General features: G+C 64.0%; 55 protein-coding genes (1 of these 55 only partly in view). 25 read left to right on the top strand and 30 right to left on the bottom strand.

What is annotated here, in order from left to right; genetic code table 11:
• Window positions 1-79, top strand: the end of a protein-coding gene (locus GJ695_RS24270; RefSeq protein ID WP_154369361.1) for a putative bifunctional diguanylate cyclase/phosphodiesterase. 1,634 nt of this gene lie to the left of the window's left edge; the window shows 79 of its 1,713 coding nt (coding positions 1,635-1,713); its start codon lies off the left edge, out of view; its stop codon occupies window positions 77-79.
• A gap of 2 nt (window positions 80-81) precedes the next feature.
• Here GJ695_RS24270 and GJ695_RS24265 read toward each other — a convergent pair whose 3' ends face one another.
• Together GJ695_RS24265 and GJ695_RS24260 are read right to left on the bottom strand one after the other, a co-directional pair.
• Entirely contained in the window at window positions 82-1,254 is a 1,173-nt protein-coding gene (locus GJ695_RS24265) for a DUF1501 domain-containing protein (RefSeq protein ID WP_154369359.1), read from the bottom strand.
• Between the two features lie 10 nt (window positions 1,255-1,264).
• A complete protein-coding gene (locus tag GJ695_RS24260) occupies window positions 1,265-2,809 on the bottom strand; it encodes a DUF1800 domain-containing protein (RefSeq protein ID WP_154369357.1) in 1,545 nt (514 codons plus the stop codon).
• A 111-nt stretch (window positions 2,810-2,920) separates the two neighbouring features.
• On the opposite strand from GJ695_RS24260, the gene GJ695_RS24255 reads away from it, so the two are divergent.
• Complete coding sequence (locus tag GJ695_RS24255) at window positions 2,921-4,195, top strand: hypothetical protein (RefSeq protein ID WP_154369355.1); 1,275 nt, start codon at window positions 2,921-2,923, stop codon at window positions 4,193-4,195.
• Between the two features lie 10 nt (window positions 4,196-4,205).
• Window positions 4,206-4,805: a YdeI/OmpD-associated family protein gene (locus tag GJ695_RS24250; RefSeq protein ID WP_154369353.1), complete on the top strand. Its 600-nt coding sequence runs from the start codon at window positions 4,206-4,208 to the stop codon at window positions 4,803-4,805.
• Between the two features lie 99 nt (window positions 4,806-4,904).
• Here GJ695_RS24250 and GJ695_RS24245 read toward each other — a convergent pair whose 3' ends face one another.
• The 6 genes from GJ695_RS24245 to GJ695_RS24220 all read right to left on the bottom strand — a co-directional run bounded on the left by GJ695_RS24245 (window position 4,905) and on the right by GJ695_RS24220 (window position 9,377).
• Window positions 4,905-5,192, bottom strand: coding sequence for a hypothetical protein (locus GJ695_RS24245; RefSeq protein WP_008447145.1), 288 nt, complete (start codon window positions 5,190-5,192; stop codon window positions 4,905-4,907).
• Window positions 5,193-5,371: 179 nt separating this feature from the next.
• Entirely contained in the window at window positions 5,372-6,049 is a 678-nt protein-coding gene (locus GJ695_RS24240; protein WP_154369352.1) for an ABC transporter ATP-binding protein, read from the bottom strand.
• A 2-nt stretch (window positions 6,050-6,051) separates the two neighbouring features.
• Complete coding sequence (phnE, locus tag GJ695_RS24235) at window positions 6,052-6,843, bottom strand: phosphonate ABC transporter, permease protein PhnE (protein ID WP_154369350.1); 792 nt, start codon at window positions 6,841-6,843, stop codon at window positions 6,052-6,054.
• The gene (locus GJ695_RS24230; protein WP_154369348.1) at window positions 6,840-7,679 is read right to left on the bottom strand and encodes a PhnE/PtxC family ABC transporter permease; all 840 of its coding nucleotides are present in this window, start codon (window positions 7,677-7,679) and stop codon (window positions 6,840-6,842) included. Before GJ695_RS24230 ends, phnE begins: the two co-directional genes overlap by 4 nt.
• Entirely contained in the window at window positions 7,679-8,503 is an 825-nt protein-coding gene (locus tag GJ695_RS24225; RefSeq protein WP_154369346.1) for a phosphonate ABC transporter ATP-binding protein, read from the bottom strand. Before GJ695_RS24225 ends, GJ695_RS24230 begins: the two co-directional genes overlap by 1 nt.
• Window positions 8,504-8,516: 13 nt before the next feature.
• Window positions 8,517-9,377, bottom strand: a complete 861-nt coding sequence (locus GJ695_RS24220) for a putative selenate ABC transporter substrate-binding protein (protein WP_154369344.1) — start codon at window positions 9,375-9,377, stop codon at window positions 8,517-8,519.
• A gap of 223 nt (window positions 9,378-9,600) precedes the next feature.
• Here GJ695_RS24220 and egtD point away from each other — a divergent pair, with 223 nt between their 5' ends.
• On the top strand, window positions 9,601-10,512 hold the full coding sequence (gene egtD / locus GJ695_RS24215; protein WP_229260626.1) for an L-histidine N(alpha)-methyltransferase: 912 nt from the start codon (window positions 9,601-9,603) through the stop codon (window positions 10,510-10,512).
• Window positions 10,513-10,516: 4 nt separating this feature from the next.
• On the top strand, window positions 10,517-11,743 hold the full coding sequence (gene egtB / locus GJ695_RS24210) for an ergothioneine biosynthesis protein EgtB (protein WP_154369340.1): 1,227 nt from the start codon (window positions 10,517-10,519) through the stop codon (window positions 11,741-11,743).
• Here the strand turns inward: egtB and GJ695_RS24205 are convergent.
• A complete protein-coding gene (locus GJ695_RS24205) occupies window positions 11,740-12,954 on the bottom strand; it encodes an NAD(P)/FAD-dependent oxidoreductase (protein ID WP_154369338.1) in 1,215 nt (404 codons plus the stop codon). The genes egtB and GJ695_RS24205 overlap by 4 nt on opposite strands.
• A gap of 112 nt (window positions 12,955-13,066) precedes the next feature.
• Between GJ695_RS24205 and GJ695_RS24200 the strand changes: the two genes are divergently transcribed.
• Entirely contained in the window at window positions 13,067-13,585 is a 519-nt protein-coding gene (locus GJ695_RS24200) for an RrF2 family transcriptional regulator (RefSeq protein WP_154369336.1), read from the top strand.
• 94 nt (window positions 13,586-13,679) lie between these two features.
• Here the strand turns inward: GJ695_RS24200 and GJ695_RS24195 are convergent, their stop codons facing one another.
• Window positions 13,680-15,221 carry a methyl-accepting chemotaxis protein gene (locus GJ695_RS24195; RefSeq protein WP_154369335.1) on the bottom strand — a complete coding sequence of 514 codons (1,542 nt, stop codon included), beginning with the start codon at window positions 15,219-15,221 and terminating at the stop codon, window positions 13,680-13,682.
• A gap of 116 nt (window positions 15,222-15,337) precedes the next feature.
• Window positions 15,338-17,032 (bottom strand): 2-isopropylmalate synthase, encoded by a 1,695-nt coding sequence (gene leuA, locus GJ695_RS24190; RefSeq protein WP_154369333.1) that lies wholly within the window; start codon window positions 17,030-17,032, stop codon window positions 15,338-15,340.
• 403 nt (window positions 17,033-17,435) lie between these two features.
• Between leuA and GJ695_RS24185 the strand changes: the two genes are divergently transcribed.
• Window positions 17,436-17,942, top strand: a complete 507-nt coding sequence (locus tag GJ695_RS24185) for a nuclear transport factor 2 family protein (RefSeq protein WP_154369330.1) — start codon at window positions 17,436-17,438, stop codon at window positions 17,940-17,942.
• A gap of 2 nt (window positions 17,943-17,944) precedes the next feature.
• On the opposite strand, the gene selD is transcribed toward GJ695_RS24185, so the two are convergent.
• The gene (gene selD, locus GJ695_RS24180; protein ID WP_154369328.1) at window positions 17,945-18,991 is read right to left on the bottom strand and encodes a selenide, water dikinase SelD; all 1,047 of its coding nucleotides are present in this window, start codon (window positions 18,989-18,991) and stop codon (window positions 17,945-17,947) included.
• A gap of 54 nt (window positions 18,992-19,045) precedes the next feature.
• On the opposite strand from selD, the gene senA reads away from it, so the two are divergent.
• From senA to GJ695_RS24140, 8 genes are all read left to right on the top strand, one after another.
• Entirely contained in the window at window positions 19,046-20,239 is a 1,194-nt protein-coding gene (gene senA, locus GJ695_RS24175) for a selenoneine synthase SenA (RefSeq protein ID WP_229260627.1), read from the top strand.
• Between the two features lie 59 nt (window positions 20,240-20,298).
• Window positions 20,299-21,576 carry a Xaa-Pro dipeptidase gene (locus tag GJ695_RS24170; RefSeq protein WP_154369326.1) on the top strand — a complete coding sequence of 426 codons (1,278 nt, stop codon included), beginning with the start codon at window positions 20,299-20,301 and terminating at the stop codon, window positions 21,574-21,576.
• Between the two features lie 88 nt (window positions 21,577-21,664).
• Entirely contained in the window at window positions 21,665-22,906 is a 1,242-nt protein-coding gene (locus GJ695_RS24165) for a hypothetical protein (protein ID WP_154369324.1), read from the top strand.
• A gap of 175 nt (window positions 22,907-23,081) precedes the next feature.
• Window positions 23,082-24,734 (top strand): methyl-accepting chemotaxis protein, encoded by a 1,653-nt coding sequence (locus GJ695_RS24160; protein WP_154369322.1) that lies wholly within the window; start codon window positions 23,082-23,084, stop codon window positions 24,732-24,734.
• Window positions 24,735-24,801: 67 nt separating this feature from the next.
• Window positions 24,802-26,061, top strand: a complete 1,260-nt coding sequence (locus GJ695_RS24155; protein ID WP_154369321.1) for a glycosyltransferase — start codon at window positions 24,802-24,804, stop codon at window positions 26,059-26,061.
• Window positions 26,062-26,391 carry a YnfA family protein gene (locus GJ695_RS24150; RefSeq protein WP_154369319.1) on the top strand — a complete coding sequence of 110 codons (330 nt, stop codon included), beginning with the start codon at window positions 26,062-26,064 and terminating at the stop codon, window positions 26,389-26,391.
• 2 nt (window positions 26,392-26,393) lie between these two features.
• Window positions 26,394-26,981: a hypothetical protein gene (locus tag GJ695_RS24145; RefSeq protein WP_154369317.1), complete on the top strand. Its 588-nt coding sequence runs from the start codon at window positions 26,394-26,396 to the stop codon at window positions 26,979-26,981.
• 26 nt (window positions 26,982-27,007) lie between these two features.
• Entirely contained in the window at window positions 27,008-27,457 is a 450-nt protein-coding gene (locus GJ695_RS24140; protein ID WP_154369315.1) for a nuclear transport factor 2 family protein, read from the top strand.
• Here the strand turns inward: GJ695_RS24140 and GJ695_RS24135 are convergent, their stop codons facing one another.
• The 5 genes from GJ695_RS24135 to GJ695_RS24115 form a co-directional block, all read right to left on the bottom strand.
• Complete coding sequence (locus GJ695_RS24135; RefSeq protein ID WP_154369313.1) at window positions 27,458-28,690, bottom strand: malic enzyme-like NAD(P)-binding protein; 1,233 nt, start codon at window positions 28,688-28,690, stop codon at window positions 27,458-27,460.
• Between the two features lie 84 nt (window positions 28,691-28,774).
• Window positions 28,775-30,070 carry a Glu/Leu/Phe/Val family dehydrogenase gene (locus tag GJ695_RS24130; protein ID WP_154369312.1) on the bottom strand — a complete coding sequence of 432 codons (1,296 nt, stop codon included), beginning with the start codon at window positions 30,068-30,070 and terminating at the stop codon, window positions 28,775-28,777.
• A 128-nt stretch (window positions 30,071-30,198) separates the two neighbouring features.
• Complete coding sequence (locus GJ695_RS24125; protein WP_154369309.1) at window positions 30,199-31,161, bottom strand: LysR substrate-binding domain-containing protein; 963 nt, start codon at window positions 31,159-31,161, stop codon at window positions 30,199-30,201.
• 9 nt (window positions 31,162-31,170) lie between these two features.
• The gene (locus GJ695_RS24120; RefSeq protein WP_154369307.1) at window positions 31,171-32,469 is read right to left on the bottom strand and encodes an MFS transporter; all 1,299 of its coding nucleotides are present in this window, start codon (window positions 32,467-32,469) and stop codon (window positions 31,171-31,173) included.
• On the bottom strand, window positions 32,466-32,915 hold the full coding sequence (locus GJ695_RS24115; RefSeq protein WP_154369304.1) for a MarR family winged helix-turn-helix transcriptional regulator: 450 nt from the start codon (window positions 32,913-32,915) through the stop codon (window positions 32,466-32,468). The genes GJ695_RS24120 and GJ695_RS24115 overlap by 4 nt, the downstream gene beginning before the upstream one ends.
• Window positions 32,916-33,027: 112 nt before the next feature.
• Here GJ695_RS24115 and GJ695_RS24110 point away from each other — a divergent pair, with 112 nt between their 5' ends.
• Complete coding sequence (locus GJ695_RS24110; RefSeq protein WP_154369302.1) at window positions 33,028-34,233, top strand: cation:proton antiporter; 1,206 nt, start codon at window positions 33,028-33,030, stop codon at window positions 34,231-34,233.
• Window positions 34,234-34,245: 12 nt separating this feature from the next.
• The gene (locus GJ695_RS24105; protein WP_110848463.1) at window positions 34,246-34,494 is read left to right on the top strand and encodes a DUF3297 family protein; all 249 of its coding nucleotides are present in this window, start codon (window positions 34,246-34,248) and stop codon (window positions 34,492-34,494) included.
• Window positions 34,495-34,546: 52 nt separating this feature from the next.
• On the opposite strand, the gene GJ695_RS24100 is transcribed toward GJ695_RS24105, so the two are convergent.
• The 8 genes from GJ695_RS24100 to GJ695_RS24065 all read right to left on the bottom strand — a co-directional run bounded on the left by GJ695_RS24100 (window position 34,547) and on the right by GJ695_RS24065 (window position 39,594).
• The gene (locus tag GJ695_RS24100) at window positions 34,547-35,458 is read right to left on the bottom strand and encodes a LysR substrate-binding domain-containing protein (protein ID WP_154369300.1); all 912 of its coding nucleotides are present in this window, start codon (window positions 35,456-35,458) and stop codon (window positions 34,547-34,549) included.
• Window positions 35,455-36,177, bottom strand: a complete 723-nt coding sequence (locus GJ695_RS24095; protein WP_154369299.1) for a sensor histidine kinase — start codon at window positions 36,175-36,177, stop codon at window positions 35,455-35,457. The genes GJ695_RS24100 and GJ695_RS24095 overlap by 4 nt, the downstream gene beginning before the upstream one ends.
• Before the next feature lie 171 nt (window positions 36,178-36,348).
• A complete protein-coding gene (locus tag GJ695_RS24090; protein WP_154369297.1) occupies window positions 36,349-36,540 on the bottom strand; it encodes a hypothetical protein in 192 nt (63 codons plus the stop codon).
• A 127-nt stretch (window positions 36,541-36,667) separates the two neighbouring features.
• Window positions 36,668-37,906 (bottom strand): MFS transporter, encoded by a 1,239-nt coding sequence (locus GJ695_RS24085; RefSeq protein WP_154369295.1) that lies wholly within the window; start codon window positions 37,904-37,906, stop codon window positions 36,668-36,670.
• Window positions 37,907-37,909: 3 nt separating this feature from the next.
• A complete protein-coding gene (locus tag GJ695_RS24080; RefSeq protein ID WP_371865468.1) occupies window positions 37,910-38,272 on the bottom strand; it encodes a hypothetical protein in 363 nt (120 codons plus the stop codon).
• 16 nt (window positions 38,273-38,288) lie between these two features.
• Window positions 38,289-38,849 carry an RNA polymerase sigma factor gene (locus tag GJ695_RS24075; protein WP_154369293.1) on the bottom strand — a complete coding sequence of 187 codons (561 nt, stop codon included), beginning with the start codon at window positions 38,847-38,849 and terminating at the stop codon, window positions 38,289-38,291.
• Window positions 38,850-38,960: 111 nt separating this feature from the next.
• A complete protein-coding gene (locus GJ695_RS24070) occupies window positions 38,961-39,179 on the bottom strand; it encodes a DUF6434 domain-containing protein (protein ID WP_166455323.1) in 219 nt (72 codons plus the stop codon).
• A 1-nt stretch (window position 39,180) separates the two neighbouring features.
• Window positions 39,181-39,594, bottom strand: coding sequence for a hypothetical protein (locus tag GJ695_RS24065; RefSeq protein ID WP_154369290.1), 414 nt, complete (start codon window positions 39,592-39,594; stop codon window positions 39,181-39,183).
• 201 nt (window positions 39,595-39,795) lie between these two features.
• Here GJ695_RS24065 and GJ695_RS24060 point away from each other — a divergent pair, with 201 nt between their 5' ends.
• A complete protein-coding gene (locus GJ695_RS24060) occupies window positions 39,796-40,842 on the top strand; it encodes a DUF5694 domain-containing protein (RefSeq protein ID WP_154369287.1) in 1,047 nt (348 codons plus the stop codon).
• 49 nt (window positions 40,843-40,891) lie between these two features.
• On the opposite strand, the gene GJ695_RS24055 is transcribed toward GJ695_RS24060, so the two are convergent.
• Window positions 40,892-42,307 carry a DEAD/DEAH box helicase gene (locus GJ695_RS24055; protein WP_154369285.1) on the bottom strand — a complete coding sequence of 472 codons (1,416 nt, stop codon included), beginning with the start codon at window positions 42,305-42,307 and terminating at the stop codon, window positions 40,892-40,894.
• A gap of 398 nt (window positions 42,308-42,705) precedes the next feature.
• On the opposite strand from GJ695_RS24055, the gene GJ695_RS24050 reads away from it, so the two are divergent.
• On the top strand, window positions 42,706-43,107 hold the full coding sequence (locus GJ695_RS24050; RefSeq protein ID WP_154369283.1) for a hypothetical protein: 402 nt from the start codon (window positions 42,706-42,708) through the stop codon (window positions 43,105-43,107).
• Window positions 43,108-43,157: 50 nt separating this feature from the next.
• Here the strand turns inward: GJ695_RS24050 and fabI are convergent, their stop codons facing one another.
• Both fabI and GJ695_RS24040 read right to left on the bottom strand, forming a co-directional pair.
• Window positions 43,158-43,949, bottom strand: a complete 792-nt coding sequence (gene fabI / locus GJ695_RS24045; RefSeq protein ID WP_110848445.1) for an enoyl-ACP reductase FabI — start codon at window positions 43,947-43,949, stop codon at window positions 43,158-43,160.
• Between the two features lie 187 nt (window positions 43,950-44,136).
• Window positions 44,137-45,522, bottom strand: coding sequence for a transglycosylase SLT domain-containing protein (locus GJ695_RS24040; protein WP_154369281.1), 1,386 nt, complete (start codon window positions 45,520-45,522; stop codon window positions 44,137-44,139).
• Window positions 45,523-45,750: 228 nt separating this feature from the next.
• Here GJ695_RS24040 and GJ695_RS24035 point away from each other — a divergent pair, with 228 nt between their 5' ends.
• Both GJ695_RS24035 and GJ695_RS24030 read left to right on the top strand, forming a co-directional pair.
• The gene (locus tag GJ695_RS24035) at window positions 45,751-46,308 is read left to right on the top strand and encodes a DUF1415 domain-containing protein (protein WP_154369279.1); all 558 of its coding nucleotides are present in this window, start codon (window positions 45,751-45,753) and stop codon (window positions 46,306-46,308) included.
• The gene (locus GJ695_RS24030; RefSeq protein WP_154361245.1) at window positions 46,305-46,493 is read left to right on the top strand and encodes a DUF1289 domain-containing protein; all 189 of its coding nucleotides are present in this window, start codon (window positions 46,305-46,307) and stop codon (window positions 46,491-46,493) included. Before GJ695_RS24035 ends, GJ695_RS24030 begins: the two co-directional genes overlap by 4 nt.
• On the opposite strand, the gene GJ695_RS24025 is transcribed toward GJ695_RS24030, so the two are convergent.
• Complete coding sequence (locus GJ695_RS24025) at window positions 46,494-47,003, bottom strand: DUF1993 domain-containing protein (protein WP_154369277.1); 510 nt, start codon at window positions 47,001-47,003, stop codon at window positions 46,494-46,496. It abuts the gene before it with no gap.
• Window positions 47,004-47,160: 157 nt separating this feature from the next.
• Here GJ695_RS24025 and GJ695_RS24020 point away from each other — a divergent pair, with 157 nt between their 5' ends.
• Window positions 47,161-50,280, top strand: coding sequence for a bifunctional diguanylate cyclase/phosphodiesterase (locus GJ695_RS24020; RefSeq protein WP_154369275.1), 3,120 nt, complete (start codon window positions 47,161-47,163; stop codon window positions 50,278-50,280).
• Between the two features lie 17 nt (window positions 50,281-50,297).
• Window positions 50,298-52,571 carry a xanthine dehydrogenase family protein molybdopterin-binding subunit gene (locus GJ695_RS24015; protein ID WP_154369273.1) on the top strand — a complete coding sequence of 758 codons (2,274 nt, stop codon included), beginning with the start codon at window positions 50,298-50,300 and terminating at the stop codon, window positions 52,569-52,571.
• 9 nt (window positions 52,572-52,580) lie between these two features.
• Here the strand turns inward: GJ695_RS24015 and GJ695_RS24010 are convergent, their stop codons facing one another.
• Window positions 52,581-53,006, bottom strand: a complete 426-nt coding sequence (locus GJ695_RS24010; RefSeq protein ID WP_154369271.1) for a thioredoxin family protein — start codon at window positions 53,004-53,006, stop codon at window positions 52,581-52,583.
• Between the two features lie 94 nt (window positions 53,007-53,100).
• Between GJ695_RS24010 and tsaB the strand changes: the two genes are divergently transcribed.
• The gene (tsaB, locus tag GJ695_RS24005) at window positions 53,101-53,799 is read left to right on the top strand and encodes a tRNA (adenosine(37)-N6)-threonylcarbamoyltransferase complex dimerization subunit type 1 TsaB (protein WP_154369269.1); all 699 of its coding nucleotides are present in this window, start codon (window positions 53,101-53,103) and stop codon (window positions 53,797-53,799) included.
• Window positions 53,796-54,269 (top strand): ribosomal protein S18-alanine N-acetyltransferase, encoded by a 474-nt coding sequence (gene rimI / locus GJ695_RS24000; RefSeq protein ID WP_154369267.1) that lies wholly within the window; start codon window positions 53,796-53,798, stop codon window positions 54,267-54,269. The genes tsaB and rimI overlap by 4 nt, the downstream gene beginning before the upstream one ends.
• The last annotated feature ends 220 nt before the right edge of the window (window positions 54,270-54,489 follow it).

Below are 54,489 nucleotides of genomic sequence, written 5' to 3'. Positions count from 1 at the left end.
CTTCCAGGGCTTCCTCTATTCGAAGCCGCTGTCGGCCGATGACGCCACCCGCTGGCTGCAAACGCACCTGGTCCCGTAGGCTTACACCAGGCCGATGTCGCGTCCTTGCGTGCCGAAGATCTTCTCCACCTGGCCGGTATTCAGGCCGTACATGCGCGACAGCAGGCCGCCGAACATGGCGCGGTATTCGTTCAGCACCGGATAGTCGCGGTTCTGGAACAGCGTCGGCTGCTCCAGCCGCACCTGTTCGCCGTGCACCTTGCCGCCCTGGACCGAGCCGCCCATCACCCAGTACACGCTGCCGTGGCCATGGTCGGTGCCGCGGTTGCCGTTCTCGCGGAAGGTGCGGCCGAATTCACTGACCACGATCACCACCGTGTCCTTCCAGTCCGGACCCATCTCCTGGGCGAAGCCGGACAGGCCGCGTCCCAGTTCCTCCAGCCGGTTGGCCAGGTAGCCGGTGGCGCCGCCCTGGCCGACGTGGGTGTCCCAGCCGCCGATGTCGACGAAGCCGATGTTGTATTTGTCCTTCATCAGCTTGGCGATGCGGCGCGCTTCCAGCTCGAAACCCTTGGCGCTGACGGCGTTGCGGTTGGCGGCCACCATCTCGCCGGTGACTTCCTTCATCACGTCCTCGCGCACCACGAAGCCGTCGCGCACCTGCTGCGACAGCGCGGTGTGGTCGTACATGGCGGCGATCATCCTGGCCTGGCGCGGATCGACCGCCGGCTTGGAGACGTTGCGCAGCGCGGTGTTGGGCACCTGCAGGCCGCCCTGCATGATCAGCGGCAGCTGGTCGGTGAAGGAAATGGCGCTGGCGCGGTCGCCGTTCAGCGTCGACGCCAGGCGGTTCAGGAAGCCGGAGCGGTAGTCGCGCGAGCGGTCCAGCGCCTGTCCCAGCTCGATGCTGTCCTGCGTTTCAAAGTGGCTGCGCGACAGGTCCTCGGTGCCGGCGAACGGCACGAAAGCCACCTGGCCGGCGGTGAACAGCGGGTAGATGGTCTCGCCGAGAATCGGGTGCAAGCCCCAGTCGGCATTGATCGGCAGCGCGGCGGTTTTGGGGATGGCGATGTTCGGCCGCACCTGGTAGTAGTACTGGCTGGAGACGGGCACCAGCAGGCTGGTGGCGTCGTAGCCGCCGCGCATGAAGACGAACAGCAGGCGGGTCTTGCTGGCCGGCGCGGCCCATAGCTGGCCGGCCATCGAGGCGGCCGGCAGGGCGGCCAGTGTTTTGAGCAGGGTGCGGCGTTTCATCGGGCTTCTCCTAGCGATGCATCAGTTCCGGCGATGAGAGCAGGAGCGTGTTCCACTCCTGCGGCGAGGCGGCTTGCTCGAGCGCCTGCTGCGTGGCGGGCGCCAGCGATTTTTGCAGCGACTTGTAATACAGCGCGTTGGCCAGTTGCGGGAAGGCCGGTTTCTCCAGCGGCTGCGCGCCTTCGCTCTTGAACAGGCCCGCATTGCCGCTGCCGATGGCCTTGGCGATTTCAAAGCGCGTGGTCATCTGGCCCGGACTGGCCCAGCCGGATTGCGTCAGCGGGTAGCCGTCCGGCGTCACGCGGCCGTACAGCGGTTCGGCCATGCGGTACAGCCAGTTCATCATCGGGCCGGTGTTGAGGATCACCTTGTCGTCGTAGGTCAGGCGCACGGCCGCCACCACGTAGTGCACCGGGTCCTTGAACTTGGCGCCCAGCGACTGCGTGAATTCCGGCGCATCGAACATCACGCGCAGCACGGCGGCGATATCGCCGTTGGTGGCCTGGAAGCGCGCCGCCATGCGCTCCACCAGTTGCGGCGGCGGTTCGTCGGCGACGAAGTAGATCGCCAGCTTGCGGCTGACGTAGCGCGCCGTGGCCGGGCTGCGGCTCAAGCGGTCCAGCGCTTCATCCACTTCGGCCAGGCCGCGTCCCTTGAGGGTCTGGCCGAGGAAGGTCTTGTCGCCGTAGTCGTGGCGGTTGGGATTGAATTCGAACAGGCCCTTGCGCACGTACTGGCTTTGCTTGTCGCGGCGCACGTCGGGCGTTTTCTCGGTCATGTTGACGCCCACGCCGGTGAGGATGCGCGCCAGTTGCTGCACGTCGGCCTGGCTGTAGCCGCCGTCCACGCCCAGCGTGTGCAGTTCCATGATCTCGCGCGCGTAGTTTTCGTTGATGCGGTTGGCGGCGTTCTGTTCGTTGTCGAGGTAGCGGATCATGGCCGGATGGTGCAGCGTGGCCGACAGCAGGTCGCGGAACTTGCCCAGCGCGTGCGGACGGATCGCCTGTTCCTCGTAATCGCTGACCAGCACGCGCAGGTTGGCCTTGCCCTGGTGGACGTTGAAGTGGTTCATCCAGAACCACGTCATCTGCTCCTGCAGCTGGTTGGGCGAGTACAGGTCGCGCAGCAGCGAGCGGGCGGCGGCTTCCTTGGCCAGCCGGCCCAGTTCCTGCTGGTAGGCCAGTTGCGCGGCCTTCTTGGCCTCGTCGTCGACCATGGCCTTGTCGTAGTCGCGGCGCTGCTGTTCCAGTTCCTGCACCAGCTGCGGCAGCGGCTTTTTCGAAATCGTCATGGCGTCGATCTGCGCCTGCACGGCGGCCGGCAGCACGGCCGGCCCGGGATGCAGTTGCTGATCGAGCCAGGCGCTGTAGCCGACCTTGGCCGCCTGCTGGTAGGTGGAGTCGTTGACGCCCCAGGTGACGCGGTTGAGCGCGCGGCTCAGGGCCACAGGATCGACGGGCGCCTGCGGCGCGGTGGCGGTGGTCGCGCAGCCTGCCAACAGCAGCAGGACGGCGAGCGGTCTGGTGATGGTCGGAATATGCATAGGCTGAAGCATATGCCATTTTTCCGCTTGTGCCACGTGACGGATGTGTAAGCTGCAACGAAATGTTACAAGAATTCGACTTGTTTAATTTATCATGCCTGTTTCACTCTCTATGGGTAAACCATGCGTCTAATTCTTTCCGCGCTGCTGGCGCTGGCTGTCTCGCCGCTGGCGCAGGCCGCCACCACTTTGCATGTCAGTTCGGCGATGCAGGACCGCACCCGGCAGATGGATGTCACGCTGGCGGACACTTACCTGGCGATCGATACGGAGCAGGGCCGCATGCTGTACGACTTCCAGTCGCGCCGCCGTTACGCGGTCAACACGCCGGCCAAGCAGTATGTGGAATATTCGCTGTTCGACACGGTGGGCTTTCGTGTGGTGGAAATGTCCAACCGCGACCAGTTGCGCAGCGCGCTGGACGCGGCCAAGGTCAATACGCCGGTAATGGGCAAGGCCGACCACGAAAACCAGCTGTCGGTGCTGAGCGGCGCGCCGGAGGCGATGGAAGAAAAAGAAGAGGGTGGGCAGCGCGTGTTCTATATCGACGGCGTCAAGCTGGCCGCGTGGAGTGCCAGCGGCGCCAAGGTGCCGGCGACAGACGCCGCGCAATTCGCGCGCTTCCTGCGCTACGCGCAAGCCGGCCACCCGCAGGTGCTGGACAATCTGGCCAAGGGCGGCATGATTCCCGACCATCTGACCTTCTTCGTCAGCGGCGGCCGCGATATGAATCTGACCATGACCCAGGTGCGCAGCGCACAGCCGCCAGCCTACGATCTGAAGTCCTACCAGCGCGAGATCAGCAAGAGCGGCGTCGACGCCCTGTTCGACCGCATCGCCGCGCTGACGCAGCAGCAGCTGGCGGCCCTGCGCGCCGAGCATCCATGCGACACCTCCACCGATTTCAGCGAGCCGGCCATTCTTGACACCATGCTGGGCCAAATGGAGTGCGCGCTGTCCACCGGCGCGCCGCTGTCGCTGACGGATGAGCAGAAACAGGCGGTGGCGGCGTCGCCAACCCTGGCGCTGATGTTCGCCGCCATCAATCCGGCCAAGGCCAATGAAATGGAGGGCTCGGTGAAAACCCTGGCGGCGCTGCGTCCCAAGGCGCCGCGCAAGGCTTATATGCTCAAGCTGTTCGAGGCCAACAACCGCGTGCGCCTTGATCGCAAGCAGGGCAAGGAAAGCGCCGCTCTGCTGGTTGAGGTGTTGCAGGCAAATCCGGTGTTGGCTGGAGCCTACAAGGATCTGGGCGATATGCTGCTGATGCAGTACGATAGCGCACGCGCCTGGCGCAGCTGGGACGCGGGCCGCCGCGTGGCGCCGGCGTTGCCGAACTTTGATCCGGTCAACAAGTTCGAGGCGTCGCTGCTGGCGCAGCATCCGGAATTTTTCTGACGAGACCATCATGCCCACCACCGATCCGCGCGTCGACGCCTACATCGCCAAGTCCGCCGACTTCGCGCAGCCCATCCTGGAACATCTGCGCGCGGTGGTGCACGAGACCTGTCCGGAAGTGGAGGAGACCATGAAGTGGAGCTTCCCGCACTTCATGTACAAGGGCATGATGTGCAGCATGGCGTCCTTCAAGGCGCACTGCGCCTTCAACCTGTGGAAGGCCGAGCTGCTGATGGCCGATGAAGTCAAGCGCGAGGCCATGGGCCACTTCGGCCGCATCACCTCGGTCAAGGACCTGCCTTCCAAAAAGATACTGGCCTCGTACATCAAGCAGGCCATGAAGCTCAATGACGACGGCGTGTCCGCACCGGCGCGCGCCAAGCCGGCGACGCCGCGCGCGCTGCAAATTCCGGACGATCTGCTGGCCGCGCTGGACGCGGTGCCGGGCGCGCGGGCGCACTTCGACAGCTTCAGTCCCAGCAAGCAGCGCGACTACGCCGAATGGCTGACCGAAGCGAAAACCGAGACCACGCGCGCGCGCAGGCGTGAACAGGCAGTCGAATGGATCGCAGAGGGCAAGGCGAGGAATTGGAAATACGAGAAATGCTAATCAGGTAAAGCGGCGTTCAGCGGGGTTTGGGCTGATCGCAAAAGCGCTTGGGGGCGCCGGTTACCGCATGCCGGCGCCAGGCATGGCAAGAACAAATGTTCAATGCATCGACGCGGTAGACAGATCTTTCAGCTCGCGAATGCTGATATCGGATTTTTCGTGCATACGCAGCAGGATCGTGGCGCCAACCGCTAACTTCCGGTGCCGGATCTTGCTGATGATGGGAGGCTGAACTTCCAGCACCCTGCACAACTCAGCATCGTTTTTCAAGTTCATCTTTTCGATCAAAGTATCCAGAAGCTTGTTCGGGACAAAACTGGAAGGTTCCAGCGCCCGAGCGCGATTCATGGCTTCAATCAATTCCAACTTCTTTTGACGTACATTCATGGTTTGCTCCTCCTTTGCTCAAAACGTTAAAGAAGTACGTTTCCTGGCAAGGCTAGCGCCCACACTCTTTCTGGTCGGAATGTGGTACGCGACTCAACATTCTTGATAACCATGCAAGTTATTTGAATAATACTACGGCTGAAAAAAAAGTGCAGGCTTTAACAATTAAATTATGTTGGTTATTGCGCAAACGGGTTGACGATTGTTGTTTCTTGAAGCCCGGTTTGAGATAAAAGTAGGATTTTGTCTGTCTTTTTGGCAGCAAGTTGCGAATGTGTCACCATGATCGCGCAAGCGCCCGTGGCTTTAATTTCGCGCTGCAACAGTGTCAGGATGGCGTCCGCCGTATCGGGATCGAGGTTGCCGGTCGGCTCGTCGGCCAGCACCAGCGCCGGGCGGTGCACCAGCGCCCGGGCGATGGCCACGCGCTGCATCTGGCCGCCGGAGATCTGGTGCGGGAAATCGTGCTCGCGGCCGCCCAGGCCCACCGCGTCCAGCATCTCCGCCGCGCGCGCGATGGGCAGGCCGTTGAGCAGCAGCGGCAGGGCGACGTTCTGCAGCAGGGTCAGGTGCGGCAGCACGTGGAAGGCTTGAAAGATGAAACCCATGCGCGCGCGCCGCAGGCGGGTGGCGGCATCGTCATCGAGGCCGGACATCGCAATGCCGTCGATGACGATCGGCGCTTCGCCGTTGGCGTCCGGCGTATCGAGGCCGGCGATCAGATTGAGCAGCGTCGATTTGCCGACGCCGGAATCGCCCATGATGGAGACGAATTCGCCGGCCTTAAAATTCCACGACAGGTTGGCCAGCACCGGGCGGCCGTTGTAGGACTTGGACAGCTGGCGAAGTTCGAGCATGGTTACCTTGTAAGTGCGCGCCGCATGGCAAAGCTGACGCCATCGACCAGCGCCACCAGCACCAGCATGGCGAGGATGACGGTGGCGGCCAGTGGCATCTGGAACAGCGACAGGTGGTACTTGAGCATCTGCCCCAGGCCGCCGGCGCCCACCACGCCGAGGATGGCGGCGGCGCGGATGTTGTTCTCCCAGCGGTACAGCGTATAGGACATCATCTGCGGCAGCGTTTGCGGCAGCGTGGCGTAGAAGAAGGCGCTGGTGGCGCCGGCGCCGTTGGTGCGCAGGCTTTGCTCCGGCAGCGGCGCGGCGTTTTCCAGCGAGTCGCCGAACAGGCGACCCAGCACGCCGGCGGTGTGCGCGGCCAGCGCCAGCGTGCCGCCCAGCGGCCCGAGGCCGGCGGCGATCAGCATGATGGAGGCCCACACCAGTTCCGGTATCGAGCGCAGCACGTTGAGCACCGCGCGCATGGCGGCGCGCGGCACGGCGCCAAAGCGGCCCGACGCCGGCAGCGAAAACGCCAGGCCGAGGACGGCCGCCAGCAGGGTGCCGAGGCCGGACATGGCCAGCGTTTCCAGCGTGGCCCAGAAGGTCTTGGTGAGGAAGCCGCCCGATGTTTCCGGCGGCGTGAAGCCGGCCAGCAGTTCCATGGTGCTGTTGACGGCTTCCACGGTGAAGAATTCGTGCCACTTCAGCGGCAGCGTGGCGAAGCTGGCGATCACCAGCACCACGACCAGCAGCATCAGGATGCGCACGGTCCAGTCGCGCGGCGGCGGTTTGGGCATATTCGGATTCATCCCAGGCGCCTCCGCAACACTTTGGAGAACTGGTCGGCCAGCGCCACCAGCGCCACGAATATCAGCAGCATCGACGAGACTTCCGCGCCGTTCAGCGCCTTCAGCGATTCGTCCATGCGCTGACCCAGGCCGCCGGCGCCGACGAAGCCCATCACCACCGAGCCGCGTATCGCGCACTCCCAGCGATAGACGGTGTAGGACATCAGTTCCGACGCGGCTTCCGGCAAGGCGCCGTACAGCAGCGCGCCCAGGCGTCCGGCGCCGTTGGCCAGCAGCGTGTCGCTGGCGTGGGCGTCGGCCGATTCGAGGATCTCGGCGTAGACCTTGGCCAGCATGCCGCAGTAGGTGAGTGCGATGGCCAGCACGCCGGCCGTCGGTCCCAGGCCGATGATGCGCACGAACAGCAGCGCCCACACCAGCTCCGGCACCGAGCGCAGGATGACCATCAGCCAGCGCACGGTCTGGCGCACGGCGATGGCGATGGGGCGGATGCGTCCCGTGCCCAGCGCGGAAATCGACAATTGTTCGTTGATGACCAGCGTGGCCGGAATCGCGCCGATCAGGGCCAGCGCCAGTCCGGCGCTGGCGATGGCGATGGTGTTCCAGGTTTCTCGCGCCAGCATCCGCAGGAATTCGGCGTCATGCGCCGGCACCAGGAAGTCGGCCAGGAAGCGGCCGGTGGCGCTCAGGCTTTGTTCGTCGAACAGTATCCATGGCTTGAATTCGGAGATCACCAGCGTGGGCCACAGCACCAGCAGTCCGACCACGCAGGCGATGATGCGGCCGCGCAGCGCGGGATCGCGATAGCCCTCGCGGGCGTGGAGCAGCGCGGCCATTACAGGCAGGCGCCTACGCCGAGCTTGACCGCCATGGCATCGTCTTCATGCGGCGTGTCGTCGGCGACGGCGGGCTGTTCGCCCTGATACAGCGCGGCGATCATCTGCGGCGTGACCTGCTCGCGCGGCAGGTCGAATTCGACGCGGCCGTTGCGCAGCGCGACGATGCGCGGGAAGTGGGCCAGCGCCAGTTCCACCTGGTGCAGGCTGCAAATCAGCGTGGCGTTGCGTGCGGCGGCTTCTTCGCGCAGCGTGGCCAGTGTGAGTTCGGACAGCGCGGGATCGAGCGCGGACAGCGGCTCGTCCACCAGCAGCGCCTTGGCCGGCGACAGCAGCAGGCGCGCCAGGCCGCAGCGCTGGCGTTCGCCGCCGGACAGGCGGTCAACGCGGGAATACAGTTTGTCGCCGAGGTTGAAGCGCGACAGCGCCTGCCACGCGGCTTGCGGGTCGTCGGGCTTGAACAGCGAGACCAGCGCGCGCCACACGCTCCACTGCGGCAGGCGCGCGGCCAGCACCGCCGTCACCACGCGCTGGCGCGGCGGCAGCGGCGGCGTTTGCGGCGCCAGGAACAACTGCGCGCGCAAGCGATGACGCGCCGCCTCGCCCAGCGCCCACGGATCGGCGCCGAAGGCGTGGAAGCTGCCTTCGGCCGGTTTGTGGGACAGGGACAGCGTCGCCAGCAGGGTGGTCTTGCCGGCGCCGGAAGGACCGATCAGGGCCAGTTGCTCGCCCTGTTCGATGGTCAGGTTAATCGTTTGCAGCGCGGGAGCCGACGGCGCGCGCAGATGGCGCACCGTCAGGTTTTGCAGTTGGTAAGTCGGCATTGCGGGGTACTTTTTACTTCAGCAGACCGGCGTTTTTGGCGGCGGCTTCGATGTTCTTGTAGTTCTCGGCTTTGGTCGGGATGAACTTGACGGTGCGTTGCAGGTCCATGATCGCTTTGTCTTCAGGCTTGTTGATGTCCAGCGCCAGGAAGGCGTCGGTCAGCTTTTTCTTCAGATCGGCGTTCATGTCGGTGCGCACCGACCAGTTGTAATCGTAGTAGCCTGGCGTGGTGTAGAACACGCGCACCACGGCTGGATCGACCTTCTTGGCTTCGATCAGTTTTTCCCAGACCGAGATGTTCAGCGCGCCGGCATCGACCTTGCCGCCGGCAACCGCGGCCACGGTGGCGTCATGCGCGCCCGAGAAAGCGATGCGCTTCAGATCGGTGTCCGGATTGATCTTGGCCTGCAGCAGGTAGTAGCGCGGCATCAGGTGGCCCGAGGTCGAGGACTCGGAACCGAAGCTCAGGGTCTTGCCTTTCAGGTCGTTCAGGCTGTTGATGCTTTTATTGGTGGTGACGAACACCGAGCGGAACTTTTCATCTTCGGCGCGCTGCACCAGCGGCGTGATGGCGCCCTTGCTGCGGTCATTGGCCTGCACGAAGGTGAAACCGCCGAACCAGACCATGTCGACTTTCTTGTTGATCAGGGCCTCAACCGAAGCGGCGTAGTCGGTCACGGGCGTGAACTCGACCTTCATGCCAATCTTCTTCTCCAGATACTCGCCCAGCGGCTTGAACTTGCGTTGCAGCTCGGTTGGCGCTTCGTCCGGGATGGCGGACACGCGGAACACGTGATCGGCCGATTGGGCTTGCGACCAGGAAGCGGCCAGCATCATGCTGGCGGCGAGTAAGGATTTGAGGGAGATTTTCATTGTGGTTGCCCTTTTTATGTGAGAAGTCGCACTGAACTTTTGATCCAACGCTACAAAATGGATATTCGGCTATCATAACAAAAATCATCCCCCGGGATGACCACCCAGAATAAAGGCAGAGCATTCCATGCAAGTGTCCCGCGCCCCGGCGATCCGTGTTGTGTCGCCCCTCGCAAACAACACCATCGCGCAGCAGCGGCCCGCCCACGGCAGTGAGGCAGTCATGAACGAGATCAGCGCAGGCTTGCTGGCGTCCGACGCCTGCACCTCGCCCAAGTTCCTGTATGACAGCCTGGGTTCCAAGCTGTTCGAAGCCATCTGCGAACTTCCCGAATATTATCCAACCCGCACCGAGGCCAGCATCTTCGCCGCGTATGGCGCCGACATGGCGCATGCGATCGGCGAGGGTAGCTCGCTGATCGATCTCGGCGCCGGCAACTGCGCCAAGGCGGCGTCGCTGTTCCCGCTATTGAAGCCAGCGCAGTATGTGCCGGTCGATATCTCGCGCGACTTCCTGCTGGGCGCCGTCGCCCAGCTGCAGCAGCGCTTCCCCCAGATCGAGATGACCGCGCTGGGACTGGATTTTTCCAGCGGCTTTGAACTGCCGGACAGCGTGCGCGCCGAGCGCCGCGTATTCTTCTATCCCGGTTCGTCGATCGGCAACTTCTCGCCGGAGCAGGCGGTGACCTTCCTGCGCGGCCTGCGCGCCAACGCCGGCGCCGACGGCGGCCTGCTGATCGGCGTGGACCTTATCAAGGACCGCGCGGTGCTGGACGCGGCTTACGACGATGCACTGGGCGTCACCGGCGCCTTCAACCTGAACATGCTGCGCCACCTGAACCACCTGATCGGCGCCGATTTCGAAGTCGACCAGTGGCAGCACGTGGCCTTCTTCAATCCGGAGAAAAGCCGCATCGAGATGCACCTGGAAGCGCGCTGTCCGCTGACCGTCACCTGGCGTGGCGGCGAACGCGATTTCGCGCGCGGCGAGCGTATCCACACGGAAGACAGCTACAAGTACACGCGCCAGTCCTTCGTCACGCTGCTGGAGAAGGCCGGCTTCGCCACCTCGCGCATGTGGACCGACAAGAACAACTGGTTCGCCGTCATTCACGCCCGGGCCATTCCCGACTAAGCTTATGGAACAACTACAAGCCCGCTATGCGGCGGTACGCAAGCACACGCTGGCGCTGGCCGAGCCGCTGACCGACGAGGACTGCGGCGCGCAGTCGATGCCGGACGCCAGCCCGATCAAATGGCACCTGGCGCACACCACCTGGTTCTTCGAGACGTTTATCCTGGAACGCATGGAGCGTGATTTCGCGCCGTTCCATCCGGCGTTCCGCATCCTGTTCAATTCCTACTACAACGGCATCGGCGAGAAGCACCCGCGCGCGCAGCGCGGCCTGCTGACGCGGCCCGCCATGTCGCAGGTGCGCGCCTACCGCGCGGACGTCGACGCGCGCATCGCCCGGCTGCTGGCCAGCGACTTGAGCGACACGCAGCGCGCCGACCTGGCGATGCTGATCATGCTCGGCACGCAGCACGAGCAGCAGCACCAGGAACTGATGCTGACCGACGTCAAGCACCTGCTGGCGCAAAGCCTGCTGCGTCCCGCCTACATGGACATCCCATTGCCTGCCGCCGCCCCGGTCGCGCCGCTGGCGTGGCTGGATTTCGACGGCGGCCTGACCGACATCGGCCACAACGACGAAGGCTTCAGCTTCGACAACGAACTGCCGCGCCACAAGCAGTATGTGGCGCCGTTCGCGCTGGCCTCGCGGCTGGTGACCAACGGCGAATACCTTGACTTCATCAACGCCGGCGGCTACTTCAACGCCGCCCTGTGGCTGGCCGAAGGCTGGGACTGGGCGCGCACGCAAAACCTGAAAGCGCCGATCTACTGGTTCCAGGACGAGAAAGGCGCATGGCAGGAGTTCACGCTGCACGGCCCGCAGCCGCTGGACCTGAACCGGCCGGTGACGCACATCTCGCTGTTTGAAGCGGACGCCTACGCCCATTGGGCCGGCGCGCGCCTGCCGACCGAATTCGAATGGGAATACGCTGCCGCGCAGGCAGCGTTCGAAACCGGCTCGCTGCATCCGGCCGGCGCTGCCGGCGACGGCTTGCGCCAGATGTACGGCCACTGCTGGCAATGGACCAGCAGCAGCTACGCGCCGTATCCCGGCTTCGCGGCGGCGGAGGGCGCGCTGGGCGAATACAACGGCAAGTTCATGCTGAACCAGTACGTGCTGCGCGGCTCCTCGTCGGCGACGCCGGAAGGCCACGCGCGCGCCAGCTACCGCAACTTCTTCCCGGCCGGCGCCCGCTGGCAATTCACCGGCATTCGCCTGGCGCGCCGTTAAGGCATGTACTGCACCGGGCGGCTGTCCGGATCGGCAAGGGCGATGATTTCCGCCATATCCGCTTTGGGCGGATAGATCCACTGCGTGTTGATCATGCCCTTCAATTCCGCCGCCGGTGCGCCGGACAGCTTTACCTGACGATCCCACCCTTCGGTGTACACCCCGTCGTCGGCACCCAGCGCCAGGCAGGTTACGTAGTTTTGCTGATCGTATGGAATCGCCGGCAGTCCCAGTACATCGGCCATGGCGTTGTGGCCGGCGGAGCGGCCCAGGTTCATCGCGTGCTGGCACGACATCAAGGCGTGGTTGCCCTGGTCGTCGGAAGCAGCGCGCGCCACGTCGCCGGTGGCGTAGATGTCGGAGCTGCCGACGCGCAGCGCCGGCGTCACTTGCAGGCGGCCGAAGGCATCGCGCTCGCCGGGAACCTGTGCAGCCAGTGCGCTGGCGCGCGCGCCCGCTGTCCAGATGACGGTGCCGGCTTCAATGCGCTCGCCGCCGGCAATGGTGACGCCATTGTCGTCGATGGCTTCAACCGCATGGCCCAGCCGCAGGCTGACGCCCTTGTTGCGCAGCGACTGCTCGATGACGGGACGCGGGCCGGCGCCGAGGTCCGGGCCGATGTCCTGCGCCTTCTCCACCACGATCACGTCAAAATCCGCATCGCTGCCGAAGATTGCGCGCAATCGCGCCGGCATTTCCGCCGCCGTTTCAATGCCGGTAAAACCACCGCCGCACACCACCACCGTATTGCGCGCCTTGCTGGCCGCGCGCTGCGGCAGCGCCTGCAAATGGCGTTGCAGTTCCTCGGCCTCGTTCAGCTGATCGACGCTGAACGCATGTTCCTTCAGGCCCGGAATGGCAGGGCGGAACAGCGTGCTGCCGCTGGCGAGCACCAGCTTGTCGTAGCTGAAGGATTGCGGTTTGCCGTCGGCGTCCAGATAGTTCACCGCATGGTCCTGTGGGTGGATCTGCTCCACGGCGCCGACGATGTGGCGCACGCCGGCCGCCGCAAACAGGTCCACCAGCGATGGCGCCATGCCGGCCAGGTCGGCCTCGTACAGGCGAGGTCGGATGTGCAGGTTGGGCTGCGGCGAGATGATGGAAATCTCCACCGCCTCTTGCTGGTTTTGCAGATGGCGCAGGCGTGCGGCCGCCAGTGCGCTCCACATACCGGAGAAGCCGGTGCCGACGATCAGGATTTGCTTGGTCATTTAGGTTCCTTGGTAAAGTTCAATAACTACGACTATAGTTGTCGTAGTTTGTAAACGCAAGGAGTTTTTACACTGCGTGTTAAAATAGGCGACTCATTTAGTCGGAGTTCATATGTCGCACATCAGTTCCGGAGTCGAATACGGGATACACTGCCTGCTGTTTCTGGTCGGCGAAGACGGTGGCAGTCGTGACGCCAGCGTGCGCGACCTGGCGGAGTTGCAGGGCGTCCCGCTGGATTTCCTTGCCAAGATTTTCACCAAGCTATCGAAAGCAGGGCTGGTGGCGGCCACTGAAGGCGTGAAGGGCGGCTTTACGCTGGCCCGCGCGGCCGGCGACATCAGCGTGCTGGATGTGGTGACGGCGATCGACGGCGACAAGGCGCTGTTCGACTGCCGCGAAATCCGCGCCCGCTGCGCCTTGTTCGACGACGCGCCGCCCAACTGGGCGACCTCCGGCACCTGCGCCGTTCACGCCGTGATGCAAAGCGCCCAGCGGCGCATGGAAGAAGCGCTGGCGCAGGAAACCTTGCAAGACCTGGCGCAAAAGGTCAACCGCAAGAGTCCCGCCAGCTTTGACACCAAAGTAGTGAACTGGCTGGGCGAACGCGCCGGCAAGCGCACCGCCAAATAAATCCGGGGTCAGGTCCCCCATTTCTACACGAGCTGTGCCGTAGCGCCGCTACGGCACAGCTCGTGTAGAAATGGGGGACCTGACCCCGGATGGATTACAGGCGGAACTGGCTGACGACTTCATTCAGTTCGCTGGCCTGGTCCTGCATCGCCGAGGCGGCTGCGGCGGCTTGCTCCACCAGCGCGGCGTTCTGCTGCGTGACCTGGTCCATCTGGCTGATGGCGATGTTGATCTGCTCGATGCCGCTGGTCTGCTCGCGGTTGGCCAGTGACATTTCTTCGACGATCGCAGTCACCTTGCGCACGCTGTCCTGCACCTCGCTCATGGTGTTGCCGGCCAGGTCCACCAGCTGCGCGCCGGCCGCCACCTTGTCGACCGAGTCGTCGATCAGCTGCTTGATTTCCTTGGCCGCGCTGGCCGAGCGCTGCGCCAGCGTGCGCACTTCCGACGCCACCACCGCAAAGCCGCGCCCCTGCTCGCCGGCACGCGCCGCTTCCACCGCCGCATTCAGCGCCAGGATATTGGTCTGGAACGCGATGCCATCGATGACCGAAATGATGTCGACGATCTTGCGCGAGGAGTCGTTGATGGCGTTCATGGTGTCCACCACCTGCGCCACCACCGCGCCGCCGCGCTGCGCGATGTCGGTGGCGTCGTGCGCCAGCTGGTTGGCCTGCTGCGCATTGGCGGCGTTCTGCTTGACGGTGCTGGTCAGTTCTTCCATCGAGGCGGCGGTTTCTTCCAGCGAACTGGCCTGCTCCTCGGTGCGCGATGACAGATCCATATTCCCGCTGGCGATTTCCGCCGACGCGGTGTTGATGGCGCCCGTGCCGCTGCGTACCCGGCCGACGATGTTGGACAGGTTGCTGCTCATCTGCGCCATGCTCTCCAGCAGCTGGCCCATTTCGTCGCGCTGCGTGCTGCTGATGTTTTGCGTCAGGTCGCCGGCGGCGACGGCGCGCGCCACTTGCAGCGCATCGCCGATCGGTTCGGTGATCGAGCGCGTCACGCGCCACGCAAAGCCCATCCCCAGCAGCAGCGCCACGAGGCCCAGCCACGCCATCATCTGGCGCGCCATCGAGATGTCGTGCTTGACCGCCGCGCCGTTTTCTTCCACCACCGATTTCTGCAGCGCGTTGAGCATGCGGATGCTCTCCTGCAGCGTGTTCAGCTTGGGCTGCATGTCGCTGCGCATGAAGGTCAGGGCGGCGTCGCGCTGGCCGTCCGCCAGCAGCTTGCCCACCTGCGTGAACGAGGCCACGTAGGCCTTGCGTTCGTCGCCGATGCGCGCCAGCAGCGCCGTGCCTTCCGCGCGCGTGACCAGGCGGCCCAGTGTTTCCAGCGCGGTGGTGATGATCTTCTTGTTGGCGTCCATCTCGCTCTTGATGGCGGCCAGGCGCGCGCTGTCGTCGGTGGTGAACAGTTCGAGGGTGAGGGCGGCATTGGCGCGGGTGGTGGCGGTGACGGTGGCCGCCGCTTCGGCCTTGACCCAGTCATTGTCGATGATGGTGTCGTTCATCGCGCCGATGCTGCTGAGGCGTTGCAGGCCGATCCCGATCAGTATCGCCATCAGCAGCAGGACGGCGCCAAAGGCGAGGCCGAGGCGCGCGCCGATTTTCAGATTCGAGATATTCATCCTGGGCTCCGTGAGGTCGACAGCCCGTATAGCGCTATGTTGCAGTGCGGAAAACCTCCCTTTTGCCGAGGTGTTGCGCGAACGGGACGCCAGCGCAGGCGTCCCGCTCTCCGGCATCAGGCGCTGACGGCGCCCTTGGCCTGTTCCGCTTCCGAGCGCACCAGCTGGCGGTTGACGGCGCTGAGCACGGCCTTGAAGGACGCGGTCAGGATGTTGCTGTCGGTGGCCGCGCCGAACAGGGTCGGGCCGTTGGCCAGGCGCAGTTCGACGTAGCAGGCCGCCTTGGCGTTGGCGCCGGAGCCGATCGAGTGCTCGTGGTAGTCCATCAGCTTGATGTCCAGGCCGAGCGCGTCGACGAAGGCGTCGATCGGGCCGTTGCCGCCGCCTTGCAGCGCCAGTGGCGCGCCGCGGTGCATCATGGCGATGTCGATCTGGACCGGCTCGTCGCTGCTGGTGTCTTCCACCATCTTGTGCGACTGGTAGGCGTACGGCGTGTTCTGCTCGAAGTACTCCTTGCTGAAGATGTCGTAAATGCCGTTGGAGGTGATCTCCAGGCCGGTCTGGTCGGCCACCGCCTGCACCGCGCGGCTGAATTCAATCTGCAGGCGGCGCGGCAGCACCAGGCCGTAGTCCTGTTCCAGCAGGTAGGCCATGCCGCCCTTGCCGGACTGGCTGTTGACGCGGATGACGGCGTCGTAGCTGCGGCCGAGGTCCTGCGGGTCGATCGGCAGATACGGGATTTCCCAGATCGCGCCTTCCTGTTGTTTGGCGAAGCCTTTCTTGATCGCGTCCTGGTGCGAGCCGGAAAAGGCGGTGAATACCAGGTCGCCCACGTAAGGGTGGCGCGGGTGCACCGGCAGCTGGTTGCACTCTTCCACCACCTTGCGCACTTCGTCGATGTCGGAGAAGTCCAGGCCGGGATTGACGCCCTGGGTGTACAGGTTGAGCGCCAGCGTGACCAGGTCTACGTTGCCGGTGCGTTCGCCGTTGCCGAACAGGCAGCCCTCGACGCGGTCGGCGCCGGCCATCACGGCCAGTTCGGCCGAAGCCACGGCGGTGCCGCGGTCATTGTGCGGGTGGACGCTGATGATCAGCGAATCGCGGCGCGCCAGCTTGCGCGACATCCATTCGATCTGGTCGGCGTAGACGTTGGGCGTGCTGCATTCGACGGTCGACGGCAGGTTGATGATCAGCTTCTTGCCTGGCGTCGGCTCGAAGATGGCGCTGACGGCGTCGCAGATATGCTTGGAGAAGTCCAGCTCCGTGGTGGAGAAGGATTCCGGCGTGTATTCGTAGCCCCACTCGGTGTCCGGATGCTGTTTGGTCAGTTCCTTCACCAGCTTGGCGCCGGTGGTGGCGATATTGGTGATCTCTTCGCGCGACATGCCGAACACCACTTTGCGGAACACCGGCGCCACCGAGTTATACAGGTGGACGATGGCGCGCTTGGCGCCGACGCAGGATTCCACGGTGCGGCGGATCAGTTCTTCGCGCGACTGGGTCAGCACGATGATGGTGACGTCGTCCGGGATGCGGTTCTCTTCCACCAGCTTGCGCACGAAGTCGAAGTCGGTCTGCGAGGCGGAAGGGAAGCCCACTTCGATTTCCTTGATGCCGATCTTGATCAGCAGGTCGAAGAAGCGCAGTTTTTTCTCGATGCTCATCGGCTCGATCAGCGCCTGGTTACCGTCGCGCAGGTCGGTGCTCATCCAGATCGGCGGTTTGCTGATGATGGCGTTTGGCCAGGTGCGGTCGGTCAACTGCACGGCTGGGAATGGACGGTATTTGCTCGCTGGGTTCTGCAACATCATGGTAATGCTCCTGGATCGGGAATAGAGGGGGACTGGCTAAACGATGTGGCGAAAGGCTGCGGCGCGGCCACGGGATACTAGGCGCGGCAACCGATCGGTAGTTTTAGCAGTAGCGACAAGGCTGGGAGCATCGGTACAACTTTCCTGGATTGTGAGACGGGTGCGGCTTGTGGCCGGCACGGGGTACAACAGAGACGCGGATTAAACGCGTGCTAGTAGACGCGCTGCTAGCGATAGGGCGCTGGCAGGCGATAGCAGGAAAGCGGATAGGTGCAGATGCGAGATCATTCCTCAAATGTACGCGATCGGCGCCGCGCCCGTCAAGCGAATGTTTGCATGATTGATTTGATATTTTTGCAATTCGCGCATACCATCGGAGCACTTTCATTCATGGAGACTGTGCATGCGCCGATTCATTTCTGCTGTTTTGTGTGGCTTGTTTGCCAGCGCCGCGTTGGCCGCGCCGCCCAAGGCGGTCAGTACGCCGGAGGATGTGGCGGCCATCACAGCGGTCACCGAGCAGTTCCAGGCCGCGCTGAAGGCCAAGGATGTGAAAGTGCTGTCCGCGCTGATGCTGAATTCGAACATCATGTGGACCGCGCCGATGGCCGACCAGCGCGTGCAGCAGATCCGCGCGGAGCTCGATCCGAACTTCGACGGCGTACGCGCCAGTGGCGGCTATAACGACTTCGCCCAATTCGTCAAAGACGCCAAACTGCCCATCGAAGAGCGCTTCTACAACGTCAAGATCACCCAGGACGGCGATCTGGCCTGGGTGATGTTCGACTATGAGTTTGTCGGCGACGGCAAGGTCGAGAACTACGGTGTCGAGACCTGGCAGATGGTCAAGCGCGGCGGCCAGTGGAAGATCTTCTCCGTGGTCTGGTCGGTCCACATCCCGGAAACATAAGATCAGCTGACGATGACGCGCGCCTCGCCTGCGGCCATGCGGCCGATGACGGCGGCTTCGGCGAAGCCTTCGCGCCGGAACAGGGCCAGCACGTCGTCCACGCTGGCCGCATCGCAGGACACCAGCAGGCCGCCGGACGTCTGCGGATCGGTCAGCAGCGAGTGCTGCGCCGGCGTGATGCTCTCGGCAAGCTTGACGTCCTTGCCATATGCTTCCCAGTTGCGGCCCGAGGCGCCGGTGAAGTAGCCGTCGCGCGCCAGCTGTTCAACGCCCGGCAGCAGCGGGATTTGCTGCATGTCGAGATGCGCTTCCAGTTTGGCGCCGCGCGCCAGTTCCAGCAGGTGGCCCAGCAGGCCGAAGCCGGTGACGTCGGTCAACGCATGCACGCCGGCCAGCTCGGACAAGGCCTTGCCCGGCTTATTGAGCTTGGTGGTGTTGGCGATCATGGCCTGGTAGCCCTCGTCATTGAGCGCGCCTTTCTTCAGTGCGGCCGACAGCACGCCCACGCCCAGCGGCTTGCCCAGTATCAGCACGTCGCCGGCCTTGGCGTCGGCGTTGCGCTTCACTTTCGACGGATGGATCAGGCCCATCACCACCAGGCCGTAGATTGGCTCCACCGAGTCGATGGTGTGGCCGCCGGCGATGGGAATGCCCGCCTCGGCGCAGATCGACTCGCCGCCCTTGATGATCTGGCCGATGGTTTCCACCGGCAGTTTATTGATCGGCATGCCGACCAGGGCCAGCGCCATGATCGGCGTGCCACCCATCGCGTACACGTCGGAGATGGCGTTGGTGGCGGCGATGCGGCCGAAATCGAACGGATCGTCGACGATCGGCATGAAGAAATCGGTGGTGGCGATCAGCGCCTGCTCGTCATTGAGCTGGTAGACGGCGGCGTCGTCGGAAGTCTCGATCCCGACCAGCAGTTCCTTCGGCACCGGGAAGCCATGGGAGTTCTTCAGGATCTCGGACAGCACGCCGGGCGCGATTTTGCAGCCGCAGCCGCCGCCGTGGGAGAAGGAGGTGAGTTTGATAGCGTCATTGCTCATGGTTCGGTTCCTGGTTGATTCGGATTGCGGCGGAGGCGCTGGTACAATCGGCGCATGACTTCTTCATTCAGGAATGCGACGTCGCAGCAACTGGCACAAGCCCTCCAGCATGCGAGGGATTATACGCTTTCGCTGTTCGACTGTTTTGCCGCCGCCGGTATGGACGTGGCGGCGCGCGTGCCGCCGCTGCAGACCATCAATCCGCCGCTGTGGCAACTGGGGCGGATTGCCTGGTTCGCCGAATGGTTTATTCTGCGCGAAGCAGTGTCCAGCCATCCCGCCGACGCCGACGGCAACTGCCTGCTGACCAAGGGCGACGACTGGTTCGACGCCGAGCGCGTGCCGCACCGCGGCCGCTGGGCGCTGGATCTGCCCACGCCCGGCGGCGTCAAAACCTACTGCCACGAAGTGCTGGACCGCGTGCTGGACAAGCTGACGCGCGAACCGAATACCGACGAGGCCCTGTATCCCTACCGCCTGGCGCTGGCCTATGAGGACATGCAGGGCGAAGCCATGCTCCAGGCCCTGCAGGCGCTGGGCCTGCCGGCGCCGGTGCACGCGGCGGGCGAGGTGCTGCAAGTGCCGGCGCCATCCGAAATCCGCTTCCCCGGCGGGACTTTCCAGCTGGGCCGCAAGTCCGGCGACGGCTTCAGTTTCGATAACGAGCGCCAGGCGCACAGCTTCCATGTGGCCTCGTTCAGCATGGACAGTGCCCCGGTGAACAACGGCCAGTATGCAGATTTCGTCATCGATGGCGGCTACGACAACCGCCAGTTCTGGAGCGACGCCGGCGCCGCGTGGCTGATGCGGCAGGAACGCTCGGCGCCGCGCTACTGGCAGCGCGACGGTTCGCAGTGGCGCGCCATGCGCTTCGGGAAGCTGTCCACGCTGCCCGCTGCGGAGCCGGTACGGCACGTCAACCTGTACGAAGCGCAAGCCTACTGCGCCTGGGCCGGGCGCCGCCTGCCCACCGAAGCCGAGTGGGAATATGCGGCCTTGTCCGGCCATCCCGCCTTGCGCTGGGGGCAGTTGTGGGAGTGGACGGCGTCGCCGTTCGAGCCGTACCCGGACTTCGCGGCGGACCGCTGGCTGGAATATTCAACGCCGTGGTTCCACACGCACCAGGTGCTGCGCGGCGCCTCGTTCGCCACGCCGGCGCGCCTTGGCTCGGCCAAGTTTCGCCGTTTCGCGCTGCCCGAGCGCGACGACCTCTTTGCAGGTTTCCGCACCTGCGCCTGGCCGGGATAGTTTCCCGTTTGGCGGATGCTCTGCTATGCTTTTTGTTTTCCATTGCCAGGGCGTCCTCCATGAAACTGAAGCACTTACTGATTTCCGCTGCCATCCTCGGCGTCGCCGCACAGGCCAACGCCGCAGACCAGGTGACCGTCATCCGCGCCGGCAAACTGGTGGACGTGGTGGCCGGCACGGTGCTCAAGGACCAGACCATCGTCATCACCGGCGAGCGCATTACCTCGGTCGGCCCGAGCGCCTCGGCGCAGGTGCCGGCGGGCGCCAAGGTGATCGACCTGTCGGCGCAGACCGTGCTGCCAGGCCTGATCGACATGCACACCCATCTGACCGGCGACCCTTACCTGGGCGGCTACAACTCGCTGGGCGTGTCCGACACCCGCGCCGCGCTGTACGGCGTGCGCTCGGCGCGCAAGACGCTGGAAGCCGGCTTCACCACCGTGCGCAACGTCGGCGCCTCCGGCTTTGGCGACGTGGCGCTGCGCGACGCGATCAACGATGGCGACTTCATCGGCCCGCGCATGCGCACCGCCGGCTACGCCATCGGCATCAAGGGCGGCCACTGCGACGAGAACCTGCTGCCGCCGGACGTCAACTTCACCGGTCGCGGCGTCGCCGACGGCCCATGGGAAGCGCGCGCCAAGGTGCGCGAGATGGCCAAGTACGGCGCCGACGTGATCAAGATCTGCGCTTCGGGCGGCGTGCTGTCGAAAGGCGACGAGCCGGGCGCGCAGCAGTACACGCTGGAAGAGATGCAGGCCATCGTCAACGAGGCGCATAAGCTGGGCCGCAAGGTCGCCGCCCACGCGCACGGCACCAGCGCGATTCACGATGCGATCGTCGCCGGCGTCGATTCGATCGAACACGCCAGCCTGATCGACGACGCCGGCATCAAGCTGGCCAGGGAGAAGGGCACCTACCTGGTGATGGACATCTACAACGATGACTTCATCCTGCAGGAAGGCGAAAAGGCCGGCATGCTGCCGGAGTCGATCGCCAAGGAAAAAGTCATAGGCCAGCTGCAGCGCGATAACTTCCGCAAGGCCTTCCAGGGCGGCGCCAAAATGGCCTTCGGCACCGACGCCGGCGTCTACCCGCATGGCGACAACGCCAGGCAGTTCGCCTACATGATCAAGTACGGCATGACCTCGATGCAGGCGATCCAGGCCGCCACCATCAACGCCGCCGACCTGCTGGGCTGGAAGGACCGCGTCGGTTCCATCAGCGCCGGCAAGTACGCCGACATCATCGCCGTGCAGGGCAACCCGGCCGAGAACGCGGCCGAACTGACCAAGGTGTCGTTCGTGATGAAGGGCGGCGCGGTCATCCGCGATTGATGAACCTGGCCTGAGCGGGCATCACGCTGGCTCGCCAGGCCATGCGGGCGGTGTAGGGAGAAGTTGTTTTTCTTTTTATACTGCCTGCATGCGTTTTTTCCTTCTTCTTGTTGTCGCCTTGCTGAGCGCCTGTGGTGGCGGCGCCGGTTCTTCTTCCAGCGCCACCGTCACTGCCGGCGCCGCGGCGTCTTCGCCTTCCATCTCGGTCTCCGATCCCGTTGCTGTCGGCACGCTGCCGGCCATGGCCGATGCGCTGGTGGTGGGCGACCATATCGTGGTGCGCTCGCGCTCCGATGCCTTTGTCACCGTCAACGGCAGGCCTGTGTATGCCGCCACGCGACTGAGCGTGCTGGATCAGCAGGGCAAGCTGCTTTCCTCCACCGATTACGGCTTCACGCTGGCCGCCGGCTATACCGGCGAATGGCTGATGATGCTGTCGCCGGACGGCTTCGTCATGGTGCAGGCCACCACCGGCGCCAAACTGCTGCACTTCGACGCGCAGGCCAGGCTGACCGGCAGCGCCATCGACCTGTATCCCGCCGGCGACTACGCGGCGGCCGAAAGCGGCGGCGCGGTGGATGGCAACGGCTTCTGGCTGGCCACCACCTTCGCGCTGCTGCCGGTCACCGACAAGACGCAATACCTGCTCAAGCTGTGCAAGTTCGATTTCAACGGCAGGCAGCTGACGCCACCGTTCACGATATCCACGGCGGCGCTGCATCCGCGCGTTGCGGCGGCGGGCGGCGCGGTGTTGGCGGGTTGGCTGGAGAACGGCGGCGCGATGCTGGCGATGTGGGCCAAGGGCGCCGGCGCGCCAACCATCCGATCGCTCGGCACCGGCGGCGCGCAGCCGTATCCGCTCGCGCTCAACGCCGATGGCAAGATGGGCGTGCTATGGAATGGCAAGGCGACCGTCACCGCTGCCGGCGGCGTGATGGGCGTGGCGCTGGACAGCAATGGCGCACCGGTGCAGGCCACTGGCCGCACCGACCTGACGCAGGAAACGCTGTCCACCAACTGGGGCGGCAACGCGCGGGCGACGGAGATCGATGCGCATGCGTTCAGCGGCGGCGTCACCATCGCCGCCAGCGTGGTTGGCGCCTTCAGGACCGGCGACACGCCGGGCGATGTGCTGGTGCTGGCCGATTACGCGGTCAACGCGTCGCCGCTGTCGGCGCAGACGCCGATGCTGCTGCGCTTTACTTTACCCGGCGGCGCTGCGCTGGGTGCGGCGCCGGTCTTCCGCCAGATGCTGTTCGCCGACCACGCGCTGCTGCTGGCCGGCGACGACGACGGCCTGAAGGCTTTCTATACTAAGCGTAACCCCTAGTCGCCTCCCAAAAGTGTGGTAAATCTGCGCAAGTTACTTATTTGTCATAGACAATATTATTGGGTAATGCATAATCCTCTTTGCAATTAGTCACTGTTCATCCCCTTTGATCGAAAAGAGCTAACGGCGCCATCCGCGCCGTTTTTTGCGTTCGTCCTTTACAAACAGGAAGTTGATGGAAGCGTTTAAAAAATTAAAAATAGGTACGCAGCTGGCGCTGAGTTTCGGCACGCTGACTGCGCTGATGTTGATCATGGCAACCTTCGCGGTTGTGCGCATGTCGTCGATTACGAGTGCGTTTCACGACGAGCAGCGCGTGATGTCCGAGAAGCTGGAGCCCTTGTACGTCGCGCGCGAAGCACTGGCGCAAACCGGCCTGGCCGCGCGCAATGCCTACGTGTTTACCGATGCAGCGGCGGTGTCCAGAGAGCTGGCCATCGTCGATGAACAGAAGGCCATCTATCTGGCGGCGCTGGAGCAGATGGCGCCGGCGTACAAGGGCGATGCCGATTTCGAGAAGGTCCGCAGCGGCCTGCTGAAAATGGCAGATTCGCTGAAGCGCCCGCGCCAGTTGCGCGAAGCCGGCGACATGGAAGGCTACGCGGGCTTCCTGACCAATGAATGCAGCCCGCTGCGCAAGCAGATCGTGGCCGATATCGCCACGGTGCTCAAGTCCGTGCTGGCCGAGACCCATGCCGCCGGCGCCGACGTCGATGCGCACGCCAACCAGGCGTTCCTGTGGATCGTGCTGCAGGCGGTGTTGTCGCTGCTGGTGAGCGTGCTGATTGCGTGGGTGAACACGCAGCTGCTGCTCAAACAGCTGGGCGGCGAGCCGACCTACGCGACCGACATCGCCAACAAGATCGCCGAGGGCGATCTGTCGGTGGCGGTGCAGGTCAAGCCCAACGACCAAACCAGTCTGCTGCACGCGATTGCCGCCATGCGCGACAGTCTGTCGTCTATCGTCGGCCAGGTGCGCCAGGGGACCAATCTGATTGCCACCGCATCGTCGGAAATCGCCACCGGCAACCGCGACCTGTCGCTGCGCACCGAGCACCAGTCGGAGTCGCTGGAGAAGGTGGCCACCGCGATGGAGGAGCTGACCGGCACCGTGCGCCAGAATGCGCACAATGCGATGCAGGCGAACACGCTGGCGGTGTCGGCGTCCAACGTGTCGGAGCAGGGCGGTCATGTGATGGAACAGGTCACCGTGACCATGGCGTCGATTAACGATTCGTCGAAGAAGATCGTGGATATCATTTCGGTCATCGACGGCATCGCGTTCCAGACCAATATCCTGGCGCTGAACGCGGCGGTGGAAGCGGCACGCGCCGGTGAGCAGGGCCGTGGCTTCGCGGTGGTGGCGACCGAGGTGCGCAATCTGGCGCAACGCTCGGCCGCGGCGGCCAAGGAGATCAAGGCGCTGATCGATGATTCGGTGGTGAAGGTGGGCGCCGGTTCGGAGCAGGTGCACAAGGCCGCCGAGACCATGCACGAAGTGGTGACCAGCGTGAAGCGCGTGACCGAGATCATGGGCGAGATCAGCGGCGCCAGCATGGAGCAGACGGCGGGCATCGAGCAGGTCAACAACGCCATCAGCGAAATGGACAGCATGACGCAGCAGAACACCGCGCTGGTGGAGCAGGCTTCCGCCGCCGCGCAGGAGTTGCAGGATCAGTCGACCAGCCTGGCGCACGTGGTCGATGTGTTCAAGCTGGAGTCGCATACGGCCAGCGTGAGCGGCTTGCGTGGCCGCCGTCCGCGCAGCGCGCCTGCGGCGGTCGTGTCGTTGCCGGACGAGGAAGTGCGCCGGATCGCGAATGGCTGATTAAATTCCTTGCAAGCCGTGCTTGCCCATTCCATAATTGATAAATTGTTATGGTGATGGCTAATGCATGAAAATAGGCTTGCAAACGTGGGGTAGTCACGGCGACATACGGCCGTTTGTCGCGCTGGCGGAGGGCTTGCAGCTGGCGGGACATGCGGTCACGCTGCTGATTACCTGCGTGGACAGCGCGGCGTATGCGGGCATGGTGTCGCCGTCCGGCGTGGACATCCGCGTGATCGCCTCGCCGGTCATCGATCCGTCCGACGCTTCGGCGCTGGGCGAGGCGGCCATCAGGATGCGCAATCCGCTGACGCAGATGAAGAAGCTGATCGAAGGCGGTTTTCTGCCCGCCGAGGAGGCCATGCTGTCGGCCGCGCTGGAACTGGCGTCGGAGTCGGACCTGCTGGTCGGCCATTACTTCATGTATCCCTTGCAGATCGCCGCGGAGCGCGCGGGCAGGCCGTATGTCAGCGTGCTGCTGTCGCATGCGGCGATACCGAGCGCCTGCAGCCATCCGCTTGGCCTGCCGTTCGGGCAGGGACTGCTCTGGCGGCTGACCCGGTGGGCGTTGCAGAAGGCCGCCGGTCCCTATCCCAATCGCTTGCGTGCGCGGCTGGACATGCCGCTCACCACGGATATCGTCACGCAGGTGTGGCTGTCGCCGGAGCTGACGCTGGTGGGCGTCAGCCCGCGGATCTGCGAACGGCAGCCGGACTGGCCGCCTTCCATCCAGGTGTGCGGTTTCCTCGACATGCCCAACATGCAGCTGGAAGGGCGGCTGACGGCGGCGATGGAGGCCTTCCTTGCCGCCGGCGCTGCGCCGGTCTACATGACCTTCGGCAGCTGGACGCCGCCCGATATTCCCAATCAGACCGAGACGCTGCGCCTGTTCACCGAGGCGGCGCAACTGGCCGGATGCCGGGCCATCATCCAGACGCAGGATGCGGCGGCCTGCGGTTTCCATTCCTCGCAACAGATCCTTTACGTCTCGGCCGCGCCGCACCACCTGATTTTCCCGCGCTGTGCGGCGGTGGTGCATCATGGCGGCGCCGGCACCACGCAATCGGCCACGCTGGCGGGCCGGCCATCGGTGGTGGTGGCGCACATCAGCGAGCAGGAACACTGGGGCAATGAGCTGCGGCGGCTGGGTGTCGCCGGCAAGCTGGCCAAGCGACTCAGCGTGACCGCGAAGCAACTGGCGGCGCGGATCGGCGCTCTGCGGCCCGCGATGCAAATCCGGGCCGCCGCCGTTTCGCATGCGATGGCGCAGGAAAACGGCGTCGCCACTGCGGTGCGCTTGATTAACGAAAAATTCGGAGTGCGCTAGTTGGATATCTTAAGAATCACATCGCTGTTCTTCGTGACGGCACTGGCGGAAATCGTCGGCTGCTACTTGCCCTGGCTGGTGCTGAAGCAGGGAAAATCAGCATGGCTGCTGCTGCCGGCGGCGTTGTCGCTGGCGCTGTTCGCCTGGCTTCTGACGCTGCATCCAACGGCGGCCGGCCGCACTTACGCGGCCTACGGCGGCGCCTACATTTGCGTGGCGCTGCTGTGGCTGCGCTTTGTGGACGGCGTGGCGCTGACGCGCTTCGACATCGCCGGCGCCGTGCTGGCGCTGGTCGGCATGGCGGTCATCGCATTGCAGCCGGCTCAGTAGCAATGGATGCGCCGGACTATACGCGCTACACCGAGTTCCAGCTGCGGCAGGTTCTGCGCGATATCGATGCGCAGCGTTTTCCGGAACGCGCGCAGGAGGCGAGGCGGTGGCTGGGGCACTTTGAGCAGGCGAAGAAGTCACTGATGCCGGCCACGCAAACGCGGCGGCTGATTTCCAGATCGCCCAGCCGCCGTTTCATGCGCTGGCATCTGCTGGTGTTCCTTGCGGTGTCGCTGGTGGCCGCCGTGTCGACGTGGTTTTATCCCGCGCGCTGGGAGGTGTTGACGGCGGTCGCAGTGGTGGCTGCGGCAGCCGCACTGCTGGGCGCCGCAAGCATGGCGGCCTTGCAGTTGCAGGTATTCGATTGCGGCGATGGACTGGGATTCAAGCACAAGGATCTGGAAGCGTATGCCGCCTGGCGCGATATCGACAGGATCGAGTTGGGCAGGTCCGAGGACCAGGAATGGCTGGTCCTGCATCTGAAATTCGAGTCGGTGCTCGGCGAAACGATCGAGTTCTTTGCTTCCGCCGCCGCACCCGATGCAAGAACGCTGCGCGATCAGTTAAACAAGCGGATCGCCGGTCATTGAAGTACAACCTTTGATGGAGCTAACTGATGATGCCGAGATTCGTTCTGAAATGTTTGCTGGTTGCGTCGGCCGGTATGTCCAGTGCATTTGCCGCGCCGGCCGATGCCGAACTGGTGGCGCTGGTCAAGCGCCACGCCGAAGCGCAGGCCACCTTTGATCTGGCGGCGTTGAAGGCCATCACCGCCGACAATTACGCCGAGGTGTCGCCGGTGGGCGAAGTGGACAGCCGCGAAAAGATGCTGTCGTTCTACGCGCCGGAACTGAAACGTCCGGCGCCGCAGTTGCAGGTCGATGAGCCGCAGGTGCGCGTGCTCGGCCACAGCGCCGTGATCTATACGCGCCTGACCTTCACCATGGGTAGCGGCGACACGGCGCGCACCTTTGCGATGCGCGCCGGCTATGTGGCCCAGTTCAAAGACGGAAAATGGCTGCTGGTGTCGGCCCAATACACCGGCATCCGCCCGCCGAAGAACTGATTACAGCAGCGATTCCGCCAGGTCTTTCAGGTCGTCGGCGTATTCCAGTTCGACCAGCTCCTTGCGGGCGACGCCGCTGCGCCATGCGGCGGTGGCGATCTTCGGCGTGACGCCGCTCAGCAGGCGCGGGTCCAGCAGGCCTGGGACGATGTAGTCCTTGCTGAAGCGGGCGTCGCTGCGGGCCATGTCGGCCAGGGCCACCACGCAGGCGCGCTTCATTTCCTGGTTGATCGTCGAGGCGCCGGAATCGAGCGCCGCGCGGAACAGGTAAGGGAAGCACAGCGCGTTGTTGATCTGGTTCGGATAGTCCGAACGGCCGGTGGCGATGATCGCATCCGGCGCCACTTCGCGCACCAGTTCCGGACGCAGTTCCGGTTCCGGATTGGCCAGCGTGAAGACGATCGGGTGTGCGTGCATGCGCTGGATGTCGGCCTGCGACAGCACGCCAGGGCCGGACACGCCCAGGAATACATCGGCGCCGTCCATCACGTCGGACAGCGTGGTGGCGGTGGTGTCCTGCGCCCAGGCGGCTTTTTCGCCGTCCAGGTTGCGCGCGGTGGTCAGCACGCCTTTGCTGTCGCAGACGAAGATGTTGTTGCGCTGCGCGCCCAGGTCCACCAGCAGTTCCAGGCAGGCGATGGCCGCCGCGCCGGCGCCCGAGCAGACGATTTTGACGGTGGCGATATCGCGGCCGGTCATTTCAATCGCGTTCAGCATGCCCGCGCCCACCACGATGGCGGTGCCGTGCTGGTCGTCGTGGAACACCGGAATGGTCAGGCGCTCGCGCAGCTTGCGCTCGATGTAGAAGCACTCCGGCGCCTTGATGTCTTCCAGGTTGATGCCGCCGAAAGTCGGATGCAGGGCGGCGATGATGTCCACCAGTTTATCCGGATCGCTTTCGTCGACTTCGATGTCGAAGGCGTCGATGCCGGCGAATTTTTTGAACAGCACGACTTTGCCTTCCATCACCGGCTTGCCGGCCAGCGCGCCGATGTTGCCCAGGCCGAGCACCGCGCTGCCGTTGGTGATGACGCCCACCAGGTTGCCCTTGGCGGTGTATTCGTAGGCCTTGGTCGGATCGCGCTTGATCTCGACGCATGGTGCCGCGACGCCGGGCGAGTAAGCCAGGGCCAGGTCTTCCTGGGTGCTGACGCTCTTGGTGATTTCAATAGCGATTTTGCCGGCACTGCCGGAACGATGGTAGGCCAGTGCCTTTTGTTCAATCGTGGTCATATTATTATTTATTCCTATAAAGCGAAAAACGCCTGCACGAGCCAAAAGGCAGGTACAGGCGCAAACTGCTGGGGATTCAGTGGATCATGGATACAGGCCACGGACTTCACGGGCTTGCAGCACTCGGGTGCAAGCGAGGATGAAGGTGGCGGTTCGCAGCGTGACTTTCTTTTCCTGCGCAACGGTCCATACTGCATTGAATGCGTCCTGCATGATGCGGGTCAGGCGTGCATTAATTTCATCTTCGCTCCAGAAGAAGCTGGAGAAATCCTGCACCCATTCGAAGTATGACACGGTTACGCCGCCAGCGTTTGCCAGCACATCAGGAACGATCAACACGTCCTTGTCGGTCAGGATGTCGTCGGCTTCCGGCGTGGTCGGGCCGTTGGCGCCTTCCAGGATGATTTTGGTGCGAATACGCGGCGCGTTAGCGGCAGTAATCTGCTGTTCCAGCGCGGCCGGGATCAGGATGTCCGATTCCACGTCCCAGAAAGCGTCGCGGTCCAGGAAGGCTTCGGCGCCGGGGAAACCGGTGACGCTGCCCACTTCGGCCACATGCTTGTGCAGGCGAGGGATATCCAGGCCGCCCTGGTGCACCACGGTGCCGGTGTGATCCTGCACGGCGATGACTTTCGAACCTGCTTCAGCGAACATGGTCGCGGCCACGCCGCCGACGTTGCCGAAGCCCTGCACGGCGACACGGGCGCCGGCAATCGCCACACCGCGCTTGGCGGCGGCTTCGCGCCCCACCACGAACACGCCGCGGCCGGTCGCTTCGCGGCGGCCCAGCGAGCCGCCCAGCGAGATTGGTTTGCCGGTCACCACGCCGGTCGACAGATTACCTTCGATCATGGCGTAGGAGTCCATCATCCACGCCATCACCTGTTCGTTGGTGTTGACGTCCGGCGCAGGGATGTCTTTGTTCGGGCCGATAATCAGGCTGATTTCGCTGGTGTAGCGGCGGGTCAGGCGCTGCAGTTCGCCACGCGACAGGGTCTTGGGATCGACACGGATGCCGCCTTTGGCGCCGCCGTATGGCACGTTGACGGCCGCGTTTTTCACGGTCATCCACGCCGACAGGGCCATCACTTCGGACAGGGTCACGTCCTGGTGGAAGCGCACGCCGCCCTTGCCTGGGCCGCGCGACATATTGTGCTGCACGCGGTAGCCTTCGTAGTGGGCGATGGAGCCGTCATCGCGCTCGATCGGCACGTCGACGGTGAGAATGCGTTTCGGGCGCTTGAGCGTTTCGACCCAGCGCGACAGGCTACCGAGGTGCGGGGTAACGCGGTCGATTTGCTGCAGGTAGACGCCCCATGGGCCGAGATCTTCGGCGTTCAGGTAGGAGGGCAGTGCGTGTTGTGCTTGTACAGTGGTCATGCTCAAGGCTCCGTGGATTCGTTGGCTGAACGCCGCTCGTGGCGGCGCTCAAGTGGGACGAATCTTATGCCTGGGCAATTAAGGCGGCCAATGCTGTATGCGCATTCGGCTATGCATAAAACGCATAGTTATCTTTCCGATACCTCGATGCGGCGTTTTTTGCGGCCGCCGTTCTGCTGCATCTCGAGGAATTCCCACAGCCGGTCGACGATCGGTTTGCCGCGCCGGTGCGCGGACGGGCGCTCGCGGTACAGGCGGATTTCCATCTCGATTTCCCAGTCCGAGGTGTCGCCGTCGGCGCGCGCCAGCTGCTTTTGTTTGAGTTCGCGCGTGACCGCCGATTCGGGCAGGAAGGCGATGCCGCGGCCTTCCAGCGCCATCATCTTCAGGCCCTCGGCCATGTCGGTTTCATAATGCGGCTCCAGGTGCAGCGGCGTTTTGGCGTCGTTCAGGATCAGCTCCACCATGCGGCCCAGGTAGGCGTTGTTGGTATACGATAAAAACGGCAGCGGCGCGCGCTTGGTGCCGGGCAGCGTGAACTCCGGCACCTTGTTTTTATCGCAGCGGGCATACGCGCGCAAGGACTCGCGGCCCAGCACCAGCATGTCGTAACGGCCCGGATCGAGCTGCACCGGCTGGCGCGGATGGTGATAGCACAGCAGCAGGTCGCAGCCGCCTTCCACCAGCTGCAGCACGGCGTCGTGGACGTTGAGCGCCATCAGGCGGCTGCGGATCGGCGCGAAATCTTCTTCCAGTGCGGTCAGCCATTTCGGCACGAAGGTCAGCGACAGCGTGTGCGGCACGGCGAGGTCGATGCTGGTCTGCGCGGCGGCGCGCTTGGAGCGCAGCATCTCGCGCGCGCCGTTGATCTTGGCGAGCATCTCCAGCGCCTGCTCGTAGAACACGATGCCGGCCGGCGTCAGGCGCGTGGGGTAGGAGGTGCGGTCGATCAGGTCCGTGCCCAGCCAGTTTTCCAGCGACTGGATGCGGCGGGAAAAAGCGGGCTGCGTCACATGGCGCAGCGCCGCCGAGCGGCTGAAGTTGTTGGTCTCCACCAGCGAGATGAAGTCTTCCAGCCATTTGGTTTCCATGCAAATCCTTTAAGCGGTGGTCGAGGTGATGTTGCGCATCGGCGTGAACAGATACGCCGCCGCCGCGAACAGCACCAGTATGATGCCACCGCCGATGAACAATTGCGATAGCGCGATCCGCGTCAGCAGCCATCCCGCGCTGGCCGCCGACAACGGCGCCAGCCCCATGAAGATGAACATGAAAATGCTCATGGCGCGGCCCATCATCTGCGGCGCCACGCGGCGCTGGATCCAGGTGAACACATTGATCTGCATATAGCCGGTCAGCAGGCCAAGCGACAGCATCAGCGCGGCCGCCTGCCACGCGGCGTGCACCAGGCCCAGCGGCGCCACCAGCAGGCCGGCGACGGCGTCCATCATCAATATCATCACGCCGAAGCTGGCGAAGCGCAGGCGCGCGCCGAACTTCGCCGCCACGCCCATGCCCATCAAGGTGCCCAGGCCATGCGCCGCCATCAGGAAACCCAGCGTGGAAGCGCCATGCAGGTCGCTGGCCAGCACCGGTATCGCCACCTGCATGGTGCCGCCGATGAACAGCGACACGATGCCCCAGTAGATGAAGCATTGGCGCAGCGGCACGTCGTCCCACACCATGCGCAGGCCGGCGCCGACGGAACGCAGCACCGATTGCGGCGCCGCGCCGGACTGCGGCGCCGCCGTCGCCAGCGGCCGTACCTGGGACAGCGTCCACGCCGACACCAGGAAACTGGCGCAGTCGAAGCCGAAGGCCAGCGCCAGGCCGCGCGCATCGCCGCCCGCGACAGCCAGCAGGCCCGCCGCCAGCAGCGGCCCGGCCAGCATCGACACCTGGCGCAGTCCCATCATCACGCCGTTGGCGGCCTGCAGATGCTCGCGCGGCAGCGCCAGCGGCATCATCGAGGTGGCGGACGGGATGCCGAAGGCCTGCGCCAGGCCGATGCCAAAGGCCAGCACGTAGATCAGGTGCAGCGTCAATTGCGGCGTCAGCGCGATGGTCAGCGACAGCGACTCGCCCAGCGGCACGGTGGGTGCGGCGTCGGCGTGCATCACCAGCAGCGCGAGCAGGGCAAGCAGCACGGCGTTGGCGTACTTGCTCAGCATGAGCACGCGCTTGGGCGAGTAGCGGTCCACCAGCGCGCCGCCCAGCAGGATGAAGACCGCGCGCGGAATGCTCATCAGCGCGATCACCAGGCCCAGCGCCAGGGTGCTGCTGGTCAGCTTGAGCACCAGCCAGGGCAGGGCGATCATGGTCATCTGGTCGCCCAGCAGCGAGATCACGCTGCCGCGCATCAGCCATTTGAAGTTGGCATCCTGCCGGAGCGTGCTCATGAGTTGGAGGCGTTCATGCCGGCGATCAGCGCCAGTGCGTTGCTCAGATCGTCGAACTGCGCCGACGGGCAGCTGCGCAGCAGATCCTTGCTGATCTGGTCGGCGACGGTGACGGCGTTGTTCAGCAGTTCGCGGCCGGTCTCGGTGATGGCGGCATAGGCCACGCGGGCGTCGCGCGGATCCTGCTGGCGCTCGACCAGGCCGATTTTTTCCAGCGGCAGCAGGGTGCGGGTGACGCCGGACGCGGTCAGGCCCTGGCGCTCGGCCAGGTCGACGCGGCGCAGGCGGCCGCCCGGCGCGCGGTTCAGGTAGTGCAGCAGCATGAAGTCGCTGAAGCTGATGCCGTGGTAGCCGCCCAACACCTGGTCAAGGCGGCGGACGAGGGTGGCCTGGGCGCGCGCCAGGCGCAGTGTGAATTCAAGACTGGGGCTGATAGGCGTTTCCATGATTGCGTCCTTGTTGAGTTATGCTTGAATAATACTTGAGTAAGCAAGCATTGTATAGTTTTTATTCGGGATTCGTTAAACTGAAAGAAAACTACATAAACAGGGGATAGCGATGCATATGGGGACCACCGAGATCTTCCTGATCGCGATGACAATTATTTTCAGCGTGCCGTACCTGATCTGGCGCCTGGGCGGCACGGATTACTACGCGCCGCTGGTGGTGGTGCAGATCATCGCCGGCATCCTGCTGGGGCCGGGCATCATGGGCCGCGCCTTTCCCGAGTACTATTCCTTCGTGTTCAATCCGCAGGTGGTGCAGTCGCTGAACGGCATCGCCTGGTGGGCGGTGATGATTTTCGTGATGATCGCCGGCATCGAGCTGGACCTGAAAAAGGCCTGGGAACACCGCCGCGAGAGCACCATCACCGCCGGCCTGGCGCTGGGCACGCCGCTGGTGTTCGGCTGCGTCGCCGCGCTGGGCCTGCTCGGCTACGCCGGCTGGGTGGGGCCGCAGGCGCATGCATGGCAGTTCGTGCTGGGCGTCGGCATGGCCTGCGCGGTGACCGCGCTGCCGATCCTGATCCTGCTGATGGAAAAACTGGAGATCCTGCGCCAGCCGATCGGCCAGCGCATCCTGCGCTACGCCAGCCTGGACGACATCGCCATCTGGGGCGTGCTGGCGGTGATCCTGCTGGACTGGGACCGCGTCGGCCGCCAGGCCGGCTTCCTGCTGGTGTTCGCGTTGGCGACCAAGCTGTTCCGCATGATGATGGTGCGCATTCCCGAGCGCGACCGCTGGTACGTGTCCTTCATCTGGCTGGCGGTATGCGCGCTGGCAGCGGACTGGGCCGGCCTGCACTTCATGGTCGGCGCCTTCCTGGCCGGCGCGGTGATGGATGCCGAGTGGTTCGACCAGCAGAAAATGGATCTGCTGCGCGCCAACGTGCTGATGGCGGTGATGCCGGTGTTCTTCCTGAGCACCGGCCTGCGCACCAACTGGGCGGTGGGCGGTTCGGCGGTGTTCCTGGTGGCGCTGGTGCTGCTGGTGGCGTCGGTGTCGGGCAAGCTGGCCGGCATCCACCTGGCCGGCAAGATCCTGAAATGGGGGCCGGGCGAGGCGTCGGTCATCGGCTGGCTGCTGCAGACCAAGGCGCTGATCATGATCATTTTCGTCAACATCCTGCTGGACAAGCAGATCATCACCAGCGAAACCTTCACGGCATTGCTGCTGATGGCGATCGGCAGCACCATGCTGACGGTGCCGATGGTGTATCCAAAATTGCAGCGCGTGGCGCAGCTGATCTTCAAAACGAACTGATATAATTACGGGATGAACGATACTACCCAACTCCCACCACTGCCGGATCGTCTGTCGATTGATCCTCGCAGCAAATTCCACGTCGCAGCCGTGTTCGAACACGATGTCGGCATCAAATTCAACGGCAAGGAACGCATGGACGTTGACGAATACTGCATCAGCGAAGGCTGGATCAAGGTCCCGGCCGGCAAATCGCTGGACCGTTTCGGCAATCCGATGCTGATCAAGCTGAAAGGCACGGTCGAAGCGTTCTACCGCTAAGCCTGCGCCGCACAAAAAAAGCCGCCCGATGCGTCGAGGCGGCTTTTTTGCATTAATGGCCGGCCGCGGTGAACAGCAGTGCCAGAAAACTCTTCACCACCGGCCGGCATTCGTCGCTGCGCCAGTTGGCCACCATGGTCAGCGGCTCCAGCCCCGCCAGCGGCACCACGCGCATGCCGGGCGGCGGCGTGCCCAGCACAAAGGCGGTGCCCAGCATCAGGCCCATGCCGTCCCTGGCCAGCTGGATGCCGAACAGCGACTGGGTGGCCTCGAACACGAAATTCGGCGTCACGCCGGCCGCCTGGCAGGCTGCCACCAGCCCGTCGTACACCGGCGGATTGACTTCGCGCGCAAACACCACGATGCGTTCCTCCGCCAGGCTGCTCAGCGGCAGTTGCTGCGCGCCGGCCCAGCGGTGCGTGTCGGGCAGCAGCAGCGCCCAGTCGGACGCCGCCACCAGCCGGCTGCTGATCTCGGAGGAGTGGGGCATGGCTGCCTGCGGCCCGCCGAGGATGACGCCGACGCCGACATCGATCTGCCCGCGCATCAGCGCGCCGCCATGCTGCTGGTGCAGGATCTCGTGGCGCACCAGCCTGGCGTCGGGATAGGCCAGCAACAGCTGGCTCATCGCATCGGCCAGCACCGGCAGGTTGGCGTATTCGGTAATGCCGATGGAAATCCACAAGTCTTCGCCGCCGCCGGCGGCGGCCGTTTGCTGGGCCAGCTGGTCGAAATTGCTGAGGATTTTGGCGATGCCGTCGCGGAAGACCACGCCGGCCGGCGTCAGCGCCAGCTGGCGCTGGTCGCGGTCCAGCAGCTTGACGCCGAGGCTTTCCTCCAGCCGCGCGATCTGCTGGCTGAGGGCCGGCTGGGTGATCGACGCCAGGTCGGCGGCGCGGCCGAAGTGCAGTTCCTGGGCCAGCAGCAAGAAGTTTTGATACAGTCTCAGTTCGGAGGCTTTCACAGTTTTAAACCTTTGCGCTGAGCGTAGCGTTGCATTTTACTCCGCGCGGCGCGCGCCGGGTGCAGTCGCGCCAGCCAGGCCGGCAGGCCGAAGCAGAATGACACGGTGGTGCCGGAGCCGCCGTCGGCGGCGACGCCGAACCGCGCGCCGAGATCGGCCGCGCGTTCGCGCATGCCGTGCAGGCCGAAATGGCTGCCCACATGCGGTGAGCTCAGCACATGCAGCGGAATGCCGCGGCCGTCATCGGCAACGCTGATCACCACCCGCGTTGCGATCCACTCTTCGGTGATGGAGATGGTGCTGGCGCCGGCGTGGCGCACGGCGTTGCGCACCGCTTCCGCCAGGCACATGAACAGTTCGTCGGCAAAGCCGTCGCGCTGCGCGGCCAGCGCAGCCGACAACGTGCAGTGAAACCGGATGCCGGCCGGATCGCAGACGGTGCGCGCCAGGCTGTCGAGGCGGGTTTGCAGCGACGCCGATATGTTGGGCTGGCGCAGTTCCAGGATCAGGTCGCGGCCCAGCGCCATGGCGTCGGCCGCCTTGTCCGCGATCGCCTCCAGGTTGGCCGAGGTGCTTTGCAAGGCCAGCACGATCATGTGGCATTGCTGGAGAAAGTCGTCGTGGAGGATGCGGGCGATGCGGTTACGCTCGGTCTGCCGCTCGCGAAAAATCAGGTCCGAGAGCTCAGCCGGCGTAATCAGGACTTTTCGGTTGCGCATGCGGGAAATTTTCAACGGGAGACGGGGCGCATTCTACGCAGGATGCAAGCCACACTCCAATTAGAAATTATTATCCTGTCAATAAGGGGGTCTTATCGGAAGCGCAAAACAAAAGGGCTGGATTCCGCGTAAAACGGAGTCCAGCCCTCGATCGCCGCAGGCGGCGGGATATTATTGCGCGCTGATGTTGCCGCGCAGCTTGTCCAGCATCTGCAAGGTGGTCGGCAAAAGATTCATGATCCCGTGGTACGCACAGTATTCACAAAACGCTTCTTCCGGCGTCATCGCAGCAATACTGGCGTCGGAATGACCGCGTCTGCGCAGGGCGCGCAGGCAGGCGGCATCCATATTTCTGGAGTTCATGCACTTCTCCCTAGATAGTTAGTGGTTAGTTTCGTACTGTTAATATTGTAATTCGAAATAATGCCGCATGGCAACTAAATTAGAATTTCTTAACAATTAGAAACAAACTGCTACTTCTATCCGGGCTTCAGGCCGGCGCCAGCGCGGCTTCCGCCGTCAGATTGCGTTGCAAACGCCACACCAGGAACGAGGCCACCAGCGACGTGCCGACCACCACGTAGCCGACCGTGTCGAAGTGCTGCAAGTGGCCGTCGGCCGCCTGCGTGACGATGTGGCCGGACGCCACCGACGCCAGGCCGCCGGCCAGTTGCTGGATCGAGGCGCTGATGGCGTTGTACGAACCGCGCTGGGTCTGCACCGGCACCGTCGACGACAGCGCCTGGAACGGAATCATGCGCGAGAAGATCCCGACAAACATCATCGTATTCACCACCACCAGCATCCACAGCGGCACGCGGCCCAGGTGGGTGTAGATCAGCACCATGGCGATCGACAGCGCGGTGCCGAACAGGAACACGCGGAACTTGCCGAAGGCGTCCGCCGCGCGGCCGATCATCGGGCCGATGAAGATGGTGCAGACGCCGGTGATCAGGTACACGGTCGGCAGATGGTGCAGGTCGATGCCCATGTTGTTGACGATGTAGGCGCTGCTGAACGGCATCAGCATGAAGCCGCCGGTGGTCAGCAGGGCGGTGATGGCGAACGCCAGCAGGTAGCGCTTCTCGGTCAGCGTGTGGAACAGGTGCATGAAGGCGCTGTGCTCCTGCGGCTTGCCGAGGTGGCCGTTCACCGGCTGCATTTTCCACGCCACCAGCAGGCCGCCGATCAGGCCGAACGCGGCCATCGCCATGAACGGCACGTGCCAGTTCCACTGGTTGGACAGGTAGATGCCGGCCGGGATGCCGAGCACCTGGCTGGCGGCAAACGCGGTCTGGATCAGGCCCATGACGCGGCCGCGCATCTGTGGCGGGAACAGGTCGGTGGAGATGGCCAGCACGATGGAGCCGATCACGCCGCCGAACAGGCCGGTGAAGATGCGCGCCGCCAGCAGGCTTTCAAAGCTTTGCGCCAGGCCGCACCAGACGGTGCCGACGATGAAGCCGGTGTAGAAGAACAGCAGCAGTTTCTTGCGGTCGTAGCGGTCGGCGAAGCCGGCGGTCAGCAGGCCGGAGACGCCGGCGCTGAAGGCGTAGGCCGACACCACCAGGCCGAACTGCGCCGGACCGATCCGCAGGTCCGGCATGATCACGGCGCCCAGCGGCGACATGATCATGAAATCCAAAATAACGGCGAACTGCAGGAAGGCCAGCATCGCCACGACGATTTTCTGGTAGCCGCTGAAGGGCGGCGCAGGGGTTTTCTTCATTAATTATTCTTTCGTTTCGTCTGGTGAACCGGGGCGGCAGAACGGCGGGCGGTGCTTGAAGAAGCCTTCGCGCTGCTTGAAGAACTGGGCGCGCTCGTCGGGCGTCATGGCCTGCCAGCGCTGCCAGTGCTCGCGCTTTTCGTGCCAGTCGCGGTGGTGGCCGCGGAAGCCGCCGAACAGGATGCGGCAGAGTAGCAGCAATCCCAGGGCTTGCCAATAATTGACGGCATTGGCGCCGGGGAAGATGTTGGGGATCAGGCAATTCCACAACAGCATGACGATGGCGCCGAGCAGCGCGCCGCAGGCCAGGATGAACAGGCCTTTCATCACTTTGAATTTCTTGTAGCTCATATTTTCGGGACGCATGTTGGTCTTACTCCTTTCATTCTTCGTACAGGGCTTGCAGGCGCTGGCGCAGGTACAGCACGGCGTAGCGCTTGCGGGCCAATAAAGTGTTGATCGAGACGCCGGTCTGTTCGGCCATCTCCTTGAAACTGACGCCTTCCAGTTCGTGCGCAATGAAGACATCGCGCTGGTTGGCGGGTAATTCTTCCAGGGCCAGCTGCAATTCCTGCAGCAGCATGGCGCGGGTGTAGGCGGCTTCCGGGCCGCCGTCGGGCGAGGGCAGCATCAGGTCGAGGCGGCAGTCGTCCTCGTCGCCGCCGCCGCCGGCGAGATCGTCGAGCGCCACTTCCTTCTTCTTGCGGAAACGGTCAATGATACGGTTGCGGGCGACGCGGAACAACCAGGCGCTGACCTGCTCGATCGGCTCGGGCAGGTGGTAAGCCTGGGTGAACTCGTAGAACACGTCCTGCAGGATGTCGTCGGCGTCGGTCTGGTCGGCCACCCGGCGGCGGATGAAATGCCACAAGCGCGAACGCTCCCGCAGCACCGTCGCGGTGATGGCCTGATCTTGCTCAGTTGTTGTTATTGGTGCGGTCATGGACTGGAAGACGGTTCTGGCAGCGGAATATTGTGTTGCTCTGGAAAGTCTTCCACGACAGCGATGATGCCCACAATCCGCGTGGTTTACGGCATTGTGATTCAGCTATCGCTAGCCGTTTGAGGCAGGGTGGCGGCGCTGCCATTCGTCGGCGACGTCGCCCATGGTGCTGGCGGCGCCGCTGCGTATCCACGCCATGAACTCGCGGTCGAACTTGAAGCCGGCGCCGCATTGGGCGGTCAGGAAGCGGCGCGCGTTCTGCGTGTTCTTATAGTCCGCGCCGACCACCGTCTGCCGCGTGATTTCCGCGCCATGCCAATCGAACGCCACGTCAGTTCTCCTGCGTGCCAAGCAACGTCGGCTTGATGCACAGCAGCAGCAACCAGACGGTAAATCCGATCAGTATGAAGGCCAGGTCCACCGGCGGGAACTGCTTGCGGGTCGCGTTCACCAGCAGGCAGCCCACCGCCAGCGGAATCAGCAGGAGCAGGGCGGTGATCCAGCGGAACCAGGCGTTCGCGAATTTCCCGGGCCAGCCCAGCGAAAACATCATATAGCCGGACGCCACCAGCGCGCCCGAGGCGATCACCGAGGCCACGATTTGCCAGGGCGGCGTGAAGTCTTCACCCTGCGGCACCGCGCCTGCGAGCAGCGAAAACATGGTCGACATCATGAACAGGCCGATGCCCAGCACGCAGCTGCACAGGCTGGTCGCGATACGCATCACTGTGAGCACTTTGCTCATCGTACCGCCTGCCTTTCAAATATGTAGGATCTGCTAGTGTACCCACTTGGCAGTCGCCAATTCTCACGCATTCTCACCAGCTTATTCGGCCCGTGGTTTCAACCGTCTGGGCGGCGAAATCGGCATTCTGTCCGAAACCGGCTGGCCGGCAACCATTTCTTTTTTACACTGAACCCTCTTTAACGATGAGAAGGAAGAGTCATGGGCAAGTGGTGGAAATGGGGCGTGCTCGCGGCGTTGCCGCTGGCGGCGCAGGCGCAGGGGAATTTGTCCGGCCTGGACCATGGCATGACCGGTCCGCGCGCGCAGGTGCTGGTGCTGGGCACCGTGCACTTGCGCGGCATGTCCAAGGACTTCAATCCAGCCTCGCTGAACGGCGTGCTGGACCGGCTGGCCGCGTTCAAGCCGGACATCATCACCATCGAAGACCTGCCGGGCGACGAATGCGACCTGGCCTCGCGCCAGCCGGCCAAGTACGGCAACGACTACTGCCCGTCGACCGACGCCGCCAGGGCCGCCACCGGCCTGGCGGCGCCAGCCGCCATCACGGAAGCCGACAAAACCCTGGCCGCCTGGCCGGCGCAGCCGACGCCACCGCAGCGGCGCCATCTCGCCGCCTTGTTCCTGGCCGCGAACAACCGCGCCTCCGCCTATGTGCAGTGGCTGCAACTGCCCGAGGCCGAGCGCCGCGCCGGCGACAGCCTGGACGCCACGCTGGTGGACCAGCTCAACAAGATAAGCACGGTCAACGATGAAAGCTACCAGCTGGCGGCCCGCCTGGCCGCGCGGCTGGGACGGCAGCGCGTGTACCCGGTCGACAACCACACCGGCGATTACCTCGACCTGCCCGACATCAAAGCCTTCGTGCGTGCGATCGAAGGCGCGTGGGCGGCCGGGGGCGCAGTGCTGGGCGAGCAGGAACGGCGGCTGGACGCGCTTGGCAAGGCGGACGACCTGCTGCCGCTGTACCGCCAGCTCAACGACGCCGCCGCGCTGAAAATCCGGGCCGACGGCAACGTCGGCGCCGCCATGCGCGCCACGTCGCCGGAAGGCTATCCACAAATGTGGGTGGCGGGCTGGGAGATCCGCAACATGCGCATGGTGGCCAACATCCGCGAAACCTTCCGCGAACGTCCCGGCGCGCGCGTGCTGTCCATCGTCGGCGCCACCCACAAGCCGTGGTTCGACGCCTGGTTGGGCCAGCTGCAGGGCGTGGACATCGTCGACACGGCCGCCGTGCTCAAATGAAAAAAGCCGCCAGATCGCTCTGGCGGCTTTTTTTACGGGCTAACCGCGATTAACGGTCACCGTAGGTGCGGCGCTGGCCGTCGGCGCTGCGTGGGTTGCTGCCCTTGTAGCCGCCGCCGGTGCCGCTGCCTTCACGGCGCGGGGCGCCGCTGCTGCTGCCTGGCTTGCTGAACGAACGCTGGCCTGGCTTGGCGCCGCCACGGTTGTCGCCCGGTTTCCAGCCGCCTGGACGTGCCGACGAGCGTGGCGCCGACGCGGTTTTCTTCGGCTCGAAGCCCTCGACCACGTTCACCGGAATCAGCTGCTTGGTGAAGCGTTCGATGCGCTTGACGTTCATGCCTTCAGCATGGTTGACCAGCGACACGGCGTGGCCATTGCGGCCGGCACGGCCGGTACGGCCGATGCGGTGCACGTAGTCTTCCGGGAACTTCGGCAGGTCGTAGTTGAACACGTGGGTGATGGTCGGCACGTCGATACCGCGGGCGGCAACGTCGGTGGCGATCAGGATCTTCACCGAACCGCGGCGCAGGCTGTCCAGGGTGCGGTTACGCGCGCCCTGGTGCATGTCGCCGTGCAGCGCGGCAGCCGAGAAACCGGCGATGTTCAGACGGTCGGCGATGGTGTCGGCGTCACGCTTGGTGGCGGTGAACACAACGGCCTGGTCCAGCGTTTCGTCGCGCAGCAGGTGGTCCAGCAGGCGATTCTTGTGCGACAGGTCGTCGACGAAGTGGACGCGCTGGGTGATGTTTTCGTGCTTGTTGGCCGCGCTCATGATCTGGATCACTTGCGGGTCTTTGGTGATGCGACGGGCCATATTGCCCACCACGCCATCCAGCGTGGCCGAGAACAGCATGGTCTGACGGCCGGCCGGGGTCGCGGCAACGATTTTCTCGATGTCGTCGATGAAGCCCATGTCCAGCATGCGGTCGGCTTCGTCCAGCACCAGGATTTCCAGTTGCGAGAAGTCGATCTTGCCCGATTCCATGTGGTCGATCAGGCGGCCAGGGGTGGCGACCAGGATCTCAGGATTCTTGGCCAGCAGTTGCATCTGCTTAGGGTAAGGCATACCGCCCAGGATCGACACGGCCTTGATGCGGCGCAGGTTGACGCTGTACTTGTCGGTATTGGTGGTCACTTGCAGGGCCAGTTCGCGGGTTGGGGTCAACACCAGCATTTTTGGCTGTGCGGCTTTGAAACGTGGACGCTCGCCACGGGCGCGGGCGGCTTGCATTTCTTGATTTGGAGTCTTGCCGGCGGTGGCCGGATCGATCTCGGACAAACGGTGCAGCGACGGCAGCATGAAGGCTGCAGTCTTGCCGGAACCGGTTTGCGAGGAAACCAACAAGTCCTTGCCTGCGATCGCGGCAGGCACGGCCTGCTGCTGAACTGGAGTCGGCGCGGTGTAGCCGGCGTCGGTCAGGGCTTTGATGATGGACGTGTTGAGACCTAGTGCTTCAAATGTCATGCTTTTCTTTCGTAAAAATCTGCGTTCACGCAAATACGGAACGCGAAATAGCAACGCCTACCAAAACGAAATGACTCAATCAAAATCGAAAGAAATTTCGGCACAAAAGCTTTGCGCCGGGACGGTGTCAGGGAGCGACACCAGAGGCGGGAGGGCTTTATAAGAGCACCAGGAACGGTGCGCTGAGGCTGCGATGCTGCTAAAAAACTACTGACTGGACAACCGGTATCGCTTGTTATCGACACACGCATTGCAGTGCAAGACAGCTATTATGCCTTAGTTCGCCCCTCTTGTACAGACATATACTTTCGCGCGCCCTATCGTGCGCCGGCTGTGCGCTAGCCGCGTTATTTTTTAAATATTATTTAATTTTTAACGGGGGGATTATGCGAAATTTTATGCTGGCAGGTTTGTGTGCGATGCAGCTTGGTCTGGCGGTGGCGGCGGAGTCGCCGGCGCTCACCGATGCCGACCGGTCGGCGGTCAAGCTGGGCATCCGGCGCGATTTCCTGACGGCGGTCAGCGGCGCCTGCGGCCGCAAGTTCCCGGAGCACGCCAGCACCTATGACAGCGCCGTGCAAGCCTGGCGCAAGACCAATGAAGTCAGGTTGAAGCAGGCCGATGTGCTGATGGTCAGTCGCACCAGCAGCGATGACGCCAGGGTCATGGGGCCGCTGCTGGAGGAAGAAAAACGCACGCTGCAGGACTGGCAGACCAACAAGCTCGGCATCTCGCAGCAGAAGGCGCCCAGCATGGCCGATTGCGACAAGCTGTACGCCAGCCTGGCCACGCTGCCATAAAAAAACGCCCTGCGTGCAGGGCGTTTTTGTGTGCGCGGAGCGGGGAAGGCTTACTGGTAGTCTTCCGCGTTCAGGCCCATCACGTGCGAGAAGCCGCCGTCGACATAGGTGATTTCACCGGTGATGCCCGACGCCAGGTCCGACAGCAGGAAAGCGGCGGTGTTGCCGACTTCTTCGATGGTGACGTTGCGGCGCAGCGGCGCGTGCGACGAGGCAAAGCCCAGCAGCTTGCCGAAGTCCTTGATGCCCGAAGCGGCCAGGGTCTTGATCGGACCGGCCGAAATGCCATTCGAACGGATGCCCAGCTTGCCCAGGTTTTCCGCCAGGTAGCGTACCGACGCTTCCAGCGAAGCCTTGGCCAGGCCCATGGTGTTGTAGTAAGGAATCGCACGGACCGCGCCCAGGTAGGACAGGGTCAGCACCGACGAACCGTTTTTCAGCAGCGGCAGCGCGGCCTTGGCCATGGCCGGGAAGCTGTAGGCCGAGATGTCGTGGGCGATGCGGAAGTTCTCGCGGCTCAGGCCGTCCAGGAACTCGCCGGCGATGGCTTCGCGCGGCGCAAAGCCGATCGCGTGCACCAGGCCGTCCAGCTGCGACCAGCTCTTGCCCAGGTCGGCGAACAGGGCGTCGATCTGCTCGTCGCTGCCGACGTCGCAGTCGAACACCAGCTTGCTGTCGAATTCAGCGGCGAATTCGGTGATGCGGTCTTTAAAACGTTCGCCGACGTAGGTGAACGCCAGTTCGGCGCCTTCGCGGTGGCAGGCCTTGGCGATACCGTAAGCGATGGAACGGTTCGACAGCAAACCAGTGATGAGGATTTTTTTGCCTTGCAAGAACGCCATAGGGACTCCGATTGCGACTGCGTGCCGGGCTTGCTCTCAGAGCTGGCTGGCAACGTCAGTGGGGTTATGTTTTTTTAGTGTGCGAGTATTGCCCGACACGCAAGACCAAGATTGTAGGACGTGTCAGCCGTGACTGCAACCTCTGAATCACGCTGAACGGCCCCGCCAGAGCGGGGCCGGGCCGGCGTCACTGGCTGGCTTTGCGGTGCTTTTTGCCGTGGGCGGCGTCACGCGAGACGCGCGCCTTGACCAGGGCGACCGGACTCGATTTGTCCGACTTGCCGGCCTTGGGCAATTTGTAGCCCTTGGCGGTTTTGCCGCTGGCGCGCTCGGCTTCATACGAGATGTTGGCGTTCTCGGCCACATCCGGTGCGATGTCGATGCTGGCCGAAGTGGAGATCTTCGGCACCAGGATGGTCGAGCCGGCCTTCAGCACCGAGTTCTGCGGGATGTTGTTGGCCTGGCGGATCACCTCGGGCGAGGTGTGGAAGCGCGATGCCAGCGAGCGGATCGATTCGCGCGCGCTGGTGATCTTGTGCGTGCTCCAGGTCGACAGTTCCTTGGTCCATTGCGACAGGTTCAGGTGGAACTTCTCGGCGTTTTCCTTCGGCAGCAGGATCTTGGTCTGCTCGTCGCCGGTGATGACCGGACGCTTGAATTGCGGATTGAGCGCCTTGAACTCGTCCACCGACAGCTCGGCCAGGTGGGCGGCGACGGTCAGGTCGATGTCGCTGGTCTTGTCGATGGCGGTGAAGTACGGCGAATTGTCGATCAGCGGCAGGTTCAGGCCGTACTGCTGCGGATTGGCGACGATGTTCTTGACCGCCTGCAGCTTCGGCACATAGTTGCGGGTCTCGGCCGGCATCAGGTCGGCCAGACTTTCGAAGTCGGTTGGCTTGCCGGCGGCCTGGTTGCGCTTGATGGCTTTCTGCACCGAGCCTTCGCCCCAGTTATACGCGGCCAGCGCCAGTTGCCAGTCGCCAAACATATCGTACAGGCGCTGCAGATAGGTCAGGGCGGCGTCGGTCGAGGCCAGGATGCCGCGGCGTTCGTCCTTGAAGGCGTCCTGCTTCAGGTTGAAATCGCGGCCGGTGCCCGGCACGAACTGCCACATGCCGGCGGCGTTGGCGCTCGACAGGGCGTTCGGGTTGAAGGCGGATTCAATGAAGGGCAGCAGCGCCAGTTCGGTCGGCATGCCGCGCTTTTCCAGCTCGGAGACGACGTGGAACAGGTACAGCGACGCGCGCGCGGTGGTGCGGGCGATGTAGTCCGGACGGGTGGCGTACCAGTTGATGTGCTTGGCGACCAGGTCGTTGTTTACATCGGGAATGGCGTAGCCGCTGCGAATCCGGCCCCACACGTCTTTTTCGCGGAACGCATCCTCGTCGACCAGTTTGGCCGGCTTGGCGGTTTTCAGGGAGGTGACGTCGGGAACGGGGGATTTTGGCAGGGGAGACAGCGCGGTGGTGACCGTCGGCAACTCTGGTGCATGATCGTAAGCCAGGGCCAGGGTGGGCGCGAGTAGCGCTACCAGCGTGGCGAGGGCGAAAGATGTGGGAATTCGTGCTTGCATAGTTTTCCGTGAGTTAGCGAGAAGAAACTTCGCGTGGACTATGAATTAAACGTGGAGTGTACGAATGTCCCTACAATCAGTCAAGGAATATGTCACCCTTATGACAAATTCTTATATGCAACAATTCCACGTAAATAAGAGCCAGATGCCGGCAAATTGACGGAAGTAGGCGGTGGGCCGAAGAGTGCGTACAATCCTGCCTTTGTGTAGTGATTGAGGAATAGCAATATGAGTACCCCTGCCATCGACCGCGATGTGGTCATCGCCGACACCGTGCATTGGCTGGAAAAAGCCGTCATCGGCCTGAACCTGTGCCCGTTCGCCAAGAGCGTGCATGTGAAAAAGCAGGTGCGCTATGTGGTCAGCGAGGCGGAAACGCCGGAGGAGCTGCTGGAAAAATTGATGGAAGAGCTACAGCACCTGGCCGACGCCGATCCGGAAAAGCTCGACACCACGCTGCTGATCCATCCGCAGGTGCTGACCGACTTCTTCGATTACAACGAATTCCTCGACGTCGCCGACGCCGCGCTGGAAGACCTGGGGCTGGATGGCTTCCTGCAAGTGGCCAGTTTCCACCCGCGGTACCAGTTCGACGGCACCGATGTCGACGACATCAGCAACTTCACCAACCGCTCGCCGTACCCGACGCTGCACCTGCTGCGCGAGGAATCGATCGACCGCGCGGTCGAGGCGTTCCCGGAGGCGTCCGACATCTTCGACAAGAATATCGAGACGCTGGAAAAGCTCGGTCATGCCGGCTGGGACAAACTGATGGAGAAACCATGAGCGATCTGCCGATCCGCCCGGATACGCCGTGCGTGGCAGTGTGCTCGACCACCTTTGATGAAATCTGCCGCGGCTGCGGCCGCACGGTGGTCGAGGTGGCGCACTGGGTGTCGATGACACCCGAAGCCAAGGAGCTGGTCTGGCAGCGCATCCTGGCGCAGGGCTACCCGCGCCGGAACACCTGATTAATACGAGCCGATAAAGTCCTTCTTGCCGATATCCAGGCCGTTGTGGCGCAGGATGTCATACGCGGTGGTGGCGTGGAAGTAGAAATGCGGCAGCGCGTAGTGGAACAGATAGGTCTGGCCCACGAAATGCTTGGTCTTCTCGCCGCTGCCGGTGGTGATGGCGCGCGCTTCGCTGCCTTCGATCTGCGCCTGCGGCACGCTGTCGATGTAGGCCAGCGTCTTGGCGATGCGCGCCTTCAGGTCGGCAAACGTGACTTCCTTGTCTTCATACGACGGCACTTCCTGGCCGCCCAGGCGCGCGGCTGCGCCCTTGGCGAAATCGCAGGCGATCTGGATCTGGCGCGTGAACGGCAGCATGTCCGGGAACAGGCGGTATTGCAGCAGCGCGGCCGGGTCGATTTTCTTGTCGGTCGCGTGCGCTTCGGCCTTGTCGAGGATGGCGTTCAGGCTGTTCAGGATCTGCTTAAACACAGGAATGGAGGCGGAATACATCGAGAAGGTGGTCATGGCAGTTCCTATGTGTGGGAAAAAGAGTCGCGATCATAGCGCGGCTGTGGGATTTTTGCTGACTCCGATACTTTTTGCGTATATTTACGTGCATAATTCCTATTAAGTAACAACCTCAGACCGATGATGCAAATTAACCAATACGCCGTACCTGTGCATGACTAGCACGATTTATCAGAAACTGCGTGCCCGCCTCAGTGCGCTCTACGGTCTGTCCATCTATGGGGCGCTGTTGCTGGTGGTGTTCGGCGGTCTGGTGATCCCGGCCATCATCGGCAGCTACCTGCTGATCGGCGTGCACGAGCAGCAGTCGGCGCGCGTCACGCTCAACGAGTCGTTGCAGCGCAACGCCGACATCCTGGCGCTCGGCATGCAGGAATCGCTGTGGAATATGAATGCCGAATCGGCCCATTCGCTGGTCGAATCGGTGATGCGCGACCGCTCCGTGTTGCAGGTGCAGGTGGTCGGCCAGGCCGACACCCAGTTCATGCACGTGCGTTCGCCGCGCGCGGCCAGCGGCAATGTGTACCGCGCCGAGCGCGAGATCCTGGTGCGCGGCGAACGCATCGGCCGCATCATGGTCGAGATGGACGACGCCCGCAGCCAGCAGGAACTGCGCGAGAAGCAGCTGTCCTACGTGTTCGTGCTGGCGGCGCAGCTGATGGTGTCGCTGCTGCTGATCGTGCTGTTCCTGAATTCCCGCCTGATCAAGCCGCTGCGCAAGCTGATGCGCTTCTCCGACCGCCTGTCGCACGGCGACTTCGAAACCCGCCTGGACGTCACCGGCAGCGATGAGCTGGGCCGCCTGGCGCAGCAGCTCGAGCAGATGCGGGTGGCGATCAAGCGCCTGTTCGAGGACATCGGCCAGCGCGAGGAGCGCTTCCGCACCATCGTCACGCAGGTGCCGGGCGCGGTGTTCCGCTTCCGTCCCGACGGCCCGATCGACTTCGTGTCCGACGCCATCGAAGACATCTCCGGCTACTCGGCCGCGCAGTTCATGCGCAGCACCACCCATTCGTGGACCAACCTGATCGCGCCGGAAGACCGCAAGAAGCAGCGCCGCGTGATCGCCATGGCGATCCAGGACGGCCAGCCCTACGAAATCGAATACCGCATCCAGGACGCCGCCGGCGCCGAGCGCTGGGTGCAGGAGAACGGCCAGCCGCAGCCCTCGGACGGCGACCGCGATGCGCCGTGGGTGGACGGCATCATCTCCGACATCAGCCAGCGCAAGCACAATGAAATGCGCATCGAAGCGCTGCTGGCCGAGCAAAGCGCGATTCTGGACAACGTGATGTTCGGCGTGATGTTCGTGCGCCACCGGACCATCGTCTCGGTCAACCGCCGCTGCGAAGAGCTGTTCGGCTACGAGCCGGGCGACATGTCGGGCGCCTCGACCTCCATCCTGTTCCTCGACGACTTCGACTTCGAATCGTCCGGCGCGCGCCAGTATCCGTCCCTGGCCAAGGGCGACTACTTCAACGAAGAGCGCCAGTACCGTCGCCGCGACGGCAGCGTGTTCTGGTGCCTGGTCAGCGGCTATGCGCTGGACCACCACCGCGCCAACGAGGGCAGCATCTGGGTGTTTGCCGACATCACCGAACGCAAGGAAGCCGAGGAAAAACTGCGCCTGTCCGGCACCGTGATCGAGCACATCGCCGACGGCGTGGTGGTGCTGGATGCGGAGGGCACCATCGTCGCGGTCAATCCGGCCTTCACGCAGATCACCGGCTACACCGAAGAGGAAGCGCTGGGCAAGGACCGCACGCTGACGCGCTCCGGCCGCCACGAGCACGCGTTCTACGAAGGCATGTGGCAGGAACAGCTGGACAAGGGCTTCTGGCGCGGCGAGCTGTGGAGCCAGCGCAAGAACGGCGAGATGTACCTGGAGTTCCTGACCGTCAGCGCGGTGCGCGACCCGCGCGGCAAGGCCACGCATTACGTCGGCGTGTTCAGCGACATCACCAAGGCCAAGGAGTCGCAGGAAAAGCTGGACCACCTGGCGCACCACGATCCGTTGACCGCGCTGCCGAACCGCCTGCTGTTCCACGATCGCCTGCAGCACGCCTTGCAGCGCGCCTCGCGCGACGGCGAACAACTGGCGCTGCTGTTCATCGACCTGGACCGCTTCAAGAACGTCAACGACACGCTGGGTCACCACATCGGCGACGAGCTGCTGAAGCAGGTGGCGACGGCGCTGCACGACCGCCTGCGCGAAGGCGATACGCTGGCGCGCCTGGGCGGCGATGAATTCATCGTCCTGCTGGAGAATATCGAGAACCAGTACGGCGCCAGCCAGGTCGCGGAAAAGCTGGTGCAGATGTTCGAGGAGCCATTCATGGTGGCCGGCCACGAGCTGTTCGTGACCTGCAGCGTGGGCATCAGCCTGTTCCCGGACGACGCCACCGACCTGAATATGCTGATCCGTAACGCCGACGTGGCCATGTACCAGGCCAAGGCGCGCGGCCGCAATGGCTTCAGCTTCTATGCGCCGTCGATGACCGGCGAGGGCGTCGAGCGCCTGCGCCTGGAGACCTTCCTGCGCCGCTCGATCGAGAAGGACGAGATCTTCCTCAACTACCAGCCGCAGGTGGAAATCGACACCGGCCGCCTGGTGGGCGTGGAGGCGCTGGTGCGCTGGAACCATCCGGAACTGGGCCTGATTCCGCCGATCCGCTTCATTCCGCTGGCCGAGGACACGGGCTTCATCAACCAGCTGGGTAAGTGGGTGCTGCACGAAGCCTGCCGCCAGATGGTGCGCTGGCAGGAAGCCGGCCTGCATGTGCCGAAGATCGCGGTCAACCTGTCGGCCAAGCAGTTCGAGCGCGGCTCCATCGTCAACATGGTGGCCGACATCCTGCGCGATACCGGCCTGGAGCCGCAGCGCCTGCAACTGGAAGTGACCGAGTCGGTCATCATGAACACCGGCGACGCCATGGTCTTCATCAACGACCTGCACTCGATCGGCGTGGCGCTGGCGATTGACGATTTCGGCACCGGCTATTCGTCGCTGGCCTACCTCAAGCAGCTGCCGGTGGAAACGCTGAAGATCGACCGTTCCTTCATCAAGGACATCTCGACCGACGTCAATGACGAGGCGATCGCGATTGCGATTATCCAGCTGGGCAAGAGCATGAACCTGTCGGTGATCGCCGAGGGTGTGGAAACCGAAGAGCAGGCCGCGTTCCTGCTGCGCCATGGCTGCAATATGGCGCAGGGCTATTTCTACAGCCGTCCGGTGTCGGCGGATGATATGCTCACACGCTGGAAAAAATAAAAACAGCAGGAGACGCAATGCAGGCAGCGAAGAGCAAATCGCGCCGCCGCTTCATCATGGGCGGCGTGGCGGTGACTGGCGCGTTGGTGGTGGGCTGGGGCGTGATGCCGCCGCGCCAGCGCCTGAATGGCACGCATCCCTTGCCGCTGGCCGGCGACAGCGTGGCGCTTAACGGCTGGGTGGGCATCGGCAAGGACGGCAGCGTGACCGTCGCCATGCCGCGTAGCGAAATGGGGCAGGGCGTGCATACCGCCTTGCCGATGCTGGTGGCCGAGGAGCTCGACGTGCCGCTGTCCGCCGTGCGCCTGGTGCAGGCGCCCATCGACAAAATCTTCGGCAATATCGCCATGCTCCGGGACGGGCTGCCGTTCCATCCGGATGATACGGGGCGCTTGAAATCCACGGTGAGCTGGGTAGTGGGCAAGGTCGCGCGCGAGCTGGGGCTGATCATTACCGGCGGCTCTTCCAGCGTCAAGGATGCGTGGGAGCCGATGCGCGAAGCCGGCGCCACCGCGCGCGCGATGCTGGTCGCCGCCGCCGCCGCCGAATGGTCGGCGCGTGTTGCCGATTGCCGTACCGAGGGTGGCCATGTGGTGCACGCCGACGGCCGCCGTCTGGCCTATGGCGCGCTGGCCGACAAGGCGGTGCATGCACAGCCGGGCGAGGTGCGGCTCAAGTCTCCCGAAGAATTCAAACTGATCGGCCACCCGCAGCCGCGCCGTGACACGCCGTCCAAGGTCAATGGCACGGCCATCTTCGGCATCGACGCGCGGCCGCAGGGACTGGTGTATGCGGCGGTGCGCATGTCGCCGGTGATCGGCGGCACGGTCGCCGGCGTGAACAGCGCTGCGGCGTTGAAGATGCCGGGTGTGCTGAAGGTGGTCGATTTTTCCGCCGCGCTGACCGGGAAGACCGGCGCCGGCGCCGGCGTGGCCGTCATCGCCAGGACCTACTGGCAGGCGAAGCAGGCCGCGCTGGCGCTGGACATCAACTGGAATGACGGGCCGCAGGCCGGCCTGTCCAGCGCCGCCATCTACGCCGACTTCGCGGTGAAGCTGGACAAGGAAGACGGCTTCGCCTACTACAAGGCCGGCGACATGGACGCGGTGGAAGGCAAGGCCGCGGGTGTCGCCAAAAGCGTGAAGGCCGAATACCGCGCGCCGTATCTGGCCCATGCCGCCATGGAGCCGGTCAACTGTACCGCGCAGGTCAAGGACGGCAAGGTGCGCGTGTGGGCGCCGACGCAGTCGCCCGGCTTCGCGGTGGACGTGGCGGCCAAGGTGGGCGGCGTATCGGCGGACAACGTGGTGCTGGAAGTGACCATGCTGGGCGGAGGCTTTGGACGAAGGCTGGATGTGGACATGGTGGCGCAGGCGGTGGCCATCGCCAGGCAGGCCGACGGCCAGCCGGTGCAGATGATCTGGTCGCGCGAGGACGACACCACGCACGACGTGTATCGCCCGGCGGCGTTGGCGCGCTTCAGCGCCACGCTGGACGCGGCAGGCAATGTTATTGGCTACGACAACAAATCGGCCAGCGGCTCGATCTCGCACCAGTTCTTCAAGCGCAATCTCGGCCTGCCGCCGGGTGGGCCGGACAAGACCACGGCCGAAGGCGAATTCGATATGCAGTACCACTTCGCCAACCAGCGCATCCGCCACGTGATTGTGGACAGCCCGGTGCCGCTGGGGTACTGGCGCTCGGTGGGCCATTCGCACAATGCCTTCTTCAAGGAGAGCTTCATCGACGAGCTGGCGCATGCGGCGGGCAAGGACAGCGTGGCGTTCCGGCGCGAGCTGCTGGCCCAGCATCCACGCCATCTGGCGGTGCTGAACGCGGCGGTGGCCAAGGCCGGCGCAGCACCGGAAGGCCGCGCGCATGGCGTGGCGCTGCACCAGTCGTTCGGCACCATCGTTGCGCAGGTGGCGGAAGTGTCGGTGGAAGGCGCGGAGATCCGCGTGCACCGCGTGGTTTGTGCGATTGATTGCGGGCTGGCGGTCAATCCCAACATCATCGCGCAGCAGGCGGAATCGGGCGTGATCTTTGGACTGTCCGCCGCGCTGTTCGGCGCGGCCACCATCAAGGACGGCAAGATCGAGCAAAGCAACTTCCACGACTATCCGGTGGTGCGCCTGAACCAGGCGCCGGAAGTGGAAACCATCATCCTGCCCAGCACCGCGCATCCCGAAGGCATGGGCGAACCGGCCACGCCGCCGATCGCGCCGGCCGTCGCCAACGCCGTCTTCAAGCTGACCGGCAAGCGCCTGCGCAGTTTGCCGCTAACGTTGTAAAACCCTGGTTTAGAGGGCGTCGCGCAGCAGCGTGCGCAGGTTGCAATTACGCTGCCATTCGGCGCGCTCGGCGTTGTTGACGATCAGTTCCTGCAGTTCGGCATCGCTTTGCGCGGCGGTCGACTGCACCAGGCGGTGGGCGACGCCGGCGTCCGGCAGCATGGTGCCGAAGAAGGCCACCAGTTCGTGGTGCTGGATCAGCAGGGTGGGGAAGTTCTCCACGTCCAGGTCGCCGACCACGTCGGCATGGTCTTCAATGTCGATCCAGACGAAGAATTTGTCCGGATGGCGCGCGGCCAGTTCGTCGAACGTGGCGCGGTAGGATTCGCAGGTGCCGCACCAGGCGGCGCACAGGCAGGCGACGATCCAGCGGTCGCCGGCCAGGGCCGCCGCCACGTCTTCGCGGTTTTCGGAATTCAGAGTCAGACTATGCATGGTGGTGATCTGGCAAGGCCGCGCTCGGCCCAAAACGGTATTTTACATGGCCGCGCGGGGTCGCGCCTGCCAGCGCGCCGGGTTAAAATACGGCATGCCTAATATTCTTGCCATTGAAACCTCGTCCGAAACCGCCTCCTGCGCTCTGCTGCGGGGCGATGCCGTCATCAGCCGCGTCTCCAGCGGCGTGCGTACCCATTCCCAGGCCGTGCTGCCGATGATCCAGGAATTGCTGGCCGAAGCCGGCATCGCGCTCAAGGATTGCGACGCCATCGCCTATGGTTCCGGTCCTGGTTCGTTCACCGGCGTGCGCACCGCGTGCGGCGTGGCGCAGGGGCTGGCGTTCGGCGGCAAGCTGCCGGCCGTGCCGGTGGTGACGCTGGATGCGATGGCGCTGGCCTGCCACCAGCAGCACGGCGCCGCCGAGGTGCTGGTGGTGCTGGATGCGCGCATGGGCGAGGTCTATTGGGCGCAATATCGTTTTGAAAACGGCATGCCGGTGGCGGTGCTGCCGCCGGTGCTGTCGGCGCCGGCCGATGTGCAGCCGCAAGGTGCGCCGGTGGCGTGCGGCAACGGTCTGTCGGCCTATGCCGAGGCCTTCCCGGTCGGCGGCTTTGCCGAGGTGATGCCGCATGCCGAGCAGATCGCGCAACTGGCGGCGGTGGCCTTTGCCGCCGGTCGCACGGTGACGGCGGCCGAGGCGCAGCCGCTGTATCTGCGCAACAAGGTCGCTTACACGCAGGCCGAGCGCCGCGACATGGCCGCGGCCAAGCCGGCTGAAGGTGGCGCATGACGGCGCCAGTCTGGGATCTGGCCCGGCTCAACTACGAGCCGATGCAGCAGGCGGATCTGAACGATGTGTTCGCGCTGGAGCAGAGCGTGTATCCGCATCCGTGGACCATGGCCAATTTTCAGGATTCGCTCAACAGCAGTTACGAGGCTTGGGTGCTGCGCGACCGCGATGGTTATCTGCTCGGCTATTTCCTGCTGATGGCGATCGTCGATGAGGCACACTTGCTGAATGTGGCGGTGTCGGCCGAGAAGCAGGGGCAGGGGCTGGGACGGTTCCTGCTGAACCAGGCCGCCGCGTGCGCGCGCGGGCTGGGCATGGAGTCGGTGCTGCTGGAAGTGCGGCCGTCGAATACGCGGGCGCTGGAGATTTATGAGCGCTATGGTTTCAAACAGATCGGCCGGCGCAAGGGATATTACCCGGCGGCGAACCAGCAACGCGAGGACGCCATTGTGATGCGGTTTCAGTTATGAGTCAGTCGGCGGCGCGTAGCAGCGCGTTCTTGCAGGAGATGGGCGTTGGCGTGCAATGGAAATTGCGCACCGGCCCGCAGGAGGCTGATGGTTTTGCAGCGGCAGTGCAGGCGCTGGCGGACGAGCGGCCGGAGGACGATGCGCCGGTAGCGGCAACCGTCGCCACCGCGCCGCCACCAGTCGCCGCGCCGGCGCCGATGCCGACCGCCGCCGCGCCAGC

This window comes from Duganella alba (assembly GCF_009674495.1).
In the GTDB taxonomy this organism is placed as follows: Bacteria; Pseudomonadota; Gammaproteobacteria; order Burkholderiales; family Burkholderiaceae_D; genus Rugamonas; species Rugamonas alba.
This window is presented reverse-complemented; position numbering and strand designations above follow the sequence as displayed.

What these genes read in the sequence shown, in the direction of transcription:
- GJ695_RS24145 (WP_154369317.1), top strand. Translation starts at nt 26,394, where the DNA reads ATGGATGCGCCGGACTATACGCGCTACACCGAGTTCCAGCTGCGGCAG.
- GJ695_RS24245 (WP_008447145.1), bottom strand. Translation starts at nt 5,192, where the DNA reads ATGAATGTACGTCAAAAGAAGTTGGAATTGATTGAAGCCATGAATCGC.
- GJ695_RS24225 (WP_154369346.1), bottom strand. Translation starts at nt 8,503, where the DNA reads ATGCCGACTTACCAACTGCAAAACCTGACGGTGCGCCATCTGCGCGCG.
- GJ695_RS24095 (WP_154369299.1), bottom strand. Translation starts at nt 36,177, where the DNA reads ATGCGCAACCGAAAAGTCCTGATTACGCCGGCTGAGCTCTCGGACCTG.
- GJ695_RS24195 (WP_154369335.1), bottom strand. Translation starts at nt 15,221, where the DNA reads ATGAATATCTCGAATCTGAAAATCGGCGCGCGCCTCGGCCTCGCCTTT.
- GJ695_RS24010 (WP_154369271.1), bottom strand. Translation starts at nt 53,006, where the DNA reads ATGCATAGTCTGACTCTGAATTCCGAAAACCGCGAAGACGTGGCGGCG.
- GJ695_RS24065 (WP_154369290.1), bottom strand. Translation starts at nt 39,594, where the DNA reads ATGAGCAAAGTGCTCACAGTGATGCGTATCGCGACCAGCCTGTGCAGC.
- GJ695_RS24140 (WP_154369315.1), top strand. Translation starts at nt 27,008, where the DNA reads ATGATGCCGAGATTCGTTCTGAAATGTTTGCTGGTTGCGTCGGCCGGT.
- GJ695_RS24105 (WP_110848463.1), top strand. Translation starts at nt 34,246, where the DNA reads ATGAACGATACTACCCAACTCCCACCACTGCCGGATCGTCTGTCGATT.
- GJ695_RS24255 (WP_154369355.1), top strand. Translation starts at nt 2,921, where the DNA reads ATGCGTCTAATTCTTTCCGCGCTGCTGGCGCTGGCTGTCTCGCCGCTG.
- GJ695_RS24170 (WP_154369326.1), top strand. Translation starts at nt 20,299, where the DNA reads ATGAAACTGAAGCACTTACTGATTTCCGCTGCCATCCTCGGCGTCGCC.
- GJ695_RS24155 (WP_154369321.1), top strand. Translation starts at nt 24,802, where the DNA reads ATGAAAATAGGCTTGCAAACGTGGGGTAGTCACGGCGACATACGGCCG.
- GJ695_RS24205 (WP_154369338.1), bottom strand. Translation starts at nt 12,954, where the DNA reads ATGACCAAGCAAATCCTGATCGTCGGCACCGGCTTCTCCGGTATGTGG.
- GJ695_RS24265 (WP_154369359.1), bottom strand. Translation starts at nt 1,254, where the DNA reads ATGAAACGCCGCACCCTGCTCAAAACACTGGCCGCCCTGCCGGCCGCC.
- GJ695_RS24165 (WP_154369324.1), top strand. Translation starts at nt 21,665, where the DNA reads ATGCGTTTTTTCCTTCTTCTTGTTGTCGCCTTGCTGAGCGCCTGTGGT.
- GJ695_RS24060 (WP_154369287.1), top strand. Translation starts at nt 39,796, where the DNA reads ATGGGCAAGTGGTGGAAATGGGGCGTGCTCGCGGCGTTGCCGCTGGCG.
- GJ695_RS24085 (WP_154369295.1), bottom strand. Translation starts at nt 37,906, where the DNA reads ATGAAGAAAACCCCTGCGCCGCCCTTCAGCGGCTACCAGAAAATCGTC.
- GJ695_RS24035 (WP_154369279.1), top strand. Translation starts at nt 45,751, where the DNA reads ATGAGTACCCCTGCCATCGACCGCGATGTGGTCATCGCCGACACCGTG.
- rimI (WP_154369267.1), top strand. Translation starts at nt 53,796, where the DNA reads ATGACGGCGCCAGTCTGGGATCTGGCCCGGCTCAACTACGAGCCGATG.
- GJ695_RS24080 (WP_371865468.1), bottom strand. Translation starts at nt 38,272, where the DNA reads ATGCGTCCCGAAAATATGAGCTACAAGAAATTCAAAGTGATGAAAGGC.
- GJ695_RS24115 (WP_154369304.1), bottom strand. Translation starts at nt 32,915, where the DNA reads ATGGAAACGCCTATCAGCCCCAGTCTTGAATTCACACTGCGCCTGGCG.
- GJ695_RS24125 (WP_154369309.1), bottom strand. Translation starts at nt 31,161, where the DNA reads ATGGAAACCAAATGGCTGGAAGACTTCATCTCGCTGGTGGAGACCAAC.
- GJ695_RS24055 (WP_154369285.1), bottom strand. Translation starts at nt 42,307, where the DNA reads ATGACATTTGAAGCACTAGGTCTCAACACGTCCATCATCAAAGCCCTG.
- selD (WP_154369328.1), bottom strand. Translation starts at nt 18,991, where the DNA reads ATGAGCAATGACGCTATCAAACTCACCTCCTTCTCCCACGGCGGCGGC.
- GJ695_RS24030 (WP_154361245.1), top strand. Translation starts at nt 46,305, where the DNA reads ATGAGCGATCTGCCGATCCGCCCGGATACGCCGTGCGTGGCAGTGTGC.
- GJ695_RS24160 (WP_154369322.1), top strand. Translation starts at nt 23,082, where the DNA reads ATGGAAGCGTTTAAAAAATTAAAAATAGGTACGCAGCTGGCGCTGAGT.
- GJ695_RS24075 (WP_154369293.1), bottom strand. Translation starts at nt 38,849, where the DNA reads ATGACCGCACCAATAACAACAACTGAGCAAGATCAGGCCATCACCGCG.
- phnE (WP_154369350.1), bottom strand. Translation starts at nt 6,843, where the DNA reads ATGAATCCGAATATGCCCAAACCGCCGCCGCGCGACTGGACCGTGCGC.
- GJ695_RS24110 (WP_154369302.1), top strand. Translation starts at nt 33,028, where the DNA reads ATGCATATGGGGACCACCGAGATCTTCCTGATCGCGATGACAATTATT.
- fabI (WP_110848445.1), bottom strand. Translation starts at nt 43,949, where the DNA reads ATGGCGTTCTTGCAAGGCAAAAAAATCCTCATCACTGGTTTGCTGTCG.
- GJ695_RS24130 (WP_154369312.1), bottom strand. Translation starts at nt 30,070, where the DNA reads ATGACCACTGTACAAGCACAACACGCACTGCCCTCCTACCTGAACGCC.
- GJ695_RS24020 (WP_154369275.1), top strand. Translation starts at nt 47,161, where the DNA reads ATGACTAGCACGATTTATCAGAAACTGCGTGCCCGCCTCAGTGCGCTC.
- GJ695_RS24025 (WP_154369277.1), bottom strand. Translation starts at nt 47,003, where the DNA reads ATGACCACCTTCTCGATGTATTCCGCCTCCATTCCTGTGTTTAAGCAG.
- GJ695_RS24090 (WP_154369297.1), bottom strand. Translation starts at nt 36,540, where the DNA reads ATGAACTCCAGAAATATGGATGCCGCCTGCCTGCGCGCCCTGCGCAGA.
- senA (WP_229260627.1), top strand. Translation starts at nt 19,046, where the DNA reads ATGACTTCTTCATTCAGGAATGCGACGTCGCAGCAACTGGCACAAGCC.
- GJ695_RS24040 (WP_154369281.1), bottom strand. Translation starts at nt 45,522, where the DNA reads ATGCAAGCACGAATTCCCACATCTTTCGCCCTCGCCACGCTGGTAGCG.
- tsaB (WP_154369269.1), top strand. Translation starts at nt 53,101, where the DNA reads ATGCCTAATATTCTTGCCATTGAAACCTCGTCCGAAACCGCCTCCTGC.
- GJ695_RS24015 (WP_154369273.1), top strand. Translation starts at nt 50,298, where the DNA reads ATGCAGGCAGCGAAGAGCAAATCGCGCCGCCGCTTCATCATGGGCGGC.
- GJ695_RS24200 (WP_154369336.1), top strand. Translation starts at nt 13,067, where the DNA reads ATGTCGCACATCAGTTCCGGAGTCGAATACGGGATACACTGCCTGCTG.
- egtB (WP_154369340.1), top strand. Translation starts at nt 10,517, where the DNA reads ATGGAACAACTACAAGCCCGCTATGCGGCGGTACGCAAGCACACGCTG.
- GJ695_RS24240 (WP_154369352.1), bottom strand. Translation starts at nt 6,049, where the DNA reads ATGCTCGAACTTCGCCAGCTGTCCAAGTCCTACAACGGCCGCCCGGTG.
- GJ695_RS24050 (WP_154369283.1), top strand. Translation starts at nt 42,706, where the DNA reads ATGCTGGCAGGTTTGTGTGCGATGCAGCTTGGTCTGGCGGTGGCGGCG.
- GJ695_RS24230 (WP_154369348.1), bottom strand. Translation starts at nt 7,679, where the DNA reads ATGGCCGCGCTGCTCCACGCCCGCGAGGGCTATCGCGATCCCGCGCTG.
- egtD (WP_229260626.1), top strand. Translation starts at nt 9,601, where the DNA reads ATGAACGAGATCAGCGCAGGCTTGCTGGCGTCCGACGCCTGCACCTCG.
- GJ695_RS24220 (WP_154369344.1), bottom strand. Translation starts at nt 9,377, where the DNA reads ATGAAAATCTCCCTCAAATCCTTACTCGCCGCCAGCATGATGCTGGCC.
- GJ695_RS24185 (WP_154369330.1), top strand. Translation starts at nt 17,436, where the DNA reads ATGCGCCGATTCATTTCTGCTGTTTTGTGTGGCTTGTTTGCCAGCGCC.
- GJ695_RS24260 (WP_154369357.1), bottom strand. Translation starts at nt 2,809, where the DNA reads ATGCTTCAGCCTATGCATATTCCGACCATCACCAGACCGCTCGCCGTC.
- GJ695_RS24135 (WP_154369313.1), bottom strand. Translation starts at nt 28,690, where the DNA reads ATGACCACGATTGAACAAAAGGCACTGGCCTACCATCGTTCCGGCAGT.
- leuA (WP_154369333.1), bottom strand. Translation starts at nt 17,032, where the DNA reads ATGATGTTGCAGAACCCAGCGAGCAAATACCGTCCATTCCCAGCCGTG.
- GJ695_RS24120 (WP_154369307.1), bottom strand. Translation starts at nt 32,469, where the DNA reads ATGAGCACGCTCCGGCAGGATGCCAACTTCAAATGGCTGATGCGCGGC.
- GJ695_RS24250 (WP_154369353.1), top strand. Translation starts at nt 4,206, where the DNA reads ATGCCCACCACCGATCCGCGCGTCGACGCCTACATCGCCAAGTCCGCC.